This is a genomic window from Dechloromonas sp. H13 (assembly GCF_009469615.1).
GTDB lineage: Bacteria > Pseudomonadota > Gammaproteobacteria > Burkholderiales > Rhodocyclaceae > Azonexus.
The window spans coordinates 113,768-170,506 of record NZ_SSXX01000003.1 but is presented as its reverse complement, the minus strand read 5'-3'; the positions used below and the strand labels follow the sequence as shown (position 1 = coordinate 170,506).

General features: G+C 62.2%; 52 protein-coding genes and 1 pseudogene (3 of these 53 cut by a window edge). 32 read left to right on the top strand and 21 right to left on the bottom strand.

Annotation, left to right across the window (positions count from 1 at the left end; translation table 11 throughout):
* Nucleotides 1-5, bottom strand: partial view of a PD-(D/E)XK nuclease family protein gene (locus GH660_RS18005; RefSeq protein WP_228276433.1) — the 5' end (the start) only. It extends 643 nt beyond the left edge of the window; the window shows 5 of its 648 coding nt (coding positions 1-5); the start codon lies at nucleotides 3-5; its stop codon lies beyond the left edge, outside the window.
* Nucleotides 1-376, bottom strand: the 5' portion of a protein-coding gene (locus GH660_RS09130) for a CFI-box-CTERM domain-containing protein (RefSeq protein ID WP_153146355.1). 98 nt of this gene lie to the left of the window's left edge; only the first 376 of its 474 coding nucleotides appear in the window; it begins with the start codon at nucleotides 374-376; the stop codon falls past the left edge of the window. The genes GH660_RS18005 and GH660_RS09130 overlap by 103 nt, the downstream gene beginning before the upstream one ends.
* Nucleotides 377-383: 7 nt before the next feature.
* Nucleotides 384-662: a hypothetical protein gene (locus GH660_RS09125; RefSeq protein ID WP_153146354.1), complete on the bottom strand. Its 279-nt coding sequence runs from the start codon at nucleotides 660-662 to the stop codon at nucleotides 384-386.
* On the bottom strand, nucleotides 659-1,702 hold the full coding sequence (locus tag GH660_RS09120) for a PRTRC system protein D (protein WP_153146353.1): 1,044 nt from the start codon (nucleotides 1,700-1,702) through the stop codon (nucleotides 659-661). The genes GH660_RS09125 and GH660_RS09120 overlap by 4 nt, the downstream gene beginning before the upstream one ends.
* A 1,193-nt stretch (nucleotides 1,703-2,895) precedes the next feature.
* Between GH660_RS09120 and GH660_RS09115 the strand changes: the two genes are divergently transcribed.
* The 4 genes from GH660_RS09115 to GH660_RS09100 are packed head-to-tail and all read left to right on the top strand — an operon-like array spanning nucleotide 2,896 to nucleotide 7,397.
* Nucleotides 2,896-4,086 carry a phage integrase N-terminal domain-containing protein gene (locus GH660_RS09115; RefSeq protein ID WP_228276432.1) on the top strand — a complete coding sequence of 397 codons (1,191 nt, stop codon included), beginning with the start codon at nucleotides 2,896-2,898 and terminating at the stop codon, nucleotides 4,084-4,086.
* A gap of 59 nt (nucleotides 4,087-4,145) precedes the next feature.
* Nucleotides 4,146-5,417: a tyrosine-type recombinase/integrase gene (locus GH660_RS09110; RefSeq protein WP_153146352.1), complete on the top strand. Its 1,272-nt coding sequence runs from the start codon at nucleotides 4,146-4,148 to the stop codon at nucleotides 5,415-5,417.
* Complete coding sequence (locus GH660_RS09105) at nucleotides 5,401-6,390, top strand: tyrosine-type recombinase/integrase (RefSeq protein ID WP_228276431.1); 990 nt, start codon at nucleotides 5,401-5,403, stop codon at nucleotides 6,388-6,390. The genes GH660_RS09110 and GH660_RS09105 overlap by 17 nt, the downstream gene beginning before the upstream one ends.
* Nucleotides 6,387-7,397 (top strand): site-specific integrase, encoded by a 1,011-nt coding sequence (locus tag GH660_RS09100; protein WP_153146351.1) that lies wholly within the window; start codon nucleotides 6,387-6,389, stop codon nucleotides 7,395-7,397. The genes GH660_RS09105 and GH660_RS09100 overlap by 4 nt, the downstream gene beginning before the upstream one ends.
* A 322-nt stretch (nucleotides 7,398-7,719) precedes the next feature.
* Here the strand turns inward: GH660_RS09100 and GH660_RS09095 are convergent, their stop codons facing one another.
* A complete protein-coding gene (locus GH660_RS09095; protein ID WP_153146350.1) occupies nucleotides 7,720-9,726 on the bottom strand; it encodes a ParB N-terminal domain-containing protein in 2,007 nt (668 codons plus the stop codon).
* A 329-nt stretch (nucleotides 9,727-10,055) separates the two neighbouring features.
* On the opposite strand from GH660_RS09095, the gene GH660_RS09090 reads away from it, so the two are divergent.
* Together GH660_RS09090 and GH660_RS09085 are read left to right on the top strand one after the other, a co-directional pair.
* Complete coding sequence (locus GH660_RS09090) at nucleotides 10,056-10,694, top strand: GGDEF domain-containing protein (RefSeq protein WP_194266275.1); 639 nt, start codon at nucleotides 10,056-10,058, stop codon at nucleotides 10,692-10,694.
* 650 nt (nucleotides 10,695-11,344) lie between these two features.
* The gene (locus GH660_RS09085) at nucleotides 11,345-16,252 is read left to right on the top strand and encodes a DEAD/DEAH box helicase (protein WP_228276430.1); all 4,908 of its coding nucleotides are present in this window, start codon (nucleotides 11,345-11,347) and stop codon (nucleotides 16,250-16,252) included.
* Between the two features lie 490 nt (nucleotides 16,253-16,742).
* Here GH660_RS09085 and GH660_RS09080 read toward each other — a convergent pair whose 3' ends face one another.
* From GH660_RS09080 to GH660_RS09070, 3 genes are all read right to left on the bottom strand, one after another.
* The gene (locus tag GH660_RS09080; RefSeq protein ID WP_153146347.1) at nucleotides 16,743-17,192 is read right to left on the bottom strand and encodes a hypothetical protein; all 450 of its coding nucleotides are present in this window, start codon (nucleotides 17,190-17,192) and stop codon (nucleotides 16,743-16,745) included.
* 1 nt (nucleotide 17,193) lies between these two features.
* Nucleotides 17,194-18,837 (bottom strand): DUF1566 domain-containing protein, encoded by a 1,644-nt coding sequence (locus tag GH660_RS09075; protein ID WP_194266274.1) that lies wholly within the window; start codon nucleotides 18,835-18,837, stop codon nucleotides 17,194-17,196.
* 900 nt (nucleotides 18,838-19,737) lie between these two features.
* The gene (locus GH660_RS09070) at nucleotides 19,738-21,681 is read right to left on the bottom strand and encodes a sigma-54-dependent Fis family transcriptional regulator (RefSeq protein ID WP_228276429.1); all 1,944 of its coding nucleotides are present in this window, start codon (nucleotides 21,679-21,681) and stop codon (nucleotides 19,738-19,740) included.
* Nucleotides 21,682-22,084: 403 nt separating this feature from the next.
* On the opposite strand from GH660_RS09070, the gene GH660_RS09065 reads away from it, so the two are divergent.
* The 6 genes and pseudogenes from GH660_RS09065 (at nucleotide 22,085) to pcaC (ending at nucleotide 29,147) form a co-directional block, all read left to right on the top strand.
* Nucleotides 22,085-24,232, top strand: a complete 2,148-nt coding sequence (locus GH660_RS09065) for a hydantoinase/oxoprolinase family protein (RefSeq protein ID WP_153146344.1) — start codon at nucleotides 22,085-22,087, stop codon at nucleotides 24,230-24,232.
* An 11-nt stretch (nucleotides 24,233-24,243) separates the two neighbouring features.
* On the top strand, nucleotides 24,244-26,568 hold the full coding sequence (locus GH660_RS09060) for a hydantoinase B/oxoprolinase family protein (RefSeq protein WP_153146343.1): 2,325 nt from the start codon (nucleotides 24,244-24,246) through the stop codon (nucleotides 26,566-26,568).
* A gap of 23 nt (nucleotides 26,569-26,591) precedes the next feature.
* Nucleotides 26,592-27,098: an acetone carboxylase subunit gamma gene (locus GH660_RS09055; RefSeq protein ID WP_153146342.1), complete on the top strand. Its 507-nt coding sequence runs from the start codon at nucleotides 26,592-26,594 to the stop codon at nucleotides 27,096-27,098.
* Between the two features lie 84 nt (nucleotides 27,099-27,182).
* Nucleotides 27,183-27,857, top strand: a pseudogene (locus tag GH660_RS18205) (CoA transferase subunit A); the annotation flags it as partial.
* Between the two features lie 57 nt (nucleotides 27,858-27,914).
* Complete coding sequence (locus GH660_RS18200) at nucleotides 27,915-28,574, top strand: 3-oxoacid CoA-transferase subunit B (protein ID WP_228276450.1); 660 nt, start codon at nucleotides 27,915-27,917, stop codon at nucleotides 28,572-28,574.
* A 207-nt stretch (nucleotides 28,575-28,781) separates the two neighbouring features.
* Nucleotides 28,782-29,147: a 4-carboxymuconolactone decarboxylase gene (pcaC, locus tag GH660_RS09045; RefSeq protein WP_153146340.1), complete on the top strand. Its 366-nt coding sequence runs from the start codon at nucleotides 28,782-28,784 to the stop codon at nucleotides 29,145-29,147.
* Nucleotides 29,148-29,648: 501 nt separating this feature from the next.
* Here pcaC and GH660_RS09040 read toward each other — a convergent pair.
* From GH660_RS09040 to GH660_RS09025, 4 genes are read right to left on the bottom strand one after another with little or no spacing between them, the layout of a single operon-like run.
* Nucleotides 29,649-30,971 carry a ferric reductase-like transmembrane domain-containing protein gene (locus tag GH660_RS09040; protein ID WP_153146339.1) on the bottom strand — a complete coding sequence of 441 codons (1,323 nt, stop codon included), beginning with the start codon at nucleotides 30,969-30,971 and terminating at the stop codon, nucleotides 29,649-29,651.
* Nucleotides 30,972-30,989: 18 nt separating this feature from the next.
* Nucleotides 30,990-31,382 carry a PepSY domain-containing protein gene (locus GH660_RS09035; protein WP_153146338.1) on the bottom strand — a complete coding sequence of 131 codons (393 nt, stop codon included), beginning with the start codon at nucleotides 31,380-31,382 and terminating at the stop codon, nucleotides 30,990-30,992.
* Nucleotides 31,383-31,419: 37 nt separating this feature from the next.
* A complete protein-coding gene (locus GH660_RS09030; RefSeq protein WP_153146337.1) occupies nucleotides 31,420-31,911 on the bottom strand; it encodes a diheme cytochrome c in 492 nt (163 codons plus the stop codon).
* 21 nt (nucleotides 31,912-31,932) lie between these two features.
* On the bottom strand, nucleotides 31,933-32,334 hold the full coding sequence (locus GH660_RS09025; protein WP_153146336.1) for a DUF1924 domain-containing protein: 402 nt from the start codon (nucleotides 32,332-32,334) through the stop codon (nucleotides 31,933-31,935).
* Nucleotides 32,335-32,470: 136 nt separating this feature from the next.
* Between GH660_RS09025 and GH660_RS09020 the strand changes: the two genes are divergently transcribed.
* The 13 genes from GH660_RS09020 (at nucleotide 32,471) to GH660_RS17880 (ending at nucleotide 41,896) form a co-directional block, all read left to right on the top strand.
* A complete protein-coding gene (locus GH660_RS09020) occupies nucleotides 32,471-32,848 on the top strand; it encodes a PepSY domain-containing protein (RefSeq protein ID WP_153146335.1) in 378 nt (125 codons plus the stop codon).
* Nucleotides 32,848-33,510, top strand: a complete 663-nt coding sequence (locus GH660_RS09015; protein ID WP_153146334.1) for a response regulator transcription factor — start codon at nucleotides 32,848-32,850, stop codon at nucleotides 33,508-33,510. Before GH660_RS09020 ends, GH660_RS09015 begins: the two co-directional genes overlap by 1 nt.
* Nucleotides 33,507-34,883, top strand: coding sequence for a sensor histidine kinase (locus GH660_RS09010; RefSeq protein ID WP_153146333.1), 1,377 nt, complete (start codon nucleotides 33,507-33,509; stop codon nucleotides 34,881-34,883). The genes GH660_RS09015 and GH660_RS09010 overlap by 4 nt, the downstream gene beginning before the upstream one ends.
* Before the next feature lie 242 nt (nucleotides 34,884-35,125).
* Complete coding sequence (locus GH660_RS09005) at nucleotides 35,126-35,605, top strand: hypothetical protein (RefSeq protein WP_228276428.1); 480 nt, start codon at nucleotides 35,126-35,128, stop codon at nucleotides 35,603-35,605.
* A 545-nt stretch (nucleotides 35,606-36,150) separates the two neighbouring features.
* A complete protein-coding gene (locus tag GH660_RS09000; RefSeq protein WP_228276427.1) occupies nucleotides 36,151-36,501 on the top strand; it encodes a thermonuclease family protein in 351 nt (116 codons plus the stop codon).
* Between the two features lie 224 nt (nucleotides 36,502-36,725).
* The gene (gene istA / locus GH660_RS08995) at nucleotides 36,726-38,255 is read left to right on the top strand and encodes an IS21 family transposase (protein WP_153146332.1); all 1,530 of its coding nucleotides are present in this window, start codon (nucleotides 36,726-36,728) and stop codon (nucleotides 38,253-38,255) included.
* Nucleotides 38,256-38,302: 47 nt separating this feature from the next.
* A complete protein-coding gene (gene istB, locus GH660_RS08990; RefSeq protein WP_153146331.1) occupies nucleotides 38,303-39,091 on the top strand; it encodes an IS21-like element helper ATPase IstB in 789 nt (262 codons plus the stop codon).
* A 44-nt stretch (nucleotides 39,092-39,135) separates the two neighbouring features.
* On the top strand, nucleotides 39,136-39,348 hold the full coding sequence (locus GH660_RS18195; RefSeq protein ID WP_153146330.1) for a thermonuclease family protein: 213 nt from the start codon (nucleotides 39,136-39,138) through the stop codon (nucleotides 39,346-39,348).
* Nucleotides 39,345-39,629: a DUF6794 domain-containing protein gene (locus tag GH660_RS08980; protein ID WP_153146329.1), complete on the top strand. Its 285-nt coding sequence runs from the start codon at nucleotides 39,345-39,347 to the stop codon at nucleotides 39,627-39,629. The genes GH660_RS18195 and GH660_RS08980 overlap by 4 nt, the downstream gene beginning before the upstream one ends.
* Before the next feature lies 1 nt (nucleotide 39,630).
* Nucleotides 39,631-40,311, top strand: coding sequence for an SOS response-associated peptidase (locus GH660_RS08975; RefSeq protein WP_153146328.1), 681 nt, complete (start codon nucleotides 39,631-39,633; stop codon nucleotides 40,309-40,311).
* Nucleotides 40,308-40,823, top strand: coding sequence for a hypothetical protein (locus tag GH660_RS08970; protein WP_153146327.1), 516 nt, complete (start codon nucleotides 40,308-40,310; stop codon nucleotides 40,821-40,823). Before GH660_RS08975 ends, GH660_RS08970 begins: the two co-directional genes overlap by 4 nt.
* Nucleotides 40,824-41,492: 669 nt before the next feature.
* Nucleotides 41,493-41,669 carry a hypothetical protein gene (locus GH660_RS17885; RefSeq protein ID WP_194266273.1) on the top strand — a complete coding sequence of 59 codons (177 nt, stop codon included), beginning with the start codon at nucleotides 41,493-41,495 and terminating at the stop codon, nucleotides 41,667-41,669.
* 2 nt (nucleotides 41,670-41,671) lie between these two features.
* On the top strand, nucleotides 41,672-41,896 hold the full coding sequence (locus tag GH660_RS17880; protein ID WP_194266272.1) for a hypothetical protein: 225 nt from the start codon (nucleotides 41,672-41,674) through the stop codon (nucleotides 41,894-41,896).
* Here the strand turns inward: GH660_RS17880 and GH660_RS08960 are convergent.
* Entirely contained in the window at nucleotides 41,867-42,097 is a 231-nt protein-coding gene (locus GH660_RS08960) for a hypothetical protein (protein ID WP_153146325.1), read from the bottom strand. The genes GH660_RS17880 and GH660_RS08960 overlap by 30 nt on opposite strands.
* A gap of 127 nt (nucleotides 42,098-42,224) precedes the next feature.
* Here GH660_RS08960 and GH660_RS08955 point away from each other — a divergent pair, with 127 nt between their 5' ends.
* The 3 genes from GH660_RS08955 to GH660_RS08945 all read left to right on the top strand — a co-directional run bounded on the left by GH660_RS08955 (nucleotide 42,225) and on the right by GH660_RS08945 (nucleotide 44,049).
* A complete protein-coding gene (locus GH660_RS08955) occupies nucleotides 42,225-42,740 on the top strand; it encodes a hypothetical protein (RefSeq protein WP_153146324.1) in 516 nt (171 codons plus the stop codon).
* A gap of 285 nt (nucleotides 42,741-43,025) precedes the next feature.
* Nucleotides 43,026-43,265, top strand: a complete 240-nt coding sequence (locus GH660_RS08950; protein WP_153146323.1) for a hypothetical protein — start codon at nucleotides 43,026-43,028, stop codon at nucleotides 43,263-43,265.
* Nucleotides 43,266-43,356: 91 nt separating this feature from the next.
* The gene (locus GH660_RS08945) at nucleotides 43,357-44,049 is read left to right on the top strand and encodes a hypothetical protein (RefSeq protein ID WP_228276426.1); all 693 of its coding nucleotides are present in this window, start codon (nucleotides 43,357-43,359) and stop codon (nucleotides 44,047-44,049) included.
* Between the two features lie 81 nt (nucleotides 44,050-44,130).
* On the opposite strand, the gene GH660_RS08940 is transcribed toward GH660_RS08945, so the two are convergent.
* Nucleotides 44,131-44,346, bottom strand: a complete 216-nt coding sequence (locus GH660_RS08940; protein WP_153146321.1) for a hypothetical protein — start codon at nucleotides 44,344-44,346, stop codon at nucleotides 44,131-44,133.
* Between the two features lie 474 nt (nucleotides 44,347-44,820).
* Here GH660_RS08940 and GH660_RS08935 point away from each other — a divergent pair, with 474 nt between their 5' ends.
* A complete protein-coding gene (locus tag GH660_RS08935; RefSeq protein WP_153146320.1) occupies nucleotides 44,821-45,402 on the top strand; it encodes a RadC family protein in 582 nt (193 codons plus the stop codon).
* 273 nt (nucleotides 45,403-45,675) lie between these two features.
* Nucleotides 45,676-45,984: a hypothetical protein gene (locus GH660_RS08930; RefSeq protein WP_153146319.1), complete on the top strand. Its 309-nt coding sequence runs from the start codon at nucleotides 45,676-45,678 to the stop codon at nucleotides 45,982-45,984.
* Between the two features lie 67 nt (nucleotides 45,985-46,051).
* Here GH660_RS08930 and GH660_RS08925 read toward each other — a convergent pair whose 3' ends face one another.
* Complete coding sequence (locus GH660_RS08925) at nucleotides 46,052-46,288, bottom strand: hypothetical protein (RefSeq protein ID WP_153146318.1); 237 nt, start codon at nucleotides 46,286-46,288, stop codon at nucleotides 46,052-46,054.
* 372 nt (nucleotides 46,289-46,660) lie between these two features.
* On the bottom strand, nucleotides 46,661-49,144 hold the full coding sequence (locus GH660_RS08920; RefSeq protein ID WP_153146317.1) for a DNA repair protein: 2,484 nt from the start codon (nucleotides 49,142-49,144) through the stop codon (nucleotides 46,661-46,663).
* 157 nt (nucleotides 49,145-49,301) lie between these two features.
* Here GH660_RS08920 and GH660_RS08915 point away from each other — a divergent pair, with 157 nt between their 5' ends.
* A complete protein-coding gene (locus GH660_RS08915; RefSeq protein ID WP_153146316.1) occupies nucleotides 49,302-51,239 on the top strand; it encodes an ATP-dependent endonuclease in 1,938 nt (645 codons plus the stop codon).
* Nucleotides 51,236-52,897, top strand: coding sequence for a UvrD-helicase domain-containing protein (locus tag GH660_RS08910; protein WP_153146315.1), 1,662 nt, complete (start codon nucleotides 51,236-51,238; stop codon nucleotides 52,895-52,897). Before GH660_RS08915 ends, GH660_RS08910 begins: the two co-directional genes overlap by 4 nt.
* 62 nt (nucleotides 52,898-52,959) lie before the next feature.
* Here GH660_RS08910 and GH660_RS08905 read toward each other — a convergent pair whose 3' ends face one another.
* The 5 genes from GH660_RS08905 to GH660_RS08885 form a co-directional block, all read right to left on the bottom strand.
* Complete coding sequence (locus tag GH660_RS08905; RefSeq protein ID WP_228276425.1) at nucleotides 52,960-54,267, bottom strand: metallophosphatase family protein; 1,308 nt, start codon at nucleotides 54,265-54,267, stop codon at nucleotides 52,960-52,962.
* Nucleotides 54,264-55,592 (bottom strand): hypothetical protein, encoded by a 1,329-nt coding sequence (locus GH660_RS08900; protein WP_153146314.1) that lies wholly within the window; start codon nucleotides 55,590-55,592, stop codon nucleotides 54,264-54,266. Before GH660_RS08900 ends, GH660_RS08905 begins: the two co-directional genes overlap by 4 nt.
* A 160-nt stretch (nucleotides 55,593-55,752) precedes the next feature.
* On the bottom strand, nucleotides 55,753-55,902 hold the full coding sequence (locus tag GH660_RS18190; protein WP_368666112.1) for a hypothetical protein: 150 nt from the start codon (nucleotides 55,900-55,902) through the stop codon (nucleotides 55,753-55,755).
* Nucleotides 55,903-55,943: 41 nt separating this feature from the next.
* Complete coding sequence (locus tag GH660_RS08890; protein ID WP_228276424.1) at nucleotides 55,944-56,153, bottom strand: hypothetical protein; 210 nt, start codon at nucleotides 56,151-56,153, stop codon at nucleotides 55,944-55,946.
* Nucleotides 56,134-56,739, bottom strand: the final stretch of a protein-coding gene (locus GH660_RS08885) for a DUF3883 domain-containing protein (RefSeq protein WP_153146313.1). Its footprint extends 4,179 nt past the window's final position; only the last 606 of its 4,785 coding nucleotides appear in the window; its start codon lies off the right edge, out of view — the gene reads right to left on this strand; its stop codon occupies nucleotides 56,134-56,136. The genes GH660_RS08890 and GH660_RS08885 overlap by 20 nt, the downstream gene beginning before the upstream one ends.

Here is a 56,739-nt window from a genome sequence, read left to right as displayed (position 1 = left end):
GCCATCGGCGCAGAACGACGCAGAGGCCGGGCGCCCCGCGATAGTAAAGGCGGATCACCCGGCGTCCCCAAGCGCTGGGTCGTAGCACCTCGTCCCTGAACCGGCGCAGCATCTTTGTCTGCCAAGCCTCGCCGAACACGCAGGTGGCGATGAAACAGCGCCCCTTCCGATCGGCCAGCCCGGAAGCCACCCGTCCTTCCCGATAGAACTGCTCGTGCTCGACCAGCCCGCGCGCCCGGGCTTCCCGCTGCCAGGCCGTGCGCCGGCTGCCATGCATATGCTCGAACATCACCAGCCGTTCGCAGCGGCCCATCTGCGCCAGGTCCGAAGCATTGACCATCCGATCATCCGCTGACTGGAGCGATCGCTTGCCCATGGCCGCCTCACCCGTCGATCGCTGGCGCGAAGATGTCGTTGGTGATGTCGCCATTGCCCTCCTGCGCCCCACTTGCGGAAGGCTGATAGGGCAAGCCGGGCCTCATCCCGGCGAACACACCCTTCTGCGCCAACAAGCCATCGTAGGCCAGCACGCGCAGGCGATTGACCCGTTTCGTGCCCTTGTGAAACTGGATCAGGTCGTCATACAGGCGCGGATGGTCGGCCCGCGCCAGTTCGAAGACGAGACGAATGGGCATGGGGTCCTTTCCGGTTTCGATACTCATTCGACTTCTCCCGGACCATCCTGGCCCCGCTCCTTCCCGGTGGCGGCCATCACGCTGCGCGCGTGGTTCTGCCCCGCCAGTTGAAAGCCCCGCACATTGGCGAACATCGGTTCCCTCACTTCATGGATGCGGTGCTTCGGAAACGCCGCCTTCACCGCCTTGCGGAACAGAAACGCCCCGCCGCCGACCAGGATGATGTTCTGCAGGCTGTGCGGCGCCTCGATCCACTCCTTCATCGTCGAGACGGCTTGCTCGGCGACGGTTTCGGCCAGGGGCAGCAGGCGCTTCATGTCGTAGGGCTTCTGGAAGATCACCGGCTGCTTGCTCGTGCGCAGCGCCAGATCGATCGCGTCGTAGTCCCGGTACGGCGAGCCGATATCCTTGGTGATCTCGGCCGCCAGCAGGCGCAACACATCGGACATGCCGCGGTTGAAGGAGTAGCTCTGCTTCTGCACGAAACGCATACCCCGGGCCACCAGCCAGTCGAAGGTGCGCGAGCCCGGATCAATGATCAGGCTCTGCTCGTTGCCGATGATCGCCATCTTCTGGTGCTCGGAAGCGTAGTGCACCAGCGCCCCTTGCGGCTGGGGCACGGCCAGGGCCTTACCCACGGTCACGGCCTTGCCGCCGCCGATGTCGTGCCGGCCGGTCATGGCCTTCTCCAGCGCCGCCTTCTTGACCGCGAAGAGCGCCACCGGCAGGCCGACCACCAGCAAGTCGATGCGGCTCACCTTCATCATGGAGAGCGCCCCCCGCAGCAGCGCCATGTATTCGGGCGTCTCGGTGTATTCGTCGTGCAACTGCTTAGCACGGAAGGTATCGGCGGCGAGGCTCACGTCTGGCCCGACTTCGTAGAACAGCGGGCCGATGGGGATGCACACCGTCTTCTTGCGCTCGCTCGCCGGCCACGACGGCGAGTCGTCGCTCGACGGATAGGCGACGGACGGGAAACTGGCGCAGCGGATATCGGTACCGGCTGCGGCCGTGACGAACTTGGTGTTGCCGGATCCGACATCCACCGCTCTGACGATCAATTCCATGACAAGGCTCCGAGGCAGGGTTGAGGTCGATCAGCATCGACAGGGCGACCTGATCCCGCCACACGAAATCCCCACTCAAAGAGGCCGATTTCGGCATCGGGCTCGGCCCGCTGTCAGCGAACCGGCGATGCACGGACATTTCGCTGACACTTGAAAGCGTCATCCCCCGGCGGGGCTGCGTGTGTGTCACTACGCTCTCATTCAAATGGCGGGCATCAACCCCATGCGCGGCGGTTGCCGCCGGAGCGGTCCGCGCGCGAGCATCGCCCCGAGTTGCCCCGCTCAGGACCAGAGGCAGAGATTTCCCCCGTCAAGCCCGCCCGCCGCCTCGTTGCCCGCAGCTTTGCGACAATAAATGCGCCTTACCGCACTCTCCCGGGCGTGCAAGTGCCACCCGCAATCCTCCGCAAATCGCCGCGCTTTCGAGCCGCCCGCTTGACCGCCCTACCCGCTTGGCGTCAACTACGGTTTCCCGAGGGCCATCCTGGCCCCGCTCCATCGCGGAGCAAAAGGCGTCGCAGTCGTTACCTGCCCTTGAAGCGCCGGTCTCGAACCGGCAATGCCGTCGCCCTTGAGGCGGCGGTCCCGAGGCCTTTCTCGTAGTGCATGTCCCTGGCTTGGCCAGCGTTTATCGCTTGGCGCTCCCTGAAGCGCACCACGGCCAGCAGAGCACCCGGCCGGCACCCGATGCCGTGTCCCTGTTCCCGCCATCCTTTGAGCACGCGTTCCACGCAGCGCGCGGTCGTGTTTGCCCTGTTGGGCTCCCCGCGCGCCTTCGCTCACACCCTCGACACCGCCCTGGACTTTCGGTCAGGGGCGGACCCATGCGAGTGGATGGCGATACGACTCCAGAACCGATCCACCAGATGGCGCGAGGCCAGACCTCGCCGCCGATGCCCAAGCCACGCCCCAGAGGCCGGCCGGCATCACCACCCCCATGGCTGCAGAAATGCACGGATGGGCCGGATCAACCCGTTTCGTTTTTAAGACCGACCGAGTTGGCGAGCGCGGACGCGCTGGCCGACGAACCCACTGGGTAGGTGCCGCGACGCCGTGGTCGCGCGCGGTACCAAAGTTCTTGACCACTGACCGGCGCGGGCAACGGAATCCGTCCTGCCGGTGGCCTCTATGGATTCCATACGAACATCGGCTCGCCGTTCGGGCGGCGGGCCTCAGACCCAGGAGCCATCGCCATGTCGGACGCAATCCCCAGCAATACCGTTCGCCGTACCTCTCGCCGCCGACTGCAGGACCCCGCCAGCCCCGGGCGTTCGAGCCAGCAGCAACCGGCTCGCCCCCAGGGTTGGGCGGGCAAGACTCCCCAGGAAATCCTCGCCCGCTACCAGCCGGGCAAGGCGCCGCCGCTCAAGGTGCTGGAGGTCCTGATCAAACTCTTCAACACCCAGCATACGGCGCTGGAGAAAACCGTCTCGCACAAGACGCGGCAGGAGCGTGCGCAGTTCTTGCGGCGCTTCTTCCGCGACCTGAAGCAGAAGGCGGGCTTCAAAACCGTGCCGGACCCGCGCAATCTCGGGCAGAAGCACATCCACGCCATGGTGCATGTCTGGCAGCAAGCGCATCTGGCGCCGGCGACGATCCAGACCTACCTGAGCTTCCTGCGGGGGCTGGCGATGTGGATGGGCAAGCACGGCTTCGTGCGCAAGCCGGGCCACTACGGTTTGAGCCTGGAGGAGTACCAGCGCCACGAGTCCGCCCAGCGCGACAAGAGCTGGACCGCCCAAGGGATCGATGCCGAGGCGGTGATCGCCGAGGTATGCAAGTTCGACCTCCGTGTCGGCGCGTCGCTACGGCTGATGTCGGCCCTGGGGCTGCGGCGCAAGGAGTCGGTACAGTTCCGGCCGTTCCAGCATGTCATGCCGTACAGCGAGACCGGGCTGCCAGAGAACCAGCAGCAGGCGGATCGGTATGCCTGGGTCAAGGGCAAGGGCGGCCGGGTGCGCTGGATTCCCCTGGACAGTCCGCTTCATCTGGCAGCGCTGGAGTTTGCCCAGGGCGTGGTCGCCAGTCGCGACGCCCACATGGGTGATCCGCGTCGGGACCTGAAGCGTAACCTGCGGCGGCTGGACTACGTCCTGGAGAAATTCGGCATCACCCTGCGCAAGCGGGGCGCGACAGGTCATGGCCTGCGCCACGAGGTGTTGAATGATGCCTATGAAGACATCACCGGGGTGCCGTCCCCGGTCCGGGGTGGCGGGCCGGTATCACCGGAACTGGATCGAGCGGCGCGGCTGGCGGTGTCGCAGTTGGCGGGGCATGCGCGCGCAAGGGCCGCAGGTGCCTATTGTGGTCAGTCCGCGGTTATGCGCAGAAAGGCACCCCGTTGCCCAGCAGGAGCGGAATCCAGCGGGCCGGACTCAGCATAAAAGTTTCATGATTGTCTTCCCCGGCGGCCATCGGGGCCGCCTTCAACGAGGAGACGATCATGGATTCGCTCAACTCTGATGGAGCCGGCGCGCTGGCGCTGGAGCCGTTGTGTCAGGCCGCTGCGCACGAACTGCGGATGCGCAGCTACACCATCCGCACCGTAAACCGCTACAAGCGGGTGTGGGAGCAACTGGCCGACTTCGCCCGTGCCCAGGGCCTGCCTGCCGAGTACACGCGTGAGCTGGCCCTTCGCTTCGAGCAGGTCTACGGCTTGCGCGACGGCGAGGTGCTCAAGCTTGGCCAGCGGTGGCGCCGGCACCTCGTCTACGGCATCAAGGTGCTCGATGACTTCGCCCGCACCGGCACCATCACCCGTTTCACGGTCGAGACCACCGGGCTGCGCGTGCCGGTGGGCATGCACAAGGTGCTGCGCGAGTACGAGCAGTACGCCAGAGAGCGCCGGCATCTGCGGTCGACCAGCCTGGCCGAGCGCATGCACAACATCGCAGTCTTCCTGGACTTCCTGCGCACCCGAGGCCTGGAGTCACTGGACATGCTGCAGGCCGAAGACCTCAGCGCTTTCATTCGGACCCGAACTGCCTGGAAGCCGAGAACCGTCTCGTGTGTGTCGTCCGGCCTGCGGCAGTTCCTGCAGTACCTGTTCCTGCGCGACATCCTGCCCCGTGACCTCAGCACCGAGATACCGACGATCCGGCTGGCCAGCAATGCCACGGTGCCTTCGGTGTGGGAGCCGGAGCTGGTCGAGCGGCTGCTCGCCGTGGTCGATCGCAGTTCACCCAAGGGCAAGCGTGACTACGCCATCTTGCTGCTCGCCGCACGCCTGGGCCTGCGCCTGGGCGACATCAAGCGCCTCACGCTCGACCACCTGTACTGGACCACGTCCACGATCGAGATCGTCCAGAACAAGACGGGTGAACCGCTGGTCCTGCCTCTGATCGAGGAGGTCGGCAACGCACTCATCGACTACCTGCGAGCAGGCCGCCCCCCGGTGGAGCACCGGCACCTGTTCACCAACCTGACGCCGCCGTTCGACCCCATCTGCGAGCGCGATCGACTTCACCGTGTCGTCGCCTATTGGCGAGAGCTGGCCGGCATCACGTTCAGGACGCCGCAGCGGCAGGGCCTGCACTCGCTGCGCCACACCCTGGCCACCCGGCTGCTCGGTGCACAGACGCCGTTCCCGGTCATCTCCGCCGTGCTGGGGCACGCCTCGCCGGCAACGACCTTCATCTACGCCAAGGCCGATGTGGAGACGCTGCGCATCGCCGCCATCGATCCGGAGGAGGTACGCCATGGCCATGCCTCGTAAGCCCGTAACGCTCACCGGCAACAGCCCCTTGGCACCTCTGATGGCGCAGTTCGTTCAGGAGAAGCGGGCCTGCGGCTACCGCTACGACGAATGCGCGTCGAGCTTGCGGCGCTTCGACGCCTATCTGTGCCGCCAGGGCTTGCAGCAAGTCGAGTTGCCGAGGGCTGTGATTTCATCGTGGCTGGCCAAGCAGCCGCACGAATCCGGGAAGACCCAACGCGTGCGGATCAACATGGTTCGCCAGTTCGCTCTGTACATGCGCCGGCTCGGCCTTCCCGCCGATGTGCCCGATCAGGGGACCGGCGCCAAGCAGTCCAAGTCATTCCTGGCGCGCGTCCTGACGCACGACGAAGTCCGCCGCCTGCTCGATGCCGCGGACCAGATTGAGCCGAGGGCGTCTACACACCTGCGCCACCTCGTCTTGCCAGAGCTGCTGCGCGTGCTGTACGGATGCGGCCTTCGCCTCGAAGAGGCACTGAGCCTGCGCATTCGGGACGTTGATCTGATCCAAGGCGTGCTGCACATCAATGACACCAAGTTCCGCAAGGATCGTCTGGTGCCGCCCGCCCAACCACTGGTCGTTCGTCTGCAGAAGTACGCCGCCACGTTGGGTCCGCGACCGGCGGATGCCTATTTCTTCCCGTCACCGCGCGGCGGCCCGCTTCACGGCAGCGGTGTGTACCGCAACTACAGGGACCTGCTGCAGCGATGTCACATCGGCCACGGTGGTCGAGGAGAAGGGCCTCGCCTTCACGACCTGCGCCACACCTTCGCGGTGCACACCCTGCTGCGCTGGTACCGCGAGGGCGCCGATCTGCAGGCCAGGTTGCCGGTACTGGCCACCTACCTTGGCCACGCCTCGATCGACGGCACGCAGGACTACCTACAGATGACGGCCGATCTGTACCCGGAGATCGTCTCGCGATCAGACGCGGCCTTCGGCGACGTCATTCCGCGCAGGAGGCCGTCATGAAGCCGACCGACCTGTCCGTGCACGTGACCAACTTCCTTACGCGCTACCTCGCTGGCCAGCGCAATCTGAGCCCGAACACGATCAAGGCCTACCGCGATGTGTTCACGCTGCTGCTGCGCTTCGGGCGCGACGGGCGCGGCATCGCGGTCGAGCGCCTGGGCCTGGCCGACATCGACGTGGCCTTCGTGGAGGCCTTCCTCGATCACCTGGCGCAGGAGAGGCAGTGCTCGATCCGCACCCAGAACCAGCGGCTGGCTGTGCTGCACGCGTTCTTCCGCTACGTGCAATCGGAGGTGCCGGAGCGGATGCTGCAGTGCCAGAAGATCATGGCGATGCCGTTGCGACGCCATGTCCAGGTGCCGGTGGCCTACCTGTCCAAGGACGAACTGACCCAGGTGCTGGCGCACCCCGATCCGGCCACACCGGCCGGGCGGCGCGACGCGGTGATGCTCAGCGTGCTGTACGACACCGGCGGCCGGGCACAGGAGTTGATCGACCTGAACGCCCACGATGTGCGCCTGACGACGCCGGCCCAGGTCAGGCTGCTGGGCAAGGGGCGCAAGGTGCGCGTGGTGCCGTTGATGGACGCCACGGCGCAGTTGCTGCGTGACCACCTGCGAGAGAACGATCTCGACCGGCCTGAGCGCGGCCACCTGCCACTGTTCCAGAACCGCCACGGTGGGCGCTTGTCGAGGTCTGGCCTGCGTTACCTGCTGCACTGTCACGTGCAGGCAGCCCGGTCGGCGGTACCCGGCTTCACGCAGAAGATCAGCCCCCACAGCCTGCGGCACACCAAGGGCATGCACCTTCTGCAAAGCGGCGTGTCGCTGGAGATCATCCGCGACTTCCTCGGGCACGTGGACGTCAAGACGACGCAGATCTACGCCCGGGCGAACCTGGAGATGAAGCGGCGCGCGCTGGAGAAGGTGGCCGGAGAGTCGCCATCGGTAGCGCTGCCGTCCTGGCAGCAGAGCAAGTCGCTGCTGGACTGGCTGCGCTCGTTGTAGGCCGGCGCCAGCCCAGCTTCGCAGCCTCGGCCGGTCCGGGGCTGCGGGGTGTTATGCGGAGACAGGGTCACCAGGCTCCCCGGAAGACGGGGCTTTGCGGGCCTTTCTGCGCATAACCGCGGACTGACCACAATATACCATATGTGTAGCTGCACATATTCCAAACATCGGCACGATCATTAAGCCAGGAGGCCAGCCGGTTGGCTCGCCCGAGCCGAAGGGCGACGATAACGACGGGGCGGCCATGCCGGTGTGAGCGGCGTCCGGACAAAGCGGTGCTGGGCGGGAACGATTGCGCCGCCCGGCACCGCCTTGGCGTGCCTCACGCCGTCACGGCTGGCTCGCCGGGCACCCTGCGCGTGTCATCCGCTGCCGCTTCGGTCTGCCTGGTCTGAGCGGTGTTGATGCGCAAGCAGGCGGGCAACCAGCCCGCGCCGGCCACCGTCTGTTCCGCCCCCGTCACCACGGCATCCTTTTTGAGCGCGGCCAGCGGACTGGCAGCATTGGCATCGACGGCCTCGGTGACGACCTCGAGGACACGTGCCTTGGAGACGAGGTTAAAGTAGGAAGCCCCCGTGGCCGTCCACCATTGGGTCATGTCCAGCCCCAAGGCCCGCGCCAACGCCTCGTTGCTTTGCCGCTCGGGCTCGGTGCCATAGATACCGGTGACGGTGACCGCAACGACAAAGGTCAGCAGGTGCAGCGCCGTCGCCTGCTCCTGGGCGAGCAGCCACGGGAAGATGTCCTCCAGGTTCTCCGGTAGCCGCTCGGCCCAGGCCGTGCGCTCGGCCTGAAGCTTCGCCCAGGCGGCACTGGCCTCCATGTCCTCGGCGGCGGATCGGAGTTCGGATTGGCTGTCGGTCGCGCTGATGGCGAAGACGTTCTCCGAGCGGCAATAGTAGAGATCGTTGCCCCGGAAAATCTTTTGCGCCAGATGTGCGGTGATCGCGGCCAGCGCCACGTCGGGGCGGTCGAGCAATTCGGCCTGGACGGCGGCGACCCGGTGGGCGGTGAGGCAACGCACCAGCTTCTCGGAATGCACCGGGCGGGTCTTGGGCGACGGCAGCGACACCAGTGGGTCGTCGGTGCCGTTTTCAGCGGCTTGGCGGGCGGCCTGGACCATGTCGTTGCGGTCGTCGGGGCGGATCAAGCCGTACTTCACCGCGACGGCGCCGTTGTTGGCGACATGGACGACGCAGCCGGCCTGGGCCATCAGGTCCGCCGGCCACACGCTGAGGGCTTCGTCGAGCGCCTTGCGTTGCTCCTCCAGGCCTTCGGCTTCGCCTTCGAGCTGATAGAAGGTCTCCTCGTCGCCGTCTTCGTCGGCCAGCCTTTCCATCTGCGCGTGCAGCGCCGCGATGCGATCATCCAGGTCCGCCAGGGTGGCCGCTTCATCGGCATCCGGTTGGCGCTTCGTCTTGCGCAGTTCGCCGTACTTGACGTACTCGTCGAAGGCATAGCGGACTCGGACATCGACCCATTTCCAGCCTTCGGCCGCGATCTGCTTGGCCCGCTTTTGCAGCTTGTCGGTCGCCAACTTTTCCAATAGGGCCGCATCGAGGAGGTAGACCTTCTTGTCGTCGTCGCTGAAGAGGTCGCGCCGTAGCGCACCGCCGGCCTTCTCATAGGTCTTGAGGGTCACGTACTTGGCGACGGTATCGCGGTCGGACTCGATCTCGCCTTGGGTCAGCAGTTGGCGCAGGTAGTCGGGACGGCGGTTCCACGACGGCAGCGCGGCCCAGGTCTGCTCCTGCTTCTGGTGATCATCCACCGAGGCCAGCACCATCAGGCAGTCCAAGCCGATCTGATCTTCGCGAAAAAGGGCCATCAGCTTGGGCGAGACGGTGGCGAGCTTCATGCGGCGCTTAACCACCAACGGCGTGACGCCGAAGGCAGCCGCCACGTCCTCGACCGACTTGCCCTGCCCAATCAGCTTCGCAAAGGCCGCGAATTCGTCGGCGGGATGCATGGGGATGTGGAAGACGTTCTCCGACAGGCTGGCGATTAGCGCCCGGTCGGCCGGCACGATCAGCACGGGCACGGGGTAGTTGTCGGCGAGGTCGCCGTTGCCCACCAGCAGGGTCAGCGCGTCGAGCCGGCGACCACCCGCGCAGACCTCGTAGCGGCCGCGTGCGCCCTGCACGACGACGAGGTTCTGCAACACGCCGCATTCCTTGATCGAGGCCGCGAGTTCGACGATGCTCATCTTCGGGGTGTTGCCACCGGCGCGCGCCTGATAGTCCTGCGAGAGGACCAACTTGTTGAAGGGAACGAAGGTACGGGGTGACGCTTCGATGATGGCGTCGATTTCGGCTTTCGTGAATTTCATACAGAGTGCTCCTGAACGGTTGAAGGAGGCATGCCGAGGGGCATGTCCATGCGTTCAGAATCTCATCCCAACCCCGCCCTTCAAGCCTCCGGGCGTCGCTGTCAGAAGGGATGCGCAAACACGGACGGCAGAGCCCGTGTAAGTCAAATGGCATTCGACTCGATCCATCGGCCCGCCGGTGTCGCGCCTAACCTCGAAACGGTGCCGCCAAACCGGCCGTTCCTGCTGGGCGCCCCTGCCGCCGACCACTACGCTGAGGCCCTCTTCCGCACCCAGCACAGGCCTTCATGCATTCCAATTCCCAGCGGCGACATCGGCGGTCGGTCGTCATGCAGCGCATCGCGGGTCTGGAGCGGGCGCTGGAACAGGCGCAGCACCTGCTCCACCAGGACGATCTCACACCGCTCCTGAACCGTCGCGGATTCCGGCGCGCCTGCGACCGGTGGTCCGGCAACGGCCCGATGGCTATGTCGGCCTGCTGCGCGATGATCGACCTGGATGGCTTCAAGGCCATCAACGACCGGCACGGCCATCCGGTCGGCGACGCCGCGCTGGTTCACTTCGCCGCCACGCTGCGCCGGCATCTGCGTCCCGCCGACACCATCGCGCGGCTGGGTGGCGACGAGTTCGCCCTGATCCTGATGAATTGCAGCGGCGGCGATGCGTGCCTGCTGCTGGAACGCCTGCAGCAGGCACTCGCCGGATCACCCCTGTCAGTGCCGGGTGGCGCCGTGCCGCTGCGGTTCTCTGCCGGGGTCGCCGAGCTTCATGCGGCTGAATCGCTGGGGCAGGTGTTGGAGCGTGCCGATGCCGCCTTGCTCGATGCGAAGCAACTGGGCAAGGCGATGGTTCGCCTGAACGTTCCACCGGCGCGGTCTGCGCGGGCGGCCACGGCGAGCGCGGGCGACCGACAGACCGCTTCAGCGTGCGTTCCCATCGCCATCGATGAATGGGAAAGCGACGAGTAGTCGAATCCTCGACCGCGTGCCGCACCAAATGCCGGCGTCGTTGGACTCCACCCGATTGGACGCGCATCAAACCCCTCACTGCTGGTGGCCCATGGCCGCTCAACCCATTGCCACCCGCAATCCGCCTGCTCCACCAGGGATTTCGCAGGCGAATGGCCGATCGGTGCGCACGGCCACTCGCCGGACGGCACACTATTAGGGCATCTGGCTTCGGCCAACGCGCGCTCGTTCGAGCGCTCCCGAGTCGCCTCGGGCGTTGCGGTCGTTACCCGCATTCTTGTCGTGGCAGCGCTCGATGGCTGCCCCTGGTTCCGCGCACTACGCTGAACTGAGCCCTGCGCCGGCCGACGCTCGTCGGCTGGTTTCCAAGCCCTGGCGCTCGCCGCCTCGTACCCGATATGCCGGCTTCGCCATGAAGCCCGGCCCGGTCGCGTACGTCTGGCCTTTGCCAACCGGTCGTCTACGACCGTTTTCTTGCCCATCCCACCCGGGGAGCCCGCCTCCCCGATGGGGCGTTGTGTTCCCCGTTTTCCTTGGAGAACACACCGATGGCCCGTCCTACCGCGCCTTCCCTGTGGCTGCCCGGGTTCGACCCGGCGGCCCCGACCCTGCCCCACCCTGCAGAGCAGGTTTTCCTTTCCGTTTCTTGCGTGCCCGCCGAGCCTGTCGAGGCCATCCACGTCGAGAACCTCGTCGACGTCGAGCAAGAGCAGTTTGTGGACACCGGCCGCGCCAACTGGCGGGTGGTGGCCACCGCGACCGAGGCCGCCCGGCGCATCCTCTGGCCGCAGCTGACCGGCACCGACCTGGAGCACTTGACCGGCCCGACCGCGAAGTTCGAGGCCAACCTGGCGGCAATCACGCTCCTGCGCCAGATCGAAGCCGAAGGCCGGCCGGCCACTGCGGATGATCGCCAAGTTCTTCAGCGCTACACCGGCTGGGGCGGCCTCCCCGCCAGCTTCAATCTCGAAGCCGCCGACAGCGCCTGGGCCGAACGCGCCCGTCGCTTGCAGGAATTGCTTCCCGCTGAGGACTACGAATCGGCGCGCGCCTCCGTCAACAACAGCCACTACACCGAGGTCCCCGTGATCGAGGCGATATGGCAGGCGGTGGAGCGCTTCGGTTTCACCGGCGGGCGCATCCTGGAACCCGCGGCTGGCATCGGCCATTTCATCGGTGCCATGCCGCGGAATCTGGCCGAGCGCAGCAGCATCACCGCCGTCGAGATCGACCGGGTCTCGGGCCGTATCCTCAACGCGCTCTACGCGCCCGGCGGCGTGGACGTGCGGATTTCCCCTTTCGAGAAAACTCCCCTGCCCGACCACTGGTTCGACCTGGTGATCGGCAACGTCCCGTTCGGCAAGTACAAGGTCGCCGACGTGAGCAACCGGGCCTATGCCCGTTTCAGCATCCACAACTATTTCTTCGGCCGCGCCCTCGACCTGGTGCGCCCCGGTGGGCTGGTGTGCTTCATCACCAGCAGTCACACGATGGATGCCCAGTACGACGCAGTGCGCGAGTACATCGCCGCCCAGGCTCACCTGCTGGGTGCCATCCGACTCCCCAAGGGCACCTTCGCCGGGATCGCCTCCACGGAGGTACAGACCGACATCCTGTTCCTGCGCAAGCGGCAGCGGGCCGAGGCGGTCGAGGCCAAATGGTTGAAGCTGGGCACGGTGCCCGATAGTCTCCGGCACTCCCAGTGCTACGAGCGTTACCTGCCGATCAACGCCTGGTACGCCGAGCACCCGCATTTCTGCATTGGCCGCATCCGCCGCGAGAGCAATGGCTACGAGGAAGTACCGGTCGCCGTGTTCGAGGGCGACCTGGAGGCGGCCCTGGCCGAGCGCATCGCCTTGCTGCCGGCCGGTGCTTACCGGCCGGTGGCGCACAAGGCAGCCCCGCTGCGAGTGGTGGTCCCGGCCGAGGCCGGTGCCCGTCCTGGCAGCTACCGTCTCCACCAAGGGCGGGTGCATCGGGTCGAGGGCAGCGAGATGGTCGACGTCCATGACCAGCTCAATGCCACGCAGCGGGCCCGCGTCACCGGCCTGTGTGCCATCCGCGACCACGCCAGGGCCCTGCTCGATGCGCAGTTGGCGGATGAGGGCGACGGTCGGCTGGGTCACCTGCGAGCCATGCTCAATGGGACCTACGAGCGCTTTGTATCGCGCTATGGCTGCCTGTCCACGCGCGCCAATGCGCTGGCGTTCCGGCGCGACCCGGACTATCCGCTGTTGCTGTCGCTGGAGCATTACGACGAAGAGGCCGACACGGCCCGGAAGGCTGCGCTATTCACCCGGCGCACGCTGACCCGGGTCGTCGAACCGAGCACCGCGGGCGAGCCGGCCGAAGCGCTGGCGGCGTCCATCCAGTGGCGCGGCCGGGTCGATCCGGCCTACATGGCCGAACTGCTTGGGGCACCCGAAGCTGCGGTGCTGGAGGCACTGGCCGGAGCGGGGCAGGTTTTCCTCGACCCGGCCGACGGGGAATGGAAGACCGCCGACGACTACCTGTCAGGCAACGTGAAAGCGAAGCTCAAGCAGGCGGTGCTATCCGGGAGTACCTACCAGCGCAACATCGACGCGCTGGAACAGGTGCAACCGGAAGACCTGCCACCGGCGGCCATCGAGCCGCGCCTGGGCGCGGTGTGGATTCCGGCCCTCGACGTCGAGGCGTTCATCCAGCAGGTCCTGGAACTCAAGGACTGCCAGGTGGGCTACTCGGCCGAAGCCGGCGCCTGGTCGGTGAAGTACGGCGAGTGGGAAGCGCGGCAGAACGTGAAGGTGACCCAGGAATTCGGCACCTCGCGCATGAACGCGATCGAGCTCGTGCAGTGCGCGCTCAATGTGCAGGTGCCGACCGTGCGCGACCGCGATCCGCTGACCGACAAGTATTTCGTCAATCCCGACGAGACGCTGGCGGCGCGGGAGAAGCTGGGCCTCATCAAGGAGCGGTTCGCCGGCTGGGCCTTCGAAGAAACCGAACGCCGCGAGAAGCTGTGCAGGATCTACAACGACCTGTTCAACGCCACGCGGCCCAGGCGCTTCGATGGCTCGCACCTGAAGCTGCCGGGATTTTCCCGCTGCTTCGTGCTGCATCCACACCAGTTGGATTCGGTGTGGCGCATCGTGCAATCCGGCAACACCGGGCTGTTCCATGTAGTCGGTGCGGGCAAGACGGCGGTATGCGTCATCGCCAGCATGGAGTTGCGCCGGCTGGGTTTCATCAACAAGCCTTGCCATGTGGTCCCCAACCACATGCTGGCCCAGTACACGGCGGAATTCGTCCGGCTCTATCCGAACGCGTCGGTGCTAATGGCGAGCAAGGAAGACCTGGAAGGCGACCGCCGGCGCGAGTTGGTGTCGCGCATCGCCACGGGCGATTGGGACGCGGTAGTCATCACGCACTCGAGCTTCGAGCGCATCAGGATGTCGCCGCGATTCAGCGAGCGATTCATCAAGGAGATCATCCATGAAATAGAGATGGCGGTACGCGCCGAGAAGAGCAACGACCGGTCCAACCGGATCGTCAAGCAACTCGAGGCGATGAAGAAGAACTGGGCGGTGCGGCTGGAAAAGCTGTCGGCCGACCAGAAGAAGGACGACCTGCTCAGCTGGGAACTGCTGGGTATCGACGCCCTGTTCGTGGACGAAGCCCACCTGCACAAGAACCTCTACCGGTTCACCAAGATGACGCGGGTGGCAGGCCTGCCGCTGACCAGTTCGGAGCGCGCCTTCGATCTGTTCCTGAAGACGCGCTACACGATGCAGCTCCATGGGCATGCGCAGCGGGGGGTGGTATTCGCGACGGCGACGCCGGTGGCCAACACCATGGCCGAGATCCACACCATGATGCGCTATCTGCAGCCCAACCGGCTGGAGGAGCTCGGGCTGCAGCAGTTCGATGCCTGGGCCGCCACCTTCGGCGAGAGCGTCACGGCGCTGGAGATCGCGCCGGACGGCAGCGGCTATCGGATGCACACGCGCTTCGCCCGGTTCATCAACGTGCCCGAGCTGATGGCGGTGTTCGGCGAAGTGGCCGACATCCGCACGGCGGAGATGCTGGACCTGCCGGTGCCGAAGCTGCGCGGCGGCAAGCCGCGCATCGTCGCCTGCCCGGCGAGCCCATCGCTGAAAGCCTTCGTGCAGACGCTGGTCCAGCGGGCGGAAGCCATCCGCAACGGCGACGTCAAGCCGAACGAAGACAACATGCTGGCGATCACCACCGACGGCCGCAAGGCCGCGCTGGATTTCCGGCTGGTGGCGCCGCTGGCGCGTTTCGACGAAAACGGCAAGGTGGCCGCCTGCGTGCGGGAGGTCCATGCCATCTGGCAACGCACGACGGACTTCCGCGGCGCCCAGTTGGTGTTCTGCGACTTGTCGTCCCCCAAGGGCGGCAAGAGCTTCAGCGTCTATGACGATCTGCGTGACCGGCTCATCGGTGCGGGCATCCCCGAGAAGGAGATCGCCTTCGTCCATGATGCCGAGACCGATGTCCAGAAGGCGACGCTATTCAAGGCGGTGCGCGAGGGCCGGGTCCGGGTGCTGCTGGGCTCCACCGCCAAGATGGGGGTGGGCACCAATGTGCAGACGCGTCTCACGGCCTTGCATCACCTCGATGCGCCCTGGCGTCCCTGTGACGTCGAGCAGCGCGAGGGGCGCATCCTGCGCCAGGGCAATGAGTGCGAGGAGGTGGAAGTCTTCCGGTATGTCACGGAAGGCAGTTTTGACAGTTACATGTGGCAAACGCTGGAGACCAAGGCGCGCTTCATCGCCCAGGTGATGAAGGGCGACCAGGGCATCCGGTCGCTGGAGGATGTGGAATTGGCGGCACTGTCCTATGCCGAGGTGAAGGCCTTGGCCTCGGGCAATCCGCTGGTGATCGAGAAGGCCGGCGTGGACGCGGAGGTGGCCAAGCTCTCGACGCTGTTCTCGGTATGGCGCAACCAGCGCTATGCCAACGAAAGCGAAGTGGGCCGGCTGCCGATGATGATCGAGGCGCTGGAGAAGAAGGTCGCGCTGTACGCGCAGGATGCGGCCCGGATCGAGCCGCAGACCCTGCAGGGCATCGCCATGGAACTGGCGGGGCGCAAGATCGTCGGCCCCGATGCGGTTGGCGAAGCGCTACGCGGGTTGGTGAAGACAGCCAGGGAAGAGGTGCGCACGGCCAGCCGGATGATCGAACGGATCGTCGGCCGGTTTGGCGGCTTCGACCTCGGCATGCTGGCGGCCCGTGGCGACCAGCCGCCCAACCTGTACCTGGCGGGACACTGCCTGTACAACGCCGAACCTTATCAAACCGGTCCGGCCCTCGTGGCCGCCTTGCTGGGTGTGCTGGAATCGGTGGGCAAGCATCACGCCGATGCCGAGATCCAGTTGGAAACACGCCGCAAGCGCCTGGAAGACCTCCGGCTGGAACTGGCCCGATCCTTCGAGCATGAAGGCCGGCTGACCGATCTGCTGGTCCGGCAACGCGAGTTGCTCAAGCAGCTCGACCTGGACAAGGACGAAGCCGGTAGCGCGAAGGTCGACGCCGAAGAAGTACGACAGGCCGCTTGAGCTGATTTCACCCCCACGGCCGAAAGGCTGTGGGGGTAGCGGTAATCGTCGCCACGTTCCACACCCATTTAAAGGCCAGACTCTGCTCAGGTCTTTTTCTTTTCTGCCGATGGGCCAGCCCTGCCTCCGTTGCGACGACGGATGCGGCCTCGTGGCAGCGCCGTCAAGGCGACAGCCGCTGGGGCGGAAGGTTTGCGGATTCCAGTCACCCGTGGGCATAGGGTTCAATCCGACGTGATCAGTGATTCCGGTTCGACTTGGTGGATCGCGCCAAAGGCATGACCGAGCGAACGGCAGGAGACGACGAAACGGTCATGCGCTCTCAAAGCCGGCGGACGGCAGACGACCCAAAGCGGAAGTTGACGCTTGAGAAAAGCTGTCGTTTAACGATTTGACCACCGACTCGGCGGGGCGCTATCGTCCAGTTTCCTGGTGAAATGATCCATTTATAAAAGTGCTTTTTTCCGATTAATTGGAAGTTTTTTCATGTTCATTTGATCTCCAAGCGATAGATGTTTTGTAAGGCACTGATGGCGTCATCCAGTAGCTGGCCGAGGGCGGCATTTGGCGTGCTCTCATCGCGCGCTAAGACGTTTTCTTCACGTAGGTGATGCGCGACATCACTAACCGTTTTCACGTCGGCTCTTGCATGATCGGAGATCATGGATTCGAGAGCCATGACGCTCTCCCTTATTTCTGAAATTCGCTGCTTTAGACCGGTAACTTCCTCATCGGCCATACCAAGCACTGCTTGGCCTGTGAGCGACTTCAGGTAGTGAAACTGGTGCAACAGTTTCAGAATCTGCTCAATGCTCGCTCTCTTCAGCAGTGAATTCTTTTGGAAGGTGAAGGTGCTCTTTACTACGCACAGAGCAAGGATGGCAGCTATGGCAGAACTGATTGCGGCGACGGTTTGCAGGATTGTGTTGTAGTCAATCATGTCAACAAATCAAATAGGGAGCGTGAATTGCCCTTTTGTTTCGCAAAACTTCCGGGAATTTAACTCCCTGCCCACAAATTATTGAAAGAGATTTCATTTCGCTGAGCCATTCTGGTAGCGAATTAATCTGTGTAGCGGATACGTTCAAGAACCGCAGATTTTCCAAGCGTAACAGTGATCTCGGTAGCTCTGTGATTTGAGTTCTGCTCAGGTCAAGTAGCTCAAGGTTGGACATACCAGATATTTCGTCTGGAATTCGCTTCATTGGTGCTCCGATGATACTTAGGCTATGCAGCCACGACATTGCAAACACGTCATTCGGCATAGACTCTAAAAGCGCATTTTCAATTATAAGAATTTTAAGGCTTTTTAGCTCAACTAGACGGTGCGAAACTTCCCTGAGCGGCGCTTTACATACCAGACTTTTTAGCTTGGAAAGGTTGTAAACGCCATTTGAAATCTCTGTAAGTTTGTCTGATCGAATATTAATTTCCAGCAGCTGAGCGAGATTGCCAATAGATTCGGGAAGATGATCGAAATGTCCGCCGATGAAGAATTTCTCAAGTTGTTGAAGCTGTCCAATCGAGTTCGGAATTACGGTGATTTCATTGCTGGAAAGATCGAGGGATCGTAGCTCGCCAAGATCACCAATAGAGTTCGGGATAGATTCGAGTTTGTTTATTTTTAGATCGAGACTCTGAAGTCGTTCGAGTGATCCTATTGCCTCATGGATCTTTTTGAGGCCGAATAGGTTAGCCCTGAACGACACAAGATGACGTAAGTTCCGGACTGACGCAGGAATTTCTTCTAGACACGGTTTTTTGTAAGGAGCGTCAAGCACTAGTTCCTCAAGACCAGTAATAGAAAACAGTACATCTTCAATTCCCAGATTTGCTTTGCAGCTAAGGAATTTAAGGTTCGGCAGCCGGGATATTTCAGCGGTGGGCCTCGCCAAACCCAGATGTAATCTCTCTAGCTCTTCAATGTTTTTCTGCGTTACAGGAAATTCGAAAAGTTCATTGCTCTCGGCCCAGTCGCGCAAACATATTGCCCAGTCGCAGAGAAACTGGGTGTCGATCCCACGGACGAGGATTAATTGCGCAGAGTTGTGGATTGTGTCTTTCTCGAACCCGGCATAATTGCCCTCTGATCCCCACCTGATTTTTCCCTCCGAGTATTCTTCCGTTGTTGATTGTCCAATGTCAAAGTTCCACCATGCTCTTTCCGTCCAGTGACGGTAAGGCGTGCAGGACTCGTAATTACCTCTAAGCCTGTTCTTGAGACCCTCTTTGACATAGCAACCAAACTTGTTTTTTACGTTAGAGCTTAGAGTCTTCAACTCGCGCAGGGTAGGCACTCGCCAGTCATCGTGACCACCGTAGCTAGTTGCATTCAACCGTTTTAAGTCCAACCACATCATATGGTCTTCAAATAGCCACGTTAGCCCAGTGTCGGTGTCTGTCCACACAAATATCGACCCGTCCGCCTCTTCGATCATGTTTTTATGCTCTTCGGTGAGGCTGGCATACTCTGAGTCCCAGATGTACAAATCTGTATTTGGTTTTCGTTGAATCTTCCCGATTCGTATTTTCTTTAGAAAACTATTGGCATCGCTAAAACTAGCGAAAAGCAAGTGTTGGCTCATCAAGCGCATCCCGTGTCAGTCGTAGAGAGAAGCATTGCGAAGTGCAAGTGGAATCCGTGCGCCGAGCGGAACCAGAAGTGAGTAAGTCACGTAAGCCATATTTAATTTTTGATTGACTCTGCGACGCGCCGCGAAGTTTTGCGCCAGCAAGTTCTATGCGCAATTTTCAAATCAGTATCTCCACTTCACCAATATAGTGGCAAAGCTAGGGGCAAAAAACTTGTTAAGAATACCCCATTACATGGTGAATGTCGGCTTGCTGATACGCGTCATTACCGTCGGCTTCTGGCCGGTAACAGCCTGATGCCGCTTGGTTACTCGCTGAAGGGCTGCCACCGACCCTCAGCCGACCTACAGCATTCTCCAAAGCTGCCGCACGCCGAGCTACGGATTTTCGCGTTTCGCTTCTACGAAGCCGCCGTTCGCGGACTCACACGTTCGGCCAACTGCTGCCGCTCGTCGTTTCCCCAAACCGGCCATCTGGGCTACCGCAGTACTCCGTAACCTGCCGTCGGGCTGATTCACACAAATCGGCCTTTGCCGCCGTTGGCTGATCGCTAAATGTCGGTCAGCAGTCCGGCAGTAAGTTGCCGTTGGGCCCTACATCATGGCGAGCGGCAGCTTTCTCATTTAGCGAATACGTACTCCCGACCCGGAGCCGACGTAACCAAGATGTATGAACGGACATTCTCCGTCTCAAAATGGCAATGGGCGATGCTGATTACAGACCGGTCATTTGCATTTCGTGTGGAGTAGTGCCCGCAATTGGTGTCCGGATATATAAGCTTGTACCCAAATGCGGAGGTGGACGTAAGGCCCAACTGCGATCATAGGCAGTCATGCAGATCTTTGAACGAAAAATATATTTCAATGACCGAAACTCAAAAAGCCCTACTATCTTTACGACAATGACCCAGCTGTCGGTAGGTCGCGCATTGCTGCCAACTTCACGTAGAGCGTGCTACGCGAAATCCCCAGTGTTCTCGCGGCCATTGACAGGTTGCCGTGGCAGTTGGCAATTGCAGCATTGATTGCCGTGCGCTCCATTTCAGCCAAGCGGCCGGCTACCATGGCAGGTGTACGTTCACCTAGGGTCAGCACCGCATCGATCGTAGCACCGACAATATGCGGTGGGAGCTGGCTGCTGTCGATACGATTCCCATCGCTTAGCGCAAACATGGCTTCAAAGACATTCTGCAATTCACGGATATTTCCCGGCCAGCGATAACGCAACAGATGGTGCAAAACATCCGGAGCCAGGCTTTTCGGTGGGCAGCCGTATTTGCGGGCCAGACGCTGGTTGAGATTGCCGATGATCGCTTCGGTATCCTCGGGGCGCTCGCGCAAGGGTGGCAGGTGCAGACTGATGACGCAGAGTCGGTGGAAAAGATCTTCACGGAAGCGGCCGGTACCGGCATCCGTTTTTAGATCTCGATTGGTTGCAGCAATAATCCGCACGGACACTTTGCGTTCCTTGGTATCGCCAAGCCGAACGACCACGCCATCCTGAAGCACACGCAAGAGATGGGGCTGCATATCGAGCGGCATCTCGCCGATCTCATCAAGAAAAAGGGTGCCGCCATTGGCTTGTTCGAATTTGCCTGGCAGCCCGCTGCGGCGAGCGCCGGTAAAGGCTCCTTCGCTGTAACCGAACAATTCGCTGGCCAGCAACTCGCGGGTTAAAGCACCACAATTGACGGCAATGAAAGGTCCGTCCGGCTTGTTACTCGCCTTGTGGATCGAGCGCGCAAAGATCTCCTTGCCTGCACCGGTTTCACCGAGCAGCAGAACCGGCAAATCAAGCGGGGCAATCCGGCGTGCCCGGTTCTTTGCCGTCGTAATGGCTTGGCTGGTACCGATAATCTCGGCAAAGATTTCGTCGGTTGCCTTGCTGGCCGGGGTGGAAATGGCCGATGCTGGCCGACCCGGCGCACCGATCGGGATAACCAGCAAGGTGCCCAGGTCGCCATCGCGGGAACGCACGGGGTGCAGCCATTCCGAACGCAACCAGACCGGCATCTGGCGAAGGCGTTCATCGGGATGGACGGAAAAATCGAGAACGGTCAGCTGACTGCCAATTTCGAAGGGCAGGCGCACGCCATACATCTCGCGGGCCTGCTGCATGCTGCCGCTGGTTTTGACTATACGGCCACGCTGGTCGAACAGCACGACACAATCGTTGGCATATCGGGTAAATCCATCCATTGCCTGCTCGAGCAAACGGCTGTGCAATTCGGCATCGCGCCGGGCCAGAATACCCTCAATCTGCTTGGCCGCCGAAATAACCAGGCCCAACGTATGGCCATGGAAGGTTTCCTTGACGCCGGACACGTCCACGACGCCGAGCAGATTCCTGCCCAAAGGGTCGAGGATGGGTGCAGCGGCGCAGGTCCAGTGCTTGACGTCAATGCAGTAATGCTCACTAGCGTAGATTTGCACCGGCTGATGCGTGGCAATAGTGGTACCGATGGCGTTGGTGCCGATCAGTTCTTCGCTCCAGCAGCCACCGGGCGCCAGATTGATTTGCTCACCCGCGTCGCGCGCTCGGGTCTCGCCATTCAGGTCGAGAATGGTCCCGCTGGGATCGCTCAGCATGATCAGGGTACCGGACTCACGCAGGATTTCTCGCAGCGTTTCGAGTACCGGTTTAGCCGCCTCAAACAGATCTTGGGATCGCGCGCGTAGTTGGAGAATCTTGTCGCCATTCGTAGTAGGCGCGCTGCCAATGGCCGGATCGACCGCACCGGAGCGGCTGCGTAGCCAGGAGTTGAGCACGACTTTACGTACGCCATGGCCGCTTAGCGGCCGCCCCTGAAGGAAGCTTTCCCAGGAGCTGGCGACCACAGACTCATCGACGGTTCGTGGAATTAGAAGATTGCGATGAGGACACACATCAGGCTCGCTGGGGGCTCCGGAAAAATGGCGACGGAACAACAAATTTACCTAATCATAACCCTAGCCACCAACAGCCGAGAAGTCAATAAAAGTCTTTGCAAATCAATTGGTTGTGCGGCGCAATAAAACCAAGAAAAAGTGTCCGGATTCCGGACAGTGTGATTTCAACGTCGATATTCCGGACGTTTTCACGCCATTCTCCGGACAACTATCGTTTTGTCAGACATTTCGCCAAATCACTGTTTTATTGGAAAACATTTGGCATTCGATGATTTTTTTGTCTGCTGGCCCGCCCCTTGCCATTAAGTCAGCGTGGGACATCTCACACACACACCAATGACAGGAGACAAACATGCAAATCGAGCAGTCAAACGTACAGGTGATGGGCATCGATGCCGGCGGCACGATGACCGATACCTTCTTTGTCCGGGCCGACGGTCGCTTCGTCGTCGGCAAGGCGCAAAGTAACCCGGGCGATGAATCCCTCGCCATCTACAACTCATCGGTCGATGCCCTGGCCCACTGGGGGCGCAAGGTCGACGATGTCTATCCGGAGCTCGCCACCTGCGTTTATTCCGGCACCGCCATGCTCAACCGCATCCTGATGCGCAAGGGCCTCAACGTCGGCCTGATCTGCAACAAGGGCTTCGAGCAGATTCATTCCATGGGTCGCGCCCTGCAGAGCTATCTCGGCTACGCCCTGGAAGACCGCATCCACCTCAACACTCACCGCTACGATGATCCTCTGGTCCCTGTCTCCCGGACGCGTGGGGTCACGGAACGGACCGACGTGCAAGGCAAGATCGTCATTCCGCTTCGCGCGGATGAAGTACGCCAGGCCACCCGCGAACTGGTCGAAGCTGGCTCCCAAGCCATCGTCATTTGCCTGTTGCAATCGCACAAGAACGAGAGCAGCGAGCAACGGGCACGCGATATCGTCCGCGACGAACTGAAAAAGCTCAAATCCGATATCCCGGTTTTCGCCTCGGTCGATTACTACCCGTCGCGCAAGGAAAGTCACCGGATGAACACCACCATCCTCGAAGCCTACGGTGCCGAACCCTCGCGCCAGACACTGAAGAAGGTCAGCGACCGCTTCAAGAAGCATGGTGCCAAGTTCGACCTGCGGGTCATGGCGACGCACGGCGGCACAATCAGCTGGAAGGCCAAGGAACTGGCCCGTACCATCGTCTCCGGCCCGATCGGCGGGGTGATCGGCTCCAAGCTCCTCGGCGAATATCTCGGCGACGAAAACATCGCCTGCTCGGACATCGGCGGCACCAGCTTCGACGTGGCGCTGATCACCAAGGGCAATTTCGCCATCAAGTCCGACCCGGACATGGCCCGCCTGGTTCTCTCCCTGCCGCTGGTCGCCATGGATTCGGTCGGCGCCGGCGCCGGCAGCTTCGTCCGTCTCGACCCCTACAGCAAGTCGATCAAGCTTGGCCCGGACAGTGCCGGTTATCGTGTCGGCACCTGCTGGCCGGAAAGCGGCCTGGATACCGTGTCGGTGTCCGACTGCCACGTCGTCCTCGGCTACCTGAATCCGGATAACTTCCTAGGCGGCGCCATCAAGCTAGACGTCCAGCGCGCCCGCGATCACATCAAGGCGCAGATCGCCGACCCGCTCGGTCTGTCGGTCGAGGATGCCGCCTCGGGCGTCATCGAACTGCTCGACCTGACGCTATCGGAATACTTGCGTGCCAACATCAGTGCCAAGGGTTACAACCCGGCTGAATTCACGTGCTTCTCCTACGGTGGTGCAGGTCCGGTTCATACCTACGGCTATACCGAAGGCGTGGGTTTCAAGGATGTCGTGGTGCCGGCTTGGGCTGCCGGTTTTTCGGCTTTTGGCTGCGCCTGTGCCGATTTTGAGTACCGCTATGACAAATCGGTCGATCTGGGCGTCGCCCAGTTTGCCAGCGACGAGCAGAAGATTGCCGCCTGCACGACCCTGCAGCAAGCCTGGGAAGAACTCGCGACCAAGGTAATCGACGAGTTCGTCATCAATGGCTACAAGGCCGAAGACGTACTGCTGATCCCTGGCTACAAGATGCAGTACATGGGCCAACTCAATGACCTCGAAATCGTCTCGCCGGTAACGACAGCGGCAACTGCCGCCGACTGGCAGCAGATCATCGAGGCCTTCGAGAACACTTATGGCCGCGTTTACGCCAATTCGGCACGCTCGCCGGAACTCGGCTTCTCGGTTACCGGCGCCATCCTGCGCGGCATGGTCGTAACGCAAAAGCCGGTCCTGCCGGAAGATCCGGACGCCGGCCCGACGCCGCCCCAGGAAGCCTATCTCGGTACCCGCCCGTTCTATCGCCACAAGAAATGGGTGGAAGCGGCGCTGTGGAAGATGGAAGGTCTCAAGGCCGGCAACCACATCGTCGGTCCGGCCATTATCGAATCCGACGCAACGACCTTCGTTGTCCCGGATGGCTTCGAAACCACCATCGACAAGCATCGCCTGTTCCATCTCAAAGAAGTCAAGTGAGGAGACCCACCATGAATATGATGAGCAAAAAAGAAATCGGTATCGGCAATCTGCTGAAAAGTGGCCTGACACTCAAGGAACATCGTGATGCGATCATCGAGCGCACCAAGACCACCGGTTACTACAACGGCCTGGAAAAACTCGAATTCCGTGACCACGACCCGATCGGCTACGAAAAGCTGTTCTCCAAACTGCGTGGCGGCCTTGTCCATGCCCGCGAGACGGCGAAAAAAATCGCCGCCAGCCCAATCGTCGAGCAAGAAGGCGAACTCTGCTTCACGCTCTACAACGCAGCTGGCGACTGCGTCCTGACCTCGACCGGGATCATCATTCACGTCGGCACCATGGGCGCGGCGATCAAGTACATGATCGAGAACAACTGGGAAGCCAATCCGACGATCAATCCCGGCGACATGTTCACCACCAACGACTGCGCCATCGGCAACGTGCACCCCTGTGACATCGCCACCATCGTGCCAATCTTCTGGGACGGCAAGTTGATTGGCTGGGTTGGCGGCGTCACCCACGTCATCGATACCGGCGCAGTCACCCCGGGGTCGATGTCAACGGGACAGACCCAGCGTTTCGGCGACGGCTACATGATCACTTGCCGCAAGACCGGTGTGAACGACGAGCCGTTGCGCGACTGGCTGCACGAATCGCAACGCTCGGTACGCACGCCGAAATACTGGATTCTCGACGAGAAAACCCGCATCGCCGGCTGCCACATGATTCGCGAGCTGGTCGAGGACGTCATCCGGGCCGACGGTCTGGAAGCCTACGAGAAGTTCTCGCACGAAGTCATCGAAGAAGGCCGCCGCGGCCTGATGGGCCGCATCAAGGCGATGACTCTGCCCGGCAAGTATCGCAAGGTGTCCTTTGTCGACGTTCCCTACAAGCACGAAGACGTGCAGGTTTCGAACGCCTTTGCCAAGCTGGATTCAATCATGCACTCGCCCTGCGAGATGACCATCAAACCAGACGGCAAATGGCGGCTCGATTTCGAAGGCGCCAGCCGCTGGGGCTGGCATACCTTCAATGCCCACCAGGTGGCCTTCACCTCGGGCATCTGGGTGATGATGTGCCAGACCCTGGTGCCGACCCAGCGCATCAACGATGGGGCCTACTATGCCACCGAGTTCCACCTGCCCAAGGGCAGCTGGTGCAATCCGGATGACCGCCGCACCGGCCACGCCTACGCCTGGCACTTCCTGGTCTCCGGTTGGGCGGCCTTGTGGCGCGGTTTGAGCCAGTCCTACTTCAGCCGCGGCTACCTGGAGGAGGTCAATGCCGGCAACGCCAATACCTCCAACTGGCTGCAGGGCGGCGGCATCAATCAGGACGGCGATATTCACGCGGTCAACAGCTTCGAAGCATCGAGCTGCGGGACCGGCGCCTGCGCCGTCAAGGACGGCCTGAATCACGCCGCTGCCATCTGGAATCCGGAAGGCGACATGGGCGACATCGAGATCTGGGAAATGGCAGAGCCGCTGTTGTACCTCGGCCGCAACGTGAAGGCCAATTCCGGCGGCTACGGCAAGTATCGTGGCGGCTGCGGCTTCGAGACGTTGCGCATGGTGTGGAATGCCCAGGACTGGACGATGTTCTTCATGGGCAACGGTTACATGAACAGCGACTGGGGCATGATGGGCGGCTACCCATCCGCCACCGGCTACCGTTTCGAAGCGCACAATACCGGTCTTGAGCAACGTATCGCGATCGGTGACTCGCTGCCGCTGGGCGGCGATCTCGACCCGAGCAGCCCCGACTATGAGCGTCACCTCGATGCCACGTCGACCGTCAAGCGGGACAAGCAGTGCATGACGACGGAGGATTGCTACGCCAATCATGATCTCTACCTGAACTACCTGCGCGGCGGTCCCGGCTTTGGCGATCCGATCGATCGTGACCCCAAGGCGATCGAGAACGACCTGAACCAGAAATTCCTGCTGCCGGAATATGCGCAAAAGGTTTATGGCGCGGTCTTAACGCAGGATGCCAAGGGCGTATTCACGGTCGATGCGGCCAAGACTCAGGCCCGGCGAGGCGAAATCCGCAAGGAACGTCTGGCCCGCGCCCTGCCAACCAGGGAGTGGATGAAAGCAGAACGCGAACGCATCCTCAACAAGCACGCCTCCATTCAGGTCAAGCATATGTTCGCGACCAGCTTCGCCCTGTCCAAGAAGTTTACCCAGGAGTTCAAGGAGTTCTGGAGTCTGCCGGACAGCTGGCAATTGCTGGAAGACGAATTGGGCGTACCCACCTACGGCTCCAAGCACCGCATGGATCTGTCATTGCTGCCGGACGTCACTACCGTCGTCCAGGTCGAAGAATAATCACCCTTATCAGGAGCTTGAACATGTCTACCTATACCAATGACCAGGTCGCCCACCTCGTCGAGGGCAGCCTCGACTGGGAAACCACCTTCCGCATGCTGTCCATGCCCAAGGACCATGGCCGCTTCGAGCAGTATCTGGCGGCCCTGCAGTCCAAGGTCAAGTTCAGCGACAAGATCATCCTGCCGCTCGGGCCGCACCTCTACATCGTGCAGCAAGCCAAGACCAAGCAGTGGGTCAACCAGTGCGATTGCGGTCACGTCTTTGGCGATTACCGTGAAAACTGGAAGCTGAACGCCCTAGTCTATGTTCGCCGGACGGAAGAGGCGATGACCGAGGTCTATCCCAAGTTGATGGCCCCCGACACTGAGTGGCAGGTCTACCGCGAGTACTACTGCCCCGAGTGCGGCGCCATGCACGATGTCGAGGCGCCGACCCCGTGGTATCCGGTGATCCACGATTTCGAGCCGGATATCGAAGCCTTCTACAAGGAATGGGTCAACCTGCCGGTTCCCGAACGGGCTGACTAAGACCTGAAACAGGCGAGGGCCGGTTTCTCCGGCGCTCGCCTGTCTTCGCTCGGTACAACAAAAATCATCAGGGGACTGCGCAAGATGAACAAGGTGTATGCAACCAGCCAGGCCGCCCTCGACGGCCTGCTTTTCGACGGCATGACCGTCGCTGCCGGCGGCTTCGGCCTGTGCGGCATTCCGGAAAACCTGATCGAGGGCCTGCTGCAGGCCGGCACCCGCGATCTGACCATTGTCGGCAACAATGCCGGGGTCGACGATTTCGGCATGGGGCCGCTGCTCAAGATGCGGCAGGTCAGCAAGGTCGTTGCGTCCTATGTTGGCGAAAACAAGGAGTTCGAACGCCAGGTTCTGGCTGGCGAACTGGAACTGGAACTGGTGCCGCAAGGCACTCTGGCCGAACGTCTACGCGCCGGCGGCGCCGGCATTCCCGGTTTCTACACGCGAACGGCCTACGGTACGCGCCTGGCCGAAGGCAAGGAAACCCGTCAATTCGACGGCAAGGACTACGTGCTGGAACCGGCCATCCAGGCCGACCTGGCGATCGTCAAGGCATGGAAGGGCGACCGGGCCGGTAACCTCGTCTTCCGCAAGACGGCACGCAACTTCAATCCGATGATCGCCACCTGCGGGTGCATCACGGTGGCCGAGGTCGAGGAACTGGTCGACGTTGGCGAACTTGACCCGGATCAGATCCACACGCCGGGCATCTACGTCGACCGGATCATCCAGGGCAGTGGCTATCAGAAGCGCATCGAGTTCCGCACCACCGCCGATGCCGCCACGCCGGGCAAGCACGATCCGGTGCGCGACCGAATGGCCCGCCGGGCGGCACAGGAACTACGCAACGGCTACTACGTCAACCTCGGCATCGGCATCCCGACGCTGGTCGCCAACTACATCCCCGAGGGGATTCATGTCACGCTGCAATCGGAAAACGGTTTGCTCGGCATCGGTCCCTTTCCCTCCAGCGAGCACGTCGACCCCGATCTGATCAATGCCGGCAAGCAGACCATCACCAGCATTCCCGGCAGTAGCTTTTTCTCCAGCGCCGATTCCTTCGCGATGATCCGCGGCGGCCATGTCGACCTGTCGATTCTCGGCGGACTGGAAGTGTCGGAAAACGGCGATCTGGCCAACTGGATGGTGCCAGGCAAGATGGTCAAGGGACCGGGCGGCGCCATGGACCTGGTCTCCGGTGTCGGGCGGGTCATTGTCCTGATGGAACACACTGCTAAGGACGGTTCCCCCAAGATCCTGCCTAAGTGCAGTTTGCCGCTGACCGGCAAGGAGGTCGTGGATATGATCATCACTGACCTCTGTGTATTTATCGTCAATGGCGGCGGTGGACTGACCCTGATCGAATTGCAACCCGGTGTCTCGGTGGATGAGGTTAGGGCGAAAACAGCATGCCCCTTCTTTGTTTCGCCAGGCCTCAGCGCACGCCATCTCACGGAGTTGGATGCCGTCTCATGAACACCGATCTGGTCAGGGTTGGCGCTGGTTTGGCTATGCTTGGCAATTGGCCTGTAACTTCAGATCAGGGCGGTAAGCTGTCGGATATTCAGTATCGCCATTCGCTCAGGTATCTGACTCGGGTCGAGTGCCGGCGCGCTGTTGAAGTGCTGCACGGCGACTTGGCAAAAAGGCGCTCGCCAACTGCCAACTCAAGGAGAAAGATCGATGACCGATGCGTATATCGAAGGGCTTGAAGTGCGCCGAAAGGTCATGGGTGACAAGTTCGTCGACACGGCCTTTGCAAATGCTACGGAATTCACCCGACCCTTACAGGATTTCATTACCGCTAATGCCTGGGGGTCCGTCTGGTGCCGCGACGGTATAGATTTGAAAACACGCAGCCTGATCACGTTAGCCATGCTCGCAGCGTTGGGGCGCCAACACGAATTGCGCGGGCATGTCCGGGGGGCGCTCAATAATGGCGCTTCCGCTGTGGAAATTCGGGAAATCCTCCTGCACGCTGCCGTCTATTGTGGTGTGCCGCTGGCGGCCGACGCCTTTCGGACTGCTGAGACGGTTCTTTCCGAATGAGGGGTTCTTCCCCAAAGGCCGACCTAAATTGGCACGGGTTGTCGAACAAGTGTCGGCGTAGTCCTCTCTATAGAGGCGCTTGCCGCCCCGATGGCCGGGTCAGTGTGCAGCCAAGTATCAATGGCTGCTCTATAGGACAGAGCGGACTGATACTTCACCGCATAGGAACGGCTGTTTTGGCCGAGGTGATGACACTGGGCTGACGCCCGGTGCGACCACTCCACTCTGATAGCTGTTGTTGAATCTCTGACGGATCGACCGGCCGCTGAGGGTCGGGACGCGAACTTGCCCTCTCCGAGCTCATCGCCGTAAAGCCGCCGTTGAAGTTTCGCTTCCTGGAAGCAGCCATTCGTCACTGAGCGCTGGCGACCCTGAAGAGACGGTCGGTCTTTCAACCCAACGTCGCCTTCGCAGCGACTGTTGTCCTTGGCTGGTAAAAATTGGCTCGCCTGTGAACGACGGGTTACTGAGTCGAGCAGTCGTACAGACCGATTAGAGGGGTCACCGCATTTCAAATGCTTCTTGATGAAAACTGAACCGGCCTTGTCCGATTCGTCCGAGTTCTTGTTTGAGTTTTTCGGCCAAGCCTTGTGGCCCGCAGAACCAGATTTCCAAACGGCGCGAGCCATTTAGCGTATCCGCCACATCGGCTGCGCTTAATGCTTCGCCCTGTTGGGCGCCATGAATGTGCAGACGGATTCCGGGCAAGGCGGCGCAGCTTGCCTCGAGGCGGGCGACAAAGGGATCATTGGTTCGATCACGGGTGCAGTAGTGGAGGTCCGCTGAAACCTGGCTCGGTGTCTGTTGCAAGGAGTCCAGCCAGGCCAGAAACGGCGTCACCCCGATCCCACCGGCAATCCAGATTTGTTGGGCGCTCGAATCCTGCCGGGCCATGTCGAAGCGACCATAAGGCCCCTCAACCTTGACGGCATGACCGACCTTCAGTCGCTTGCCCAGGGTGCGGGTGTAATCACCGAGCGCCTTGATCTGGAAACTGATGCTTCGATCACCCCGATCAGCACTGGCGATCGTGAATGGGTGAGCCCCCTCCTTTTCGTCGAAGGAAATGAATGCGAACTGACCAGGGCGATGACCTCGCCAGTTATTGTCGAGTTGGCACTTGACGGCAAGCACATCCGGGGAAGGTTGCTCGATGGCCGTCACTGTCCCGCTGGCGCGGCGTGCTCTCCCGATGCGACCCACCAGCGAGTACAGGGCGCCATAAATTCCGGCAACGCCAAGCAACGCGATGAGAATGCCGACTGGTTGGGTCCAGTAATCTGTCGGAGCGAGCATAGCTGCATGCAGCGCCAGCATCAGATAAAGCACAGGCATTGCCTGATGCACTACCCGCCAGGTTTTATAGGGAAACCGCTTCCATAAGGTGATGACCAGCATTGCCAGTACAAGATAAAACGCCCACTCCCCCATGTCCTTCGCTAGGTCGCGCATCACTTCCAGGAAGCCGGTGAATTGCTCCTTGGGTATGCGGCCTTCGCGTCCGACCATCGCTTTCAGAATGTCTCCGACGATTTCCTCTACCAGCCAATGCACTACGGCGAAGCTCACCGCGAGTATGCCGGCCCATTTATGGGTCCGATAGACTCGATCCATACCGCCCAGCGGGGTTTCGAGCCAAGCGGGACGTGTGGACAAAAACATCGCCAGCGACATCAAAGCGATCGATAGCAGCCCACTCAGATAGAGCGCTTCCTGCCGGATTACCCATGGCAGAGTGCCGCCACTGCTTCCACCTGTGGCAAGCACATCCATTCCCCAAGCCAGTGAGACGATGGCGAGTAGCGAGCCGAGCAAGAATTTCATGTCAGAACTCCTGATGGATCATTTTCCAGCGGCAGGTTGAATGGTTCCCGGTTGGGGCAAGTCATCACGGCAGCGTCGCTCGTTGCAGTCAGCAGAACTGCGCTGATTGCTCTTCGCATGGCCACCGTCGTATTTGTCACGCTGCCGCTGGTCGATGACCTCGCCAGTTTGGGGATGCACATACAGCTTGATCCGCCGGCCCGCCTGGTCGGCGGCCTTGACCTCATAGCTGCCGCCTTCACGTTCGATCTTCTCGATATTTCGATAACCGGCAGATTCCAATCTGGCGGCCACTTCGGGAATCGATAGCCATCTCGCCGTGTCGTTTTTGGCAGAGCGGACATCCTGGGCATGACTCGAAACTGAGACGAAAACTGTGGCAAGCAGTGCAGTGATGGTTAATGGTCGCATGGTGAAATCCTCCTACTCAGGAAAGCGTCTGAAATAGTCATTCTTCGTAATAGCCTTGTTCTGCTGCGGTATGGCAGGCGACACAGTTCGCTTTGGTGCGTACCTCCTTGTGGCGCCACTCCCAGTCGGGCACTTTGCGATGTTCGCTCACCCATTTGGGCAATTCCGTGATGCGCTGTGGAGCAGCCCCGGTGGCCACGCCCTTGAGCAATTTGCTGCTGTAGCGCTGGCCCCCCGCATCACCTGCATTGGCAACGAGATAGTTCGTAATCTTCTCGGCGGCGGCCGGATCGAGGCTGGCGTTATCTCCGAAATGCTTGTCCAACTCGCCCATCATGCGCTGCCAGGATCGCGCCGGGAGCATCGAGGGTGCAAAGGCCAGATGGCAACTTCCACACTCTTCTTTGACGACTGGATTGGCCACCGGGGCAAAGTAATGGCGGTCACCGGCCAGGGCACGGGCTAATACAAGGGCAGAAAAAGCCAAGGTCACGAGGCCGATGGCAAGTGGGCGATAGGGAATGCGCACGGGAGTCTCCTTTGAATGGGATTACTGACCAATCACGAAGGTGAGCCAGTCACCCTTCTCCTGCGGGGTACATTCGCGCCCCAATACTTCGGTGCAATTGCGCTTGAACCACTTTTCGACCTTGGCCGGATCGGTATAACGCATTGGCATCACCGACACGGCAACCGGTTCGATGGTCTTGCCGGTCAGCGCCCGGCCGGCCCCCCGGGTGTCCTTGCCGTGACAGGTTGTACATGAAGGCGTGTCAGGCTTCCCACCAGAAAAGCTCTGGGTATGTAAGGTTTGCCCACGTGCTGCTGAAAAGCTCGTTGCCTTGGCGGCTGCGGCATACTGGGTTAGCAAATCTTCGCGCGGACCGGCGAGTGTCGCGGTGCTGAGTATCATGGCGACAATTCCTGAGGTGACGAACAACATGTTCTTCATGCGTTTCTCCTTGCGGTTATCGGACTGTGGAGCGCACTTTGCGCCTCCCTGTCTGAATGAAGGCTGAATCGCTTGTTCATCCTGCGTTCATATTCAAAGCGCTAAAAGATCAGACTGGAAAACTGCGGAGTTGAGTATGTCGTCGAGAATCACCACCCAATCGCGCCGCACACTGACAGGCTTGTTCATTTGGATAATGGTGGCAATGTTGGGTACGGGAGTCAGTTACGCAGCAGATAACGCTGACCATGAACGTGCCCGCCAAGCCGTCGAGGCGGGGGACGTGCTGCCCTTGCGCACGATTCTTGATCGGGTCGAACGCGACTATCCCGGCAAGGTCATGGAAGTTGAACTCGACCGCGAAAAGGGTGAGTGGGTTTATGAAATCAAGTTATTGCGCAAGGGAGGCGCCTTGATGAAGCTGAAAATTCAGGCTCGAGATGGCACCATCCTCGGTTTCAAGGAGAAGCCGGGCAAACCGCATAAACCACACGAGCAAGGAGAGCCCCGCTAATGCGCATTCTGGTCGTCGAAGATGAGCCGACGCTGGCGGCACAGCTGGTCGAAGGCATCCAATCGGTCGGCTATGTCGTGGATGTCGCCCACAACGGAGTCGATGGTCATTTCATGGGGGAGACCGAACCCTACGATGCCATCGTCCTCGACATCGGCCTGCCGCAGATGGATGGCATCACGGTTCTCAAGAAATGGCGTACGGCAGGTCGTACTTTACCGGTGTTGATCCTGACGGCACGCGATACCTGGCGGGAGAAAGTGGCCGGCATCGATGCCGGCGCGGACGACTACCTGACCAAGCCTTTTCACATGGAAGAGCTCCTGGCGAGGCTCCGGGCCCTGATTCGCCGTGCGGGCGGCCATGCCAGTACCGAGTTGGTTTGCGGTCCGCTGACACTGGATACCCGTACTAGCCGTGTCAGTGTGGATGGAACTGCCCTGACGCTGACGAGCCATGAATACCGCGTTCTCGCTTACCTGATGCACCATCCGGGTGAAATCGTCTCCCGTGCGGAGCTGACCGAACATATTTACGCGCAGGATTTCGATCGTGATTCGAATACGGTCGAGGTATTTATCGCGCGCTTGCGCAAGAAACTGCCACCGGGCCTGATCGAAACCGTGCGCGGATTGGGCTACCGGCTCAACAAAGCACAATGAACTTTGCCTTCTTACGCAACTCCCTGCGTATACGTCTCTTGGCGGGCACGCTCGTCTGGATCGTCATTTCGATTCTGGTTGCGGGCTGGGGGCTTGGCCAACTCTTTCATCAGCATGTCGAAGCCCAGTTCGATGTGGAACTGAAGAATCATCTGGATCAGCTAACAGCCCAACTAATTCTCGATGAGCAGAATCAGGCCCAGGTTCGATTGCTTCCGAGTGACCCGCGCCTTAACAAGCCCCTGTCCGGCCTGTATTGGCAGATCGATCGCATCCCCGCTGCGGATGAGCAACCCGTCAAGGCTGTTTTGCGTTCCCGCTCACTGTGGGATGAAACATTGACGGTCCCGGCCGATACCCCGGCGGACGGAGAGATTCATCAGCATCGGATTGAAGGCCCCCAAGGAGTTGCTCTAAGAGTGGTGGAACGCACCGTCACCATTGACACTCACTCCCTGAGGTTGATGACTGCGGCCAATGAAAGTCTGATGACAGTGCCTGTCGAGGACTTCAAAGGCCATCTTTGGATGGCGCTGGGCATACTTGGAATGGGATTGACGCTCGCCGCTTTGATGCAGGTATTCGTCGGGCTTGCTCCACTACGTAGCATGCAAAACGCCCTAGGGCGTGTCCGGCACGGAGATGCCCGAAACATGGAAGGCACCTTCCCGAACGAGATCATGCCGCTGGTGAATGAGTTCAACACGGTGCTGGCGCAAAACGCTGAAGTGGTCGAGCGTGCCCGAACGCAAGCCGGCAACCTTGCCCATGCGCTTAAAACGCCGCTGAGCGTCCTCGCCAATGCCGCCAATGCTCCCAAGAAGGGAGATGACGACTTGGCACGTCTGGTCGCATCGCAAGTCGATGCCGTGCGCAAGCAGGTCGATTACCACCTGAGCCGGGCACAGGCTGCCGCATCGGTACAAGTTCCTGGCATACGCACCGCCGTTGAGCCTGTCATCCAGGGACTGGTGCGGGTCATGCAGCGGGTGCATGCAGACCGCCAGCTTGAGTTTGTCGTGCATCCTGATCAAGCCAATCTGGCATTCCGTGGTGAAGAACAGGATTTACAGGAAATGCTGGGGAATCTGATCGATAACGCGTCGAAGTGGGCCAGATCACGGATCGAGATTCAAGTCTCGGACGAGTCTGGCAAACTCCGGGTGAGCATCGATGACGACGGCAAGGGCATAGCCGAGACCGAATGCGATCATGTACTCAAACGAGGGGTTCGCGCGGATGAGCAGGTTCCCGGTACGGGTCTGGGGCTTGCCATAACCGCCGACTTGGCGCGAATGTACGGTGGTGATTTGGTGTTGGCTAAATCCTCATTGGGCGGGCTTCAAGTCTCGTTGATACTGCCGGCAGTTTGACTCTCACCATTGCACTCGCCAGACTGAAGATGGCGCCGTGGGGTTTGCTTATCACCCCAGGCAACACGGTAGTTTTCGGTAGAAGTGAACCAGCATTTTGTTGTTGCACACACTGGGTTGTTTGTTCATCCGGCGTTCAGCTTCGATGAGCATAATTGGCCAAGCTGAAGAAGCGATATCGTCGGAATCATTGCCAATTGAGTGCTCCCATCAACCATCATCTGTTCTGGAGAATCACACCCATGAAACCCTACCTTCTGACCGCCCTGACTGTGCTGACCCTTGCCGCTACCGGCCCATCCTTCGCAGCGAACGAAGCCCACGACCATGGCCACGGCACGACGTCCGCCACCTTGCAACTCAACGCCGGCAAGAAATGGGAAACGGACGCCCCGCTGCGCAAGTCCATGGGCGAAATTCGCCAGTCGATGGCATCCTCACTGCACGCGATTCATGAGAACAAGCTGTCGTCCAAGGGCTACGGGGCGTTGGCGAAAAAAGTGGAGGATGCAGTTGGCAATATGGTTGCCAACTGCAAGCTCGGCACCCAGGCCGATGAGCAGTTGCACCTCATCATCGCCGACCTGCTCGCCGGCGCCGAACAAATGGCGGGCAAGGTGAAGCAGGCCAAGCGCATGGACGGTGCGGTCAAGGTTATCGGTGCGCTCGACAACTACGGCAAGTATTTCGACGACCCAGGTTTCCAGCCAATCGCGCACTGAAAGCCGGGGCGGGACGCGACAACCTGCCGTCCCGCCGGCGCCGACTATTTACGTAAGATCGGCCATACTTCAGGTAACTGGCACATTGCTGCCCAAGTTTGGCCACAGGCCCAATGACCGCCCTGGCCGATATGTGTGAATAGGGTATCCGGCAGGTTTCAGAGTTGAGCAGCCCTTTGACCGGCAGCTTACTGCCGAGGACAAACTACCGCTTCTGGCCGGGTACTGAAATTCTCCCCATCAATTTGGACGCCTAAAAGCAGCCGTTCAGCGGGGTCGGACGCAGAATTTTCAAATGTAACCGCCACGGACAGCTAATGGCCGGATGCTGCCGGCTGCGGCAGGTGATCATTGTCGTCAGTCAGCATAATCACCTCGCGGGACTGCCCGCCCAACACCATCAGAATCCACAAGTTTCAACTCATTTCGAGCATCCATGACGTCGTTCAGATCGTCAGGGATAAAATGACCACATGTTGATGGAAGTTGCCCGTCTTGGCATCACAGGTGCGAGGAGAACAAAGATTCAGGCGAGAAAACTGCTGATGTCCACGATGCTGGTCGCGAGCGTCTCCGTCCACGCAGCGACACTCAGCGGCACCGTGGTGGGCGTTTCCGACGGGGACACGATCACCGTGCTGGATGCCAACCGCGAACAACACAAGATCCGGGTTGCCGGTATCGATGCGCCCGAGAAGGCGCAGCCATTTGGGCAGCGCTCGAAGAGGTCCCTGTCGACGCTCGTGTTCGGCAAGGATGTCGACGTCCAGTGGAGCAAGCGGGACCGCTACCGAAGGATCGTCGGCAAGGTGCTGGTTACCGATCCGACCTGCCAGAGGCAGTGTCCGAAGACGCTAGATGCCGGCCTCGCGCAAGTGTCACCGACCGGCACATAGGAGCCACTTGATGATCGGCACAATGGAGCCAGGGCGTGACCGGCACATTGGAGCCACCCCGTGATCGGCGTAATGGAGCCACCCACGGATCGGCACATTGGCGCCAGCGCCGGATCGGCGTAATGGAGCCAGTCTCACTCTGACGGACGTCTCGACCTTTCGCGGCCCACCGCTACCCTGCCGGGTTTGGCAGGAGGAAGCCGGTGGCCCGCAGGAGCATCGAGATGCACGAGTACCGCCAGGCCCTGATGCGTTTGCGTCAGGGCGATTCGGAGCGCGAGATTGCCCGCTCCGGTTTGATGGGCCGCGCCAAGGCGGCCCGCTTCCGAACGCTGGCCCAGGCCCAGGGCTGGCTTGAGCCCAGCCGCCCCTTGCCGCCGGACGCCGAGATCGCCGCCGTGCTGGCGCCCCCGCGCCTGCCGGCCTCGGCCCAGTCGGCCCTCAGCGCCTACCGCCCCCTTGTCGGGCGCTGGCTCGGCCAGGGTGTCTCGGGGGTGGCGATCCACGCCGCGCTGGTGCGCGAGCACGGCTTCACCGGCCACTACTCCAGCGTCCGCCGCCTGATCGGCGCCATCGGGCGGGACCTTCCGCCCGACACCACGGTGCGCCTCTCCTTCGATCCCGGCGAGGCGGCCCAGGTGGACTTCGGCGCCGGCCCCGAGCTGGTCGATGCCGCCACCGGCGAACTTCGCCGCACCTGGGCCTTCGTGATGACCCTCGCCTTCTCGCGCCACCAGTACGTGGAGTTCGTGTGGGACCAGAGCGTGCGCACCTGGCTCGGCTGCCACCAGCGCGCTTTCGAGTGGTTCGGTGCGGTGCCGGCGCGGCTGATCATCGACAACGCCAAGTGCGCCATCACCCGCGCCTGCGCCCGCGACCCCGAGGTGCAGCGGGCCTACGCCGAGTGCGCGGAGGGCTACGGCTTCCGGATCGATGCCTGCCCGCCGCGGGACCCGCAGAAGAAAGGCATCGTCGAGGCCGGGGTGAAGTACGTGAAGGGCAACTTCCTGCCCACCCGCCGCTTTCGCGATCTGGCGGATCTCAACGCCCAGGTGCGCGAGTGGGTCTTGCAGGTGGCCGGGCAGCGGACGCACGGCACGACGCGGGTGAGGCCGCTGGAGAGCTTTGCGGTGGAACGCGCATTGCTCCTGCCGCTGCCGGCGGTGCCGCCGGATCTGGGCAGCTGGCAGCAGGTGACGGTGCATCGGGACTGCCACGTGAGTTTCGAGCGCGGGCTCTACTCGGTGCCCTTCACGCTGGTGGGCAAGCGCCTGTGGCTGCGCGCCACCGACAGCGTGGTGACGGTGTATCAGGACTTCCAGCCGGTGGCCGTCCATGCCCGTAGCCGCCGGGCCGGTGAGCGGCGCACCGTCACCGACCACCTGCCGCCGGAGGCCCGAGCCTTCTTCGCCCATGACCGCGCCTGGTGTCTGCAGCAGGCCGCCGGGGTCGGGCCGGCCTGTGCCCGGCTGATCGAGCGGCTCCTCTCGGACCGCGTCTCCGAGCGCCTGCGGGCGGCCCAGGGGGTGCTGCACCTGAAGGCCAAGTACGGCGCCGAGCGGCTCGAGGCGGCCTGCGAGCGGGCCCTGGCGCACGACAGCCCGCACTACCGCACCGTCAAGACCATCCTCGCCGGGGGGCACGATCTGGCGCCCGCCGCGGGGCCGGTCAGCAGCGCGCCCTACGCCGGCGGGGCCCGCTTCGTCCGCGGCGCCGCCGATCTCTTCGCCGACGAACCCCCTTCGATTCACTGACCCCCAAGACGCCATCCCGGCGTCTTTACCTACCAAGGAGCTTCACCATGAACCCCGCCACCGAACTGGCCCCGCAGCTCAAGCAGCTGCGCCTCTCGGGCATCCTCGACTCGCTCGATGCGCGCAACCGCCAGGCGATCGACGCCAAGCTCGCCTACACCGAGTTCCTCGCCCTACTGGTTCAGGACGAGCTGGCCCGGCGCGAGCAGAAGAAGTTCGCCACCCGGCTGCGCCGCGCGGCCTTCCGCGCCACCAAGACGCTGGAGGGCTTCGAGTTCGACCGGCTGCCCTCGACCAACCGGGCGCTGGTCCATGACCTCGCTACCGGCCGCTACATCCACGAGAAGGCCCCGGTGCTCATCGTGGGCCCCTGCGGCACCGGCAAGAGCCACCTGGCGCAGGCGCTCGGGCACTGCGCGGTGCGCCAGGGGCAGGACGTGGTCTTTGCGTCCTGCGCCCAGCTGCTCGCGAGCCTCAACGCGGCCCGGGCCATCGGCAACTACGAGAGAAAGCTCCAGCAGCTGGCCCGCGTGCCGCTGCTGATCATCGACGACTTTGGCCTGAAGCCGCTGCGCGCCCCGGCCGACGAGGATCTGCACGACCTGATCGCCGAGCGCTACGAGCAGGCCGCCACCGTCGTCACCAGCAACCTCGACTTCACCGAGTGGGACCAGGCCTTCCCGGGCAACCGCCTGCTGGCTTCCGCCACCGTCGATCGGCTGCGCCACAACGCTTATTGCCTGACCCTCGACGGGGCGTCCTACCGGGCGCCGCGGCAGGGGCCGAACAAGGCCAAAACGACGCTTGCCAGCACCCCGAAAAACAACCACTCTTGAACCCCCGAAGACGTCCCTCAGAGACGATTCAAACTGGCTCCTATATGCCGGTCAGCGGTGGCTCTATTGTGGCGGTCAGTGACACGCAAGTGACCGCCGGGCTTGCGTGGTGGTACCGAAAGTACGCCAAGGAACAATCCGCCGAGGATGCGCAGCGCTACGAGCTCGCTGAGCAGGAGGCACGTTCCCATCGTGCCGGCCTGTGGTCGGACGGACAGCCTATGCCGCCGTGGGATTGGCGAAAGGCGGCGCGATGAGTCACAAGCTGCAATGGCCGGAAACCGTCGATCAAGCGGTCGGCGTGTTGCTGGGCCTGCTGCCAGATGGTGAAAAGGCCAAGATCGCCGCCATGTCGCAGGACGACTTGGTCGCATTGCACTTGGGCATGGGCATGTGGATTCGGAACAACTTGGGGCTGTGGTCGGAGAACAGTGCCCTGCTGCAATCGGCCCGCGCGCAAAACCCTGACGATGCCTCTGTCGTGATCATCGAAGCCCTGTGGCGGCGCTTGCGGGAAGCGACCCCGAAGGTGCATTGAGATGTGCGGTCGTTATGCGCTCTACGGCCCGCGATCCCGGATTCGGGACCGATTCGACCTCGACGATGGCTTCGACTTCGGTCCCCGCTACAACATTGCGCCAACGACGAACGTGTTGGTCGTTCGCCCCGGCTCGAGCGGCCGGAGGGTGGGCAGCCTCTACCGCTGGGGGCTGATTCCCGGGTGGGCGAAGGACGGCACCATGGGCGCGAAGCTCAGCAATGCCCGCGCGGAGACGGTGTCCGAGAAGCCCGCATTCCGCACCGCGTTTCGTCGCTGGCGATGCATTGTGCCAGCCAGCGGTTTTTTCGAATGGAAGGCCGTTCAGGAAGACGGCCGCACGGTAAAGCAGCCCTATTTCATCCGCCCCCGGGATGAAAACGAACTGTTCGGGTTCGCGGGGCTCAGCGAGCGGTGGGTATCGCCCGACGGCGAGGAAATTCACTCGTGCTGCATCGTCACGACCGACGCCAACGCGTTGATGATGCCGATCCACGACAGAATGCCGGTCATCTTGGCCCCCGGCGATTACGACGCCTGGTTGGACCCCGCCAACGTGAATGCGGAGATGTTGCGCGTATTGCTTTGCGCTGCCGAGGCCGATGACATGATCGCTTACCCGGTGAGCCGGGCAGTCAATTCATCCCGTACCGATGCCCCAATGCTGGTCGAGCCGACATGACCCAGCGGCTTCGTCCGGGCATCGCCGAGCCCGTGTTTCTGATGTTCTCCCGCCAGCAGATAGAAACCGGCGACATCGGTGAGCCCCTTGAATTCTTGCGGGGCTTGACGGCCGACCCGCGGGCAGCCCTCGACTACTGCGGTCGAATCAGCCTGATGGTCGACGGATACAACGACGACCCGCGCGAAATCTTCGAGATCTCGGAGGTCCGGGCCTTCCTCAAAGGCCTCGACGCGCAGTGGCCCTACTGGTTCTTCTTCCTGTCCCAGGCCGACGACTCGATCAAGCTGCTGGAGAGCTGCCTGTGCGACACCATCGAGGTGATCCCGGGCGTTGCGTCCATCGACCTCGATCAGATGGAGCGGGCGCTGGCGCGCCACTTCGGGGCCATGAACCGCCTTTGCGAGGCGCTGAACGTGCCGGAGGAGCAGATCGAGGAAATCTCTGAGGGGATCGTCAGCCTCATCCACAACGCCTCGGTCGAGCGGATCGACGGCGACGACTACCAGTAGCCGCGCCGCCGCACCAGATACTGGCCGCGCCCGGCTCCTTCGACTGCGGAACGATGTGGAGCGGCAGCCTGCGCTCGAAAGTGTCCGACGTACGCTTCATCTCACATGGCATCTCGCCCTCAGGCATCTTCTCGAACGACCGATTCGGTACAACGGGGTCTGACTCGAGGCGGCGTGTGGTCTGCGGACGTCTCAAGTCCGCGGCGCATTCATCAAGTACACCCCCTGACTTCCCTGGCGCTTGCGGGTGGCAATTCAGATCGCTGGCTTGAGCCTGGATAAGCCCTGCGCAATACTGCAAGGGCTTTCTGTGGACATCGTGTCTGCACAGCCTTCATCGGCGACCCCGGTCGCCTTGAAGTCCAGCCCTGCTGGCGTCGCAGTCGTTACCTGCCTCAAGGATACCCGGCGTCGATCGGGTCCGGCCATGTCCATGGCCGTGTGTCTTGTTCAGCCACCCGGCTGAATGCTGTGTCCTGCCGCGCGACCTTCGGGTCGATCGGCATCGAGCGAAGGCCCCGTTCGCAAGAACCGTGGGCCTTCATCCTGCACGTGCCGCCTGGCACGTCGCCGAGCCGCTCTGCCGTCCACGGCGGAGCATCCCGAACGGGGAACCCCAAGTTCCCCGCCAGGGATGGGTGTTCCCTTCCATTCCTGAAGGAGAACACCATGTTCGCAATCCCTGTAACGAGAGAGTCGCGCCCGGTCGCCGTGCTGCTGGGAGGCTCCGGACATGCCCGGACGCCCGCTGTTCGCACGCCCGCCGTGCCGGCGCTGCTGAAGCTGCAGCCCAACGCCCCCGGGCGCTCCGGCTGCGCTTCCGAGTACCGCGCGTCAGGAGGCTGATCATGCCGATCAGCCTCTACCGCCGGCGCATTGCCGCCACTGTGATCCAACTGGCCAAGGACGATCCGTCTCTGGTCAGGGAGGTGATCGCCCGCTTGCGAGAGTCGGGTGAGATCGAAGCCGACGATCTGGTCTACCTGGACCGGATCGCCGACCGCTGGATGAGGATTGCCGAGGACAACGGCAGGCACGCCGCATCAACGTATCCGCGTCAAGCGCGCGGGTAGCGGGATGCCCCTGGCCTTCGCCATTGCCGCAGCGATCTTTTCCAGCAGATCGGGACGTTCATCGTTCAGCGTATCGGCCCATCGGGCCAATGCCTGGTCGATGTCGTTCTGTGTTCGCGCCCCGTCGAAGTCGAGACCGAGTTTTCGGAAGGCCTCGATTTCGTCGGGCGTGAACCGTAGTGCATCGCCTGCACGCAGCATGTGTGGGCACCTCTTGACCTGTGAGCGTTCAGCTTAGCAGCGCCGCATGTCCGTGCAACCCCGGGGAGTCCACCGCCTCCCCGCTCAGGGACAGGTGTTCCCTCTGTTCGTCATTGGAGAAAACACCATGTCCCTTGAGAAATCCCGTCCTCGTCCCCGGCGCTCCGGCATCGAGTCCGAGGAAGAGCGTGCCTGGGTCGGCTTCTACCAACGCGTCGGCCGTGATTCGGCCATCGCGACGGAAGTCATGGCCCAGCTCGAGTCCGATCCCGAAATGAAGCGTACCCATCTGGCGTTATACCTGTGCTGCAAGGAATCGCTGCGTCAGCACAAGGCCCGCCAGGCGCGCAACAAGCGGATCGGTCAGTTCGTCCGCTGGCTGTGCCACGGCCTGTTCGTCCGGCCGCTGCGCAGTCTGCAGAAGGGTCTGCGTCACGGCAGCGACATCGCCGTCGAATGCTTGCCCGAAGTGGTCAAGGAGCCGGCTGTGGCCCAGGTGCGCCGCCTGGCTAGGGAAACCGAGTTCACGACGGCACACACGGCCTTCGAGCAACAGGCGGCCCAGTCTGCGGCCGACCCGTTACCCGCATCCACTGAAGCCCAGGCCTCGCCCAGCGCAAAAACACCGCGCGCGGCCGCCTGACCCGAGAAGCGCCGGGCCTTCACCGGCCCGGCCTGTGATGCGGCGGCACCGGCCGTCGCATCCGGATCGCCGATCGCCCACGCCCGCTGTTCCCCCAGCGGTGCGTGCGGTGCTCGCCCCGATCCCCCACCACCCCATCGAGTGCCCGTGAACGCAGGCAAAGCGACTTCACGGGGCGCCCACACCCGCCCGCTATGCCGTCTGCGCGCGTCGGGCCAAACCCCGCCCGCCGATCTGCCCCCGGCATGCCGGCCCCATTTTTCTAGCAATGAAAGGAAGCCTTTGATGATCACTATCACCGCCATCCTGAACGCCATCGAAGCGCACGCTGAGAGCGCCATCGTCCCAGAGCTTCGCCTCATCAAGAAGGAGGTCGAGAAACTGCGCCCGTCCCTCTACCCGGATGACCAGGAGCACGCCGACGCCCTGCTGCTGAAGCTGGACCGCCTGCTGTCCGACCAGGTCGTCGTCACCGAGGCCGGCGCGTTGGCGCAAGGATTCCAGGCAGTGGCTCAGGCGGCCTGAGCCGCAGCGACACCACCGGTTAGCCGCCCGTCGGCTCGCCAGACACCCAACAACCCCGTGGGGCTCACGCCCTGCGGGGTGGAGTTCCACGATGATTCGAAAGGAACCCGAGATGAACAAGGTGAGTATCAATGCGGCGCAACTGCGCTACGTGATCGATTGCGGCGAGGGCTATACCTGTCTGGGCTTCGCCAACGCCCGGGATCACGCCAACCAGATCGCCTGCAGGCTGGGCCGACCCGACCTGGCGTTTACAGAGGAGGACTACGCGACCCTCGCCGGCTACGAAAAATACGGCCGAGCCGTCCAGGCCTGGAGCCAGTCTCCGCTGACGCGCACGACTTACTTCGATCCCGGCACGGATGCCAAGGCCGCCAGGGTCCTGGAAACCTCCCGCACCCGCGAACGGAAGGTCCGCCTGATCCTCGGTGATACCAGCACCGGGGAACCCTGGCTGGAGGAACACGATGTCATCGGCCGTATTGGCCGCTCGACGGGGAGTTTGAAGGTCCCCTTGCTGATCGAGCCCGGCGAGCATGGCGGCTGCGCCATTCTGTGCGCTTGCCTCCTTGCCATCGTGGATTGGGAATCGGGCGACTTCCTGTATCGCCATGCCGCCTACCGCGAAGCCGACTTGAGCATCAAGCCTTCGGGCGACCCCGACCCGTCCTGGAACGTTCTGCGGCGCGAAGAAGTCGTCGCCAGTTTCCGGGACATCGGCAAGGCCGGCGCCTACCTCGCCTTCATGCGCGGCGCGACGATCGAGCCGCGTGTCTTCCAGTGACTTCGAGGGCCGTACCCGTTGGAGCGACGTCTCCCCGGCAGAAACGCTGGGGAGGGGGTCGCCCGCAGAAAACCAACCGTGCTACGCCGCCAGGCGGCACTGGGTGTATTCGCGGTCGATGAGCCAGTGCAGGAACTGGGTGTCCTTGGAGACGCCCCAGTAGTGCGCCTTGCATCGGGCGATGTAGGCGTCCAGGTCGTCGAGTGTGCGGATGTCCACCGGCTCGATGTCGGTGATCTTCCGGAAGCGCTCGACCTCCCGGCGAGTGAGTCGAATTTGCGAGCCGAGGCGGATCATCGTCGTTCTACGTGAAGGGTTGAGCCTTCATCTTGATCAAATTTTCCAGGCTTGTCGCGGGTTTTGCGGCGGTCATGCAAAAAATTTATGCAGTGCCAATAGGCTGACATCCCAGTCACACTGGAGTGCAAGTAGGCCCTTTGACCAAGCTGGCGGCACCGTTGCGCCGCAGAAGCCATCGGCACGCCCTCATCACCAACGCCATTCGCAAGCCCGTCGGATTCCGGCCGCTTGAACGTTGCGTCCTTTGCATCCCCTTGAATCCACCCCACTGATGCCGGAAACTGACTGGGCTTACATGCATTCCATCGTGGAATGTAGTCCGGCCCCTGGCCGGCGTCGCAGTCGATACCTGCCTCATTCATCGTGCCGACCGATGTTACGTACATTCGTCCGCACCTTCATCCCAAGCGGGGACCTCGTCCCCTTTGGGATCGGCGTTCCCGCTTTTCTTGTTTACTCGAGGAGAACGCCATGAATCTATCTGCCTTGTCCCGCGCCGATCTGGTCCGCGAATTACTCTCGCCCCTGGTTTGCGCGTCGAGTACCAACCCTCTACACGTCAGCGATGCCGTAGCGCAAATGGGCATGCTCGGCACCACCGATACCGTTCTCGCCCATCGTTTGGGCATTGCCCGCGAACTGCTGCTGCGCGACCTGCGTGAGCAGATGCGCAGCGGCCCGCTGATGACTTCGCCGCAGGTCCTGCGCGACTGGCTACGGCTGTATTGCGCTGGCCTGGAGCATGAGGTGTTCCTGGCGCTCTACCTGGACGCCCAACATCGCCTGATCGAAGCCGAGGAGTTGTTTCGGGGAACCCTGACCCAGACCTCCGTCTATCCTCGGGAACTGGTCAAGGGAGCACTCGCCCGTAATGCCGCCGCGCTGGCTGTGGCCCACAACCATCCCTCGGGGGAAGCCGAGCCCTCGCGGGCCGATGAGCTGCTGACCCAGAACCTGAAGCACGCGCTGAGCCTGGTGGACGTGCGGGTGATCGACCATTTCGTCGTCGCCGGCGACACGGTAGTGTCGTTTGCCGAACGCGGGCTGATGTAGCGCCATGCGCCGCCGATCAACCGCGTCGCGTCCGATGCTCAAAGCCATGCCCACCTCATCCGGTCGGGCTGCCTTTTCGGTCGCATGAGGACATCATCATGTCGACGAGAATCCCACCCCATTGTCCTGTTTGCGCGGGCGACGGCGTGCCGCTGGGTACGTTGGGCCGCCTGCGCTGGTTCCGTTGTCGCGACTGCGGCATGAACTTCAGTCGTCAGGCTGGCACGCGCCCCAAGACCAAGTCGACATCTCATCACGAGGAAGGAGAACCGCATGGAAACGCCCGCCGTGGCAAGCTTGCAAGCGCAGGCTGAACCCTTGGCCTCGTTATCGATCTCGCATCTGAGTTCAAGCACCCGCCTGAAATTGGCCGATGACGAGTTGTCGGTCAACGCCTACCCGACCGACTGCGGCGGCATCATCTATGTCGGCGTACCCCGTTACCGGGTGCCGACGGAAACCGATCTGGCCACGATCTTCGAAGTCGCGGAGCAAGCCGGTATTGCCTGGCTGAAGTTCGATAGCGAAGCGGCCGTGATTGACGGTCTGCCGGTCTTTGATTTGCAGGAGCCCGAGGCGTGAGTCGGCAATCCAGCTCTCACAACGGGGCCACACGTTAGTGGCGGTGGCCGGACATGTCTGGCCACCGCTATGCCAGCAGCGTTTTAAGCCGTTCCAAGCCCGCTTTGATGTCGTCGCCAAGGCGTAAGGCCTCCGGGCCGCCTTCCATTGCTTGCTGAGCCGCCCAACTGCAAAACTCCGCCATCAAAGAAGCCTTCTCGGTGGTGATTTTCGAATGGCGGAGGCCATCCTCAATAAGGGGGATTAAGCCGGCAGCTGCGCGCAGCCTGTTCAACGCAGGCGTGGGTTCGGGGATTTTCGACATGCAGGCATTTTAGCGGCGGGGCGCCCAACAAGCCATGGCAATCGACGGCGGCCAAACAGCGGAACAGATCCTGAGTCTTGTGTTTGGGTGGATGGCCGAAAAGTTTGACGACCTACGATAGCTCCGTCATGCCGAGTTTCACTCAAAGGAAGGCCGCCACCCTAATCATAGCCGCCCGGCTGCCTTCAGGGCCGCTTGTATGGTGGCAAGCGGCAGGAACAGAGGCGGCGCCCAGTAGGGGAAGCGCGCCCTAGGCCTCGTTCCAACCGGCCACTCGTTCATGCTCGACATCTATCAGCACAGCGCCCCCAGCGACCCTAGGCCGCAGCGACAGGCAACGCATCTATGTCACATTCAATCCACACGATCCAACTACGCTCCGGCCGGGGCTTCGTGCGACTCCTTGTGGAGATCCATATCAATCACCGCATCCGCCATGGCGGCCAGTTCCGGCGTCTGGGACACGAAGAACTCCTGCTGATATCCCCCCAGCCGCAGCACCTCCCGCTTCATCGCCATGAACATGCGCTTGCGCTCGGGGTCCAGCGGCCCATCGGCCTCGTCCGAGAACAGTGCGCCGTAGCGTCGCCCCGTGTGCTGGGCGAGGTACAGCGCCACCGCCCGGATCAGGCACTCGTTGATCCAGACTCGTTCGCCGCCGCTCATCAGGCCGACACTTTTGCTCTCCCCCGACTCGGCGTCGTGCACTAGGATGTCGAAGCCCTCCTTCTGCTCGCCCTTGCCCGTTTCCACCAGCGTCTGGATGGACACCGTAAAGCGGGGACCGTAGCAGGCGAGCAGGAGGTCATTGGCGAGCGCCGACAAGGCCGGGCCGGCGTCATCGATGGCCAGCGCGATCAGACCATCGTTGCTCATGCATTTGGCAAACAGGTTCCAGTTACCCAACTCGGTTTCGACGTGAGCGATGCGGTTCGCCACCAGTGCCTGGCGGCCGGCTAGGGACGCAGCCTGCTGCACCAGGACACCCAAGGTTTCGGCATCCCCCACTGCGTTAAGATGGGCCTGCTCGGCGGCAGTCACCGACTGTGCCGCCTGTTCCATCCTCGTCTGCGCATCGATCAGGCACCGCTCGTCATAAGGCGCAGGTAAGGCCGCCAGCGCCTGCTGGAGCCGGTCGAGGGCGGCACGGTAGTGCTTCGCCTGCTGTTCGCGCTGGTGGGCGATCGCCTGCCGCGCCGCATCGATCTGCTGGCGCTCGGCGGCCTCCTCGGGCATCTCCGCCGGCGACTGATCAGCCGCGGCATCTGGGCCCTGCGCCGTCCGCAGTACAGTCAACTCCTCCTCGATCTCCGCCAGCGTGGCTCGCGCCCGTGCCATTTCCCCGCCCTGGGCGGCCAGCAGCGCAAACCGCGAGGCATGCGCCCGGGCACGCTCGGCCAAGAGCTCGGCCCGGGCCAATGCCTGCGGTGCAGCGGCTAGGGCCTCATGCTGTTCGCGCAAGCCGTCCAGTTCCTTCTGCACCGTTGCCTTCTCGCGCCCCAGGCGCTGGATCGCCCCCTCGGCACTGGGCATCAGGACCTGGGCTTCCCGCGCATCGCCCAAGAGCTTGCATTGCCCCTGCAGGTCGGTACCCGCACACGGCACCTCGCCGGTCAGCCCAAAGCGCCGGGCCAGCTCCTCGGCCTTGAGCACCGCCTGTCCGGCCTCGCGCTCGATCCCAGACAATTTCTGGTGGGCCATCCGCGCCGCGGCCTCGCACTGGCTCAGGCGTTGAACGTGCTCCCGCCATGTTCCGATCTGCGCCGATCGTAGCGACGAGACTCGCTCGGCCAGCGGCAGACGGTGCTCTCCACGCCGCACGGCTGGCGCCCCTGCCAGCAAGGTGAGGCACTGCCGGCGCTGGTTCTGCAAGGCTTGCCGGCGGTTGCGCTCCTGGCTGAGACGCTGGGCGATGCGCTGCTCCAGCCGTTGTAGCCGCTGTTGCTCGCCCCGATCCTGGGCCTGCAAGGCATCGATGGCGTCTTTGCCGGCCTGGACTACCGCTTGGCATTCTCCCTGAAGTTGCCGCCGGCGCGCTTCTACGCCTTGCGCCTGCTCGCGCTCGGCCAACAACTGGGCATGCCGGTTTCGCGCCGACTCCTGCGCGGCTTGGGCCGCCTGTCGGCTGGACAGGCTCTGCGCGACGCGAGGCTGGGCGCCATCAAGACGCCGCCGCTCGCCCTCGATCCGCTGCGCTTCCTCGTCCAGCCCAGCCTGTTCCTGCCGGATCGCCGCGAGGCCCGCCTTGAACAGCCGTGCCGTCTCGGCCGCCTTCTGGCCGAGCGCCCGGATTTTCTCCTGCCCGAGCAGATCGGCGAGCAGGGTCTTGATCTCGGCATTGCGGTAGGCGCTCAGCTGCCGCTTGCCCTGCGCCGAGAACACCGAGGTAAAGAAGGTATCGGCGCTGCCGCAGATGGCCTCGACGCAGCGGGTATAGGTATCCACCTTGCCGTCGGACACGATGCCGTTGTCCAGTGCCACGGGTTTCCAGGCGCCATCGTCGGTGAGGACGAACAGGAAGGTTTCGGTCTTGCGCCGGCCGTTGAGGCGGATCACAACCTGTGATCGGTAACTGCGGCCGTCGTGGGCCCAGATCAGGTCTTTCTCGTTGTCGGGCAGGCAGACGTGGTCGTAATAGGAGAACCCGCCCGGACCGGCCACGCCGGCACGTGAGGGCATCGTGAGGTACGGGTGCATGTTGTCCATCACGGTGGTCTTGCCGCGCCCGTTCGCGCCGACGATGGCGACCAGTTCGGCGCCGTCAGCCAGTCGCTCGAAATCCAGGGTCAGGACATCGCGTCCCAGGCCATCGCGGATGCCGCGAAAGCCTTTGAGAGTGAGGGAAAGAGGTTGCATGGTGTTATTCCACTGAGAGATGACGACAACCTAGTCTCCTCGCGCCCTGCCCCGCTTCAACCCCGTCCGGCAGCCCCTACCCGGAAAGGAGCATTTTGGTCCTGGTGACATCGCTGATTACAATGCAATCAAAATATTTGATCAGCACGGGGACAACGTGAAGCTCACACAACTGCGGATCTGCAATTTCCAATCCTTCGGCCCGACGTCAACCGTTATCGATTTGGCGGCCATGAACTTTCTGCTCGGTCCCAATGGGAGTGGCAAGACGGCTGTACTGCAGGCACTCGCCCGTCTCTTCGGTTTAGATCCAGCCTTGCGGCGGATACGGCGAAGCGATTTCCACGTCACCTCGGCCGACCTTGCTGATGGCGCCCTTGGATTGCTGACGCTGTGGATCGAAGCGCAATTCGAGTTTCCAGAACTCATCGAGCCAAAGGGCAAACATGCCACCATACCCGCCCATTTCGCGCACATGCAATTGGAGTCCGCCGATGGGGTTCCGCGGATAAGATTCCGGCTGGCCGCCGAGATGGACGAGGATGGAGATATCGAAGAGACCATGCACTATGTGCTTCAGGTCGACGACGACGGCGTTCCGACCAAAACGGTGGCGGTGCAAAAGCATGACCGCAACGCAATCCAGGTGCATTACCTCCCCGCCCGACGGGATCCAACCGACCATATCTCCTACGCGGCCAATTCGCTATTGGGCCGCGCTTTACGCGCCGCCCACTGGCAGGCCGAACGCGACGAAATCGCCGGTCTCACCCAGGACATCAGCGAGGCATTGGCTGGAAATGCGGCGGTCGGCGGCCTCGGAAAACAGTTGTCCGCCCAATGGCAAGTCCTGCACAAAGGAAGCTATTACGCGAGCCCGTGCGTTTCGTTCGAGCGCAACGAGATCGACAACCTACTGCGCCATCTGACGGTCGGATTTACCCCGGGACATGGCGAGCCGATGGTCGACTTTTCGCGCCTGAGCGACGGTCAGCAATCCTTGCTCTATGTCTCGCTGGTGCTGTCCATCCAGGAAATCGGCCGCCAAGTACTGGCCGGCAAGCTCGATGCATTCGACGTCGATAAGCTCAGGCCCGCCGTCTTCACCCTGGTGGCGATGGAAGAGCCCGAGAACAGCCTGTCGCCCCATTACCTCGGCCGCGTGATCAAGGCATTGACCGCCTTCGCGGGCCACCACGACGCGCAGGCCCTCGTCGCCACCCACGCGCCGTCGCTGCTCAAACGCATGCCGCCGGAGAACATCCGCTACCTGCGCCTCAATGCGGACCGGCAGACCGTGGTCAAGTCGATCATCCTGCCGGAGGCCACCGATGAGGCTCACAAGTTCGTGCGCGAAGCGGTCCAGGCTTTCCCCGAGCTGTACTTTTCCCGGTTGGTCATCCTCGGGGAAGGGGACAGTGAAGAGATCGTCTTGCCGCGTTTGCTGCAAGCCAACGGACTCGCCGAAGACGACGCCTCAATTTCCGTCGCCCCGCTGGGGGGACGCCACGTCAATCATTTCTGGCGACTCCTTGATGGCCTGGGAATTCCCTATGTGACTCTGCTGGATCTCGACTTGGGACGCTACCAGGGTGGATGGGGACGTGTGCGGTATGCCGCTAAGCAGATCCTTGCCCTCGGTAAGCCAATAAAGGGGCTCACGGACGCAACGATTAAGGCCTTGCCCAAATGGAATGGCGAGGATCACGTAATGACATCAAAATTCGGAAAAGAATGGTTGGAGTGGCTCGAAGGCCGCGGCGTCTTCTTCTCCTCGCCGCTTGACCTCGACTTCGCAATGCTGCGGCAATTCTCAGCCGCATACGAAGTCGAAGAGCAAGACTTGGAAGATCCGGATGACGAAACCATTGTTGCGGTGCTCGGCAAGAGCCACGGGGACGCCGACCAGTACAGCGAAGAAGAGCAGCGTTACTTCGACGCCTACCATCACCGCTTCAAACTGAGCAGCAAACCGGCCGCTCATCTCGAAGCGCTGGCAGCACTGGACGATGCGGTATTGAACGTCGACATGCCGGAATCGATCGATCGCCTGTTGGACATGGTCACGGCCAAACTGGCGGAACTGCCGGAATGATCAAGCCCGACCGCTGGCATCCGTCCGACGGCCTGACCCTGGAACCCAACGCGCTCGCCGCCGCCAGTGAGACTGCGCGGAGCTTGGCGCTGACCGCCGGGCCCGGCGCCGGCAAAACCGAGATGCTCGCACAGCATGCTGATTTCCTGCTGCGTACCGGAACTTGCCGCTACCCGCAGCGCATCCTCGCGATCTCCTTCAAAGTCGACGCTGCCCGCAACCTCAAGGATCGGGTGCGCCGGCGTTGTGGCTCGGCACTCGCGGCCCGGTTGGACAGCCACACTTTTCACGCCTTCGCCAAGCGTCTGATCGACCGCTTCCGTCCGGTGCTGACCGGTAGGGACGCACTCGATGCGGACTACACGGTCGGTTCGCCGAGGGTCCAGCGACGCCAGATCGAGTTCGAAGACATGGTGCCCCTGGCCGTCCAGATCCTGCAGACCAGTTCCGTGGCACGCCACGCTGTACGACAGACCTACAGCCACGGTTTCCTCGACGAATTCCAGGACTGCACCGATACGCAATACCAGCTCATCCGGACTGTCTTCTTCGGCACCGGCATTCCGCTGACCGCGGTCGGCGACACCAAGCAACGAATCATGGGCTGGGCCGGCGCGCTGGAGGGGGTATTCCAGACCTTTGCCGAAGATTTCAACGCCCTTCCCCTGAACCTTTACCAGAACTTTCGTTCGCGGCCACGCCTGCGGCGCATGCAGAACGCCATGGTCAAAGTCATGGACCTCAATGCCGCAGTACCCGACGCTGAACTGGCAGGGCCAGGCGGCTCCGTCGACATCCTCGAATTCCAGGACAGCCAGGATGAAGCGGAAGCTCTGGCCGAGATGATTCAGGGATGGATCGACAACGAGGGCCTGCCGCCCTCGGAGATCGCCGTGTTGGTATCCAAGCAACCGAACCTCTATGCTGATCGCTTGATGGCGGAGCTGAGCCGCCGCAATGTCCCGTTCCGTGACGAGCAGAACCTGCAGGATCTGTCTGTCGAACCGGCGGCACGTCTTATCGTCGATTTTCTTGCCGTGGTAGTGAGCGAACGGGAGCCGGATGCCTATGGTCGGCTGATGGAGGTGCTTTTGGCGACGGGGCTGGACGAGGATGCTGCCTACGAGCAGCGAGCCCAGTGGAACCGCCATATCGATTGCACCCGCGATCAGGTGCGCCGAGGGGGCTTCGCCACGTACGACCCCGTCGCCCTGAGCAAGCTCGCCACTGAGTTCCTCAGCCTGCTGGGCCGGGAAGCTATCGCAGCGCTGTCAGCTGACTACGAACGCGGCGGCCGGCTGGACGAAATCATCGCGCAAACTCTGGATCGCATTACCGAACTCTTTGCCCTCGATTCTGATGCGGTGGGTGCCTTGTCACGGTTCTCCGAGGACAGCGCCGTTCGGATCATGACAATCCACAAGAGCAAAGGCCTGGAATTCGATAGCGTCATCTTGCTCGGCATCGAGGAACAAGCGTTCTTTGGCAAGCGCGCCGATGAGCGGTCAGCGTTCTTCGTGGGAATCTCTCGCGCAAAGCGACGGCTGTATCTGACCGTTGCTGAAAACCGGGAAAGACCACGGGCAGCCGTGCGTCGCTGGGATGAAGCCCGATCGCCCGTCAAGGAGTTTCTGGGATACGCGACGTCGACGACGTAAGCCTAATTAGGCGCAGCACCCTGCCGGTGGCTCAGAACAACTGCAAGGTCACCGGCTCGTGCTTATTCTTGCCCACTCCGTTCCAGAGGCCCAAGACCTCGCGCATTTACATCCCAACCGCATCCAAGCCGTGGCATCGTATCCCCGGCCCTGCGAAGCAAACCGTCCGCAATCTGCTCCGGGGTCTGCGTTGCGAGCGCCTCAAGGCACTCGAGCAACGGCTCGGCCCGCGCCTCGGTCACCTGCGCCCATACCCGCACCTTGTCCGCCAGATTCGCTAGTTGCGAGATTCCCGACGCCCGCGTGCGCACCACCGGTACGATCCGCCCCTCCAACTTGGTCTCCGCCGCCTCTGCGAGCACCCGCTCGATCGCCGCACGGTCGACCTCGTGGCGATCTTCGTCGGCGACGGTCCAGCGCACGCGCACAAACGCGCCGGCGACGTCCTGCCGCGCGACGGCGGCCCGCAGGGCGTCGAGGTCGGGCTTGCCGTCGAACACGATATCGACGGTTCGACGTGCTGGCGTGGGCTTCAGGGTGAAGCGCACCTGGTCGGTGTCGACCTCCCACAACAAGAACCCCTTTTCCCCTTCCTCGCCGTAGTGAAAACGACCGATCGAGCCGGGATAGGCGATGCACTGCCGCCCTACCCTGCTTTCCTGTTCCCATGCCTGATGCCGATGGATGTGCCCGAGCATGAAGGCCTGGGCCTCGGCGCCGAAGAGCGCGCCGGTGGTGAACTCGTGATCGAAGCCAGCCATCGGCACGCCGTGCTCGCTCACGCAGCCGAACACCGTGCCATGGGAGACGCCGATGGTGGGCACGCCCTGCCGGCGGGCGGCGCGGTGGGCGGGTGCGTAGCCGCGCAGCAACAGGGCCAGCTGCTCGCCGACCGCCTGGGCGGCATCCGTTGCACCGACCGCCGCGGCGACCGCAGCCTTGTTTACCGTGGGAATGCAGGAAAACAGCGCGTGGGCATTGCCCGGTAGCCGATCGAAGCACCAGCCCGTCGAAGCCAGCCATTCGCCCTGGGCCGTGAGGGTGACCTGCTCGATCCGGTCGGCCACATGCACCGGATGCCGTCCGCCCAGCAGCCGGAAGATCGCCAGGGTGCCCGGTGGCTCATGCGAGAACGTGCCTTGCAGCATCAGCACCGGGCAATGGTCGGCCAGGCGCCGCACCTGCGCGAGTAGCCGTTCGGCGGCCGGTGCGTGCAAGTCCAGGCCATGGTCGGTGGCATCGCCCGACAGGACCGCCGCCTCTACACCCAACGCGATGGCCCCGTCGACGGCGGCGCCGAAGCAGCGATCAGCTTCGATCAGGTTCTTCGTGCCGTAGTGGAGATCGGAGAAATGAGCGACTCGGATCATGATGCTCTCCCGCCTGAGGCGAGGTGCAGTTCGCTCTCGATCTTGTCGAGATAGCCCTGCGGGTCGTTGCCGTAGCGCTCCAGTTCGTCCCAGGCCCGGGCACGGCCGTTCGGGTTGATCTTCCAGCCCCTTCCCCAGCGCCGATCGGCATACGCCTGGTAGCGTTCCGGCACGATCCCATATGCCTGCACGCGCGCCATGAGTTGCTCGAAGCTCGGTCCACCCTCCCGCAGCGGCGGCGCCTCGACGGATGCCGCGTCGGCCATCGTCACTGCCTGGATGTCGGCCGCCCCCGGCTGCAGCGGCTCGGCGTTCGCCGCGGCCGGATTGCCCTGAAGCACCTGCGTCGCCAGTTGGGCCTGGACCAAGGCCGTCTCGGTGTCTTCGTTCTCGCGCAGCAAGGCCGTCACATCCACCGGCGCCTCGAGGTCGATGATCCACTGCGGGACGCGCACCGCCCTCCCCTGCTCGTCGATGTGGGCCACCTCCATCAGTTGCTTGGTGAGGTAGAACGGTGTGCGTTGACGGTCGAGGAAACCCGAGATGCGCCCGCCGCGCAGGAAGCCCACGGTCTCGAACTTCTGGATCGCCGCGTTCATCGCATAGAAGCTGTTGGTAGGCAGTTCGAAGGCACTGATCGAACGGATGCCGGGAATGAAGAACAGGAAGCGTCCGGTCAGGTTGCACTGGCGCTGCTGATACTCGCGGCAGGTCTCGGGGTCGCACAGGCCGCCGTTGTCCTCGCGGATCACGGTCTTGCGCCCGCCGAAGAGGCGGATCGTGCGCCGCCCCGTACCGTCGACCGGCACAGGGGCATGACACATGCAGTGGCGCACCCGGCCATCTGCCGAGTATTGCGACCAGTAGTGCTTCTCATGCGTGCCCCAAGCCGCCAGTTCGTGCGGCATCACGGTCTGCCAGTAGTCGGAGGGAAACACCACCGGGAAGCGGTACAAGCGCCGGCCTTCGCCCCGATCCTCGCCATAGGCATCCAGAATTTCCCGGGCGATTTCGGGATTGGGAAAGTCCTGCGCCCGCACGGTGAACCACGGCACGTTGCGCGGCACTAGCGGCGTCTTGAGATTGGGCAGGGCTTCGGCGATGGCGCGCTCGATCTGCTCGAACGACTGGCCCGCGGCCACGCCCTGGTCGTAGATTGCCTTCGCCTTGGGCTCTCCGGCGGCCTTCTTGGTGAGCACTTTGATGCCGGCGCGGATCTTTCCACCGGTAGGAATGCGGGCGGGGCCTTGCCCCAGCAGGGTCGGTGCAGCAGTAGCGCCGCCGCCCTGCACGGCGATGACGGGGTGTACGTTGGGATGGGCCATGACGGCGCTCCTCCATGAACGTCGGGAGATTCCGACGATTCATGCTCTCGCGACTTCGCCGCACTTCAACCCCGGCGCCGGACGGCGGTTTAGCAGCCGAACCCGCATCCCAAGTTGGCTACGCCTTGGGGCAACGCACACCTCCCTGCAATCTCTCCTTTCATTCCTTCCGAACAGCGTCCAATCTGAAGGCCGCACAGGTATCAGCCTTTCCGACGACTACAAGCAAAGACTTCGCTCGGCTCATGCCGACATAACGCAGCTCCAGATTCCGAGCAAGATCAATGGTATCCAGGCCCCACAAGATCACGATCGGCGATTCGAGGCCCTTGAAGCGCTGGATCGTGTCAATCAGTACCCGAGATTCGGATGACAGACGACGAAATCAGTTTCGCCATCCTTGGCTTGTTCTTCCTCCCGACGCAATATCCATCCGACCTGGAAGAAGACGACAAAGTCGCGGGGAAGCCCATCCCTCAACGCCCTGTAGACCTTTGCCTCCGCCTGGGATGGCAAGTCCGCCAGCTGGGCATCGGTCAGTTCAGGAATGATCGTTGTCATCGTCTTCCTCAACCACGGTCATCGTCTGCAGATTCAACGTGACCGTGCGACGACCGCTGGTCACAAACGCGATGGACATAACGCGCGTCGAGCCTCGCAGCTCCATTGATTCGATCCTTCCGAAACCGAAATGCTGGTGCTTTACCCTGGCGCCCGCGATGAAGGCAAGTGCAGGGTCGGCACGTTCATCGGCAACAGCATCGCGCCAGTTGCCGTCGAACATGAAAGACGTCACCTGCGTGGCAGGACTGCGAATAGGATGAACACGTATGTGTTCAGGATCAGAAACAAACTCGACCACGTATAGCCAGTAGCGATCGCCGTAGTCTTGGGCATTGCTGAACTGCAGCCTGGACAGCCCCACGCCCGTCTGGTTCCACTCGCCGTTGACACCCTTCACCTCGATGAACCGGTCTTCGCCTGTCAGCGGGTTTCGGCTGATGATGTCGTAACCAGGATGGGTTTGGGCCATCTGTTCCGCGACGCGCCCCCGAGCCTTTTCATAGGCGCATACGGTGGCGCGGGCCACCACCTCAACAGCCAGGTTGTGCTCGGATGGGCCTTCCTGCTCGTCGGCATCGGCAGA

Bases quoted from the DNA above. Each gene is read 5' to 3' on its own strand.
- GH660_RS09125 (WP_153146354.1), bottom strand. From the start codon at position 662: ATGAGTATCGAAACCGGAAAGGACCCCATGCCCATTCGTCTCGTCTTC.
- GH660_RS09120 (WP_153146353.1), bottom strand. From the start codon at position 1,702: ATGGAATTGATCGTCAGAGCGGTGGATGTCGGATCCGGCAACACCAAG.
- GH660_RS09115 (WP_228276432.1), top strand. From the start codon at position 2,896: ATGTCGGACGCAATCCCCAGCAATACCGTTCGCCGTACCTCTCGCCGC.
- GH660_RS09110 (WP_153146352.1), top strand. From the start codon at position 4,146: ATGGATTCGCTCAACTCTGATGGAGCCGGCGCGCTGGCGCTGGAGCCG.
- GH660_RS09105 (WP_228276431.1), top strand. From the start codon at position 5,401: ATGGCCATGCCTCGTAAGCCCGTAACGCTCACCGGCAACAGCCCCTTG.
- GH660_RS09100 (WP_153146351.1), top strand. From the start codon at position 6,387: ATGAAGCCGACCGACCTGTCCGTGCACGTGACCAACTTCCTTACGCGC.
- GH660_RS09095 (WP_153146350.1), bottom strand. From the start codon at position 9,726: ATGAAATTCACGAAAGCCGAAATCGACGCCATCATCGAAGCGTCACCC.
- GH660_RS09090 (WP_194266275.1), top strand. From the start codon at position 10,056: ATGCAGCGCATCGCGGGTCTGGAGCGGGCGCTGGAACAGGCGCAGCAC.
- GH660_RS09080 (WP_153146347.1), bottom strand. From the start codon at position 17,192: ATGATTGACTACAACACAATCCTGCAAACCGTCGCCGCAATCAGTTCT.
- GH660_RS09075 (WP_194266274.1), bottom strand. From the start codon at position 18,837: ATGAGCCAACACTTGCTTTTCGCTAGTTTTAGCGATGCCAATAGTTTT.
- GH660_RS09065 (WP_153146344.1), top strand. From the start codon at position 22,085: ATGCAAATCGAGCAGTCAAACGTACAGGTGATGGGCATCGATGCCGGC.
- GH660_RS09060 (WP_153146343.1), top strand. From the start codon at position 24,244: ATGAATATGATGAGCAAAAAAGAAATCGGTATCGGCAATCTGCTGAAA.
- GH660_RS09055 (WP_153146342.1), top strand. From the start codon at position 26,592: ATGTCTACCTATACCAATGACCAGGTCGCCCACCTCGTCGAGGGCAGC.
- GH660_RS18200 (WP_228276450.1), top strand. From the start codon at position 27,915: ATGGCCCGCCGGGCGGCACAGGAACTACGCAACGGCTACTACGTCAAC.
- pcaC (WP_153146340.1), top strand. From the start codon at position 28,782: ATGACCGATGCGTATATCGAAGGGCTTGAAGTGCGCCGAAAGGTCATG.
- GH660_RS09040 (WP_153146339.1), bottom strand. From the start codon at position 30,971: ATGAAATTCTTGCTCGGCTCGCTACTCGCCATCGTCTCACTGGCTTGG.
- GH660_RS09035 (WP_153146338.1), bottom strand. From the start codon at position 31,382: ATGCGACCATTAACCATCACTGCACTGCTTGCCACAGTTTTCGTCTCA.
- GH660_RS09025 (WP_153146336.1), bottom strand. From the start codon at position 32,334: ATGAAGAACATGTTGTTCGTCACCTCAGGAATTGTCGCCATGATACTC.
- GH660_RS09020 (WP_153146335.1), top strand. From the start codon at position 32,471: ATGTCGTCGAGAATCACCACCCAATCGCGCCGCACACTGACAGGCTTG.
- GH660_RS09015 (WP_153146334.1), top strand. From the start codon at position 32,848: ATGCGCATTCTGGTCGTCGAAGATGAGCCGACGCTGGCGGCACAGCTG.
- GH660_RS09010 (WP_153146333.1), top strand. From the start codon at position 33,507: ATGAACTTTGCCTTCTTACGCAACTCCCTGCGTATACGTCTCTTGGCG.
- GH660_RS09005 (WP_228276428.1), top strand. From the start codon at position 35,126: ATGAAACCCTACCTTCTGACCGCCCTGACTGTGCTGACCCTTGCCGCT.
- GH660_RS09000 (WP_228276427.1), top strand. From the start codon at position 36,151: ATGTCCACGATGCTGGTCGCGAGCGTCTCCGTCCACGCAGCGACACTC.
- istA (WP_153146332.1), top strand. From the start codon at position 36,726: ATGCACGAGTACCGCCAGGCCCTGATGCGTTTGCGTCAGGGCGATTCG.
- istB (WP_153146331.1), top strand. From the start codon at position 38,303: ATGAACCCCGCCACCGAACTGGCCCCGCAGCTCAAGCAGCTGCGCCTC.
- GH660_RS18195 (WP_153146330.1), top strand. From the start codon at position 39,136: ATGCCGGTCAGCGGTGGCTCTATTGTGGCGGTCAGTGACACGCAAGTG.
- GH660_RS08980 (WP_153146329.1), top strand. From the start codon at position 39,345: ATGAGTCACAAGCTGCAATGGCCGGAAACCGTCGATCAAGCGGTCGGC.
- GH660_RS08975 (WP_153146328.1), top strand. From the start codon at position 39,631: ATGTGCGGTCGTTATGCGCTCTACGGCCCGCGATCCCGGATTCGGGAC.
- GH660_RS08970 (WP_153146327.1), top strand. From the start codon at position 40,308: ATGACCCAGCGGCTTCGTCCGGGCATCGCCGAGCCCGTGTTTCTGATG.
- GH660_RS17885 (WP_194266273.1), top strand. From the start codon at position 41,493: ATGTTCGCAATCCCTGTAACGAGAGAGTCGCGCCCGGTCGCCGTGCTG.
- GH660_RS17880 (WP_194266272.1), top strand. From the start codon at position 41,672: ATGCCGATCAGCCTCTACCGCCGGCGCATTGCCGCCACTGTGATCCAA.
- GH660_RS08960 (WP_153146325.1), bottom strand. From the start codon at position 42,097: ATGCTGCGTGCAGGCGATGCACTACGGTTCACGCCCGACGAAATCGAG.
- GH660_RS08955 (WP_153146324.1), top strand. From the start codon at position 42,225: ATGTCCCTTGAGAAATCCCGTCCTCGTCCCCGGCGCTCCGGCATCGAG.
- GH660_RS08950 (WP_153146323.1), top strand. From the start codon at position 43,026: ATGATCACTATCACCGCCATCCTGAACGCCATCGAAGCGCACGCTGAG.
- GH660_RS08945 (WP_228276426.1), top strand. From the start codon at position 43,357: ATGATTCGAAAGGAACCCGAGATGAACAAGGTGAGTATCAATGCGGCG.
- GH660_RS08940 (WP_153146321.1), bottom strand. From the start codon at position 44,346: ATGATCCGCCTCGGCTCGCAAATTCGACTCACTCGCCGGGAGGTCGAG.
- GH660_RS08935 (WP_153146320.1), top strand. From the start codon at position 44,821: ATGAATCTATCTGCCTTGTCCCGCGCCGATCTGGTCCGCGAATTACTC.
- GH660_RS08930 (WP_153146319.1), top strand. From the start codon at position 45,676: ATGGAAACGCCCGCCGTGGCAAGCTTGCAAGCGCAGGCTGAACCCTTG.
- GH660_RS08925 (WP_153146318.1), bottom strand. From the start codon at position 46,288: ATGTCGAAAATCCCCGAACCCACGCCTGCGTTGAACAGGCTGCGCGCA.
- GH660_RS08920 (WP_153146317.1), bottom strand. From the start codon at position 49,144: ATGCAACCTCTTTCCCTCACTCTCAAAGGCTTTCGCGGCATCCGCGAT.
- GH660_RS08910 (WP_153146315.1), top strand. From the start codon at position 51,236: ATGATCAAGCCCGACCGCTGGCATCCGTCCGACGGCCTGACCCTGGAA.
- GH660_RS08905 (WP_228276425.1), bottom strand. From the start codon at position 54,267: ATGATCCGAGTCGCTCATTTCTCCGATCTCCACTACGGCACGAAGAAC.
- GH660_RS08900 (WP_153146314.1), bottom strand. From the start codon at position 55,592: ATGGCCCATCCCAACGTACACCCCGTCATCGCCGTGCAGGGCGGCGGC.
- GH660_RS08890 (WP_228276424.1), bottom strand. From the start codon at position 56,153: ATGACAACGATCATTCCTGAACTGACCGATGCCCAGCTGGCGGACTTG.